The sequence below is a fragment of the uncultured Pseudokineococcus sp. genome, assembly GCF_947495735.1.
In the GTDB taxonomy this organism is placed as follows: domain Bacteria; phylum Actinomycetota; class Actinomycetes; order Actinomycetales; family Quadrisphaeraceae; genus Pseudokineococcus.
Window position 1 is genome coordinate 1 of record NZ_CANMAA010000013.1, and the last position, 56,018, is coordinate 56,018.

The 56,018-nt window shown below is 75.5% G+C and carries 58 protein-coding genes and 1 pseudogene (1 of these 59 running past the window's edge); 30 read left to right on the forward strand and 29 right to left on the reverse strand.

Annotation, left to right across the window (positions count from 1 at the left end):
* Positions 1-683: 683 nt before the first annotated feature.
* The 7 genes from Q0848_RS14955 to Q0848_RS14985 form a co-directional block, all read right to left on the reverse strand.
* The gene (locus Q0848_RS14955; protein WP_299038939.1) at positions 684-1,640 is read right to left on the reverse strand and encodes an Abi family protein; all 957 of its coding nucleotides are present in this window, start codon (positions 1,638-1,640) and stop codon (positions 684-686) included.
* Between the two features lie 723 nt (positions 1,641-2,363).
* A complete protein-coding gene (locus Q0848_RS14960; RefSeq protein ID WP_299038940.1) occupies positions 2,364-3,047 on the reverse strand; it encodes a response regulator transcription factor in 684 nt (227 codons plus the stop codon).
* Positions 3,044-4,462 carry a sensor histidine kinase gene (locus Q0848_RS14965; RefSeq protein WP_299038942.1) on the reverse strand — a complete coding sequence of 473 codons (1,419 nt, stop codon included), beginning with the start codon at positions 4,460-4,462 and terminating at the stop codon, positions 3,044-3,046. The genes Q0848_RS14960 and Q0848_RS14965 overlap by 4 nt, the downstream gene beginning before the upstream one ends.
* Positions 4,463-4,559: 97 nt before the next feature.
* Positions 4,560-5,318, reverse strand: coding sequence for a hypothetical protein (locus tag Q0848_RS14970; protein ID WP_299038943.1), 759 nt, complete (start codon positions 5,316-5,318; stop codon positions 4,560-4,562).
* 71 nt (positions 5,319-5,389) lie between these two features.
* A complete protein-coding gene (locus Q0848_RS14975) occupies positions 5,390-6,274 on the reverse strand; it encodes a hypothetical protein (RefSeq protein ID WP_299038945.1) in 885 nt (294 codons plus the stop codon).
* The gene (locus tag Q0848_RS14980) at positions 6,271-7,197 is read right to left on the reverse strand and encodes an ABC transporter ATP-binding protein (protein ID WP_299038947.1); all 927 of its coding nucleotides are present in this window, start codon (positions 7,195-7,197) and stop codon (positions 6,271-6,273) included. The genes Q0848_RS14975 and Q0848_RS14980 overlap by 4 nt, the downstream gene beginning before the upstream one ends.
* A 260-nt stretch (positions 7,198-7,457) precedes the next feature.
* Positions 7,458-8,042 (reverse strand): TetR/AcrR family transcriptional regulator, encoded by a 585-nt coding sequence (locus tag Q0848_RS14985; RefSeq protein ID WP_299038949.1) that lies wholly within the window; start codon positions 8,040-8,042, stop codon positions 7,458-7,460.
* A gap of 164 nt (positions 8,043-8,206) precedes the next feature.
* On the opposite strand from Q0848_RS14985, the gene Q0848_RS14990 reads away from it, so the two are divergent.
* Positions 8,207-9,172, forward strand: coding sequence for an alpha/beta fold hydrolase (locus Q0848_RS14990; RefSeq protein WP_299038950.1), 966 nt, complete (start codon positions 8,207-8,209; stop codon positions 9,170-9,172).
* 286 nt (positions 9,173-9,458) lie between these two features.
* Entirely contained in the window at positions 9,459-9,842 is a 384-nt protein-coding gene (locus Q0848_RS14995) for a hypothetical protein (protein WP_299038951.1), read from the forward strand.
* A gap of 155 nt (positions 9,843-9,997) precedes the next feature.
* Here the strand turns inward: Q0848_RS14995 and Q0848_RS15000 are convergent, their stop codons facing one another.
* Positions 9,998-10,759: an SDR family NAD(P)-dependent oxidoreductase gene (locus tag Q0848_RS15000; protein ID WP_299038953.1), complete on the reverse strand. Its 762-nt coding sequence runs from the start codon at positions 10,757-10,759 to the stop codon at positions 9,998-10,000.
* 60 nt (positions 10,760-10,819) lie between these two features.
* Complete coding sequence (locus tag Q0848_RS15005) at positions 10,820-11,626, reverse strand: SDR family NAD(P)-dependent oxidoreductase (protein WP_299038955.1); 807 nt, start codon at positions 11,624-11,626, stop codon at positions 10,820-10,822.
* A gap of 53 nt (positions 11,627-11,679) precedes the next feature.
* Here Q0848_RS15005 and Q0848_RS15010 point away from each other — a divergent pair, with 53 nt between their 5' ends.
* From Q0848_RS15010 to Q0848_RS15020, 3 genes are all read left to right on the forward strand, one after another.
* Complete coding sequence (locus Q0848_RS15010; RefSeq protein WP_299038957.1) at positions 11,680-12,303, forward strand: TetR/AcrR family transcriptional regulator; 624 nt, start codon at positions 11,680-11,682, stop codon at positions 12,301-12,303.
* Between the two features lie 160 nt (positions 12,304-12,463).
* The gene (locus tag Q0848_RS15015) at positions 12,464-13,279 is read left to right on the forward strand and encodes a hypothetical protein (protein ID WP_299038958.1); all 816 of its coding nucleotides are present in this window, start codon (positions 12,464-12,466) and stop codon (positions 13,277-13,279) included.
* Positions 13,276-14,091, forward strand: coding sequence for a DUF6584 family protein (locus Q0848_RS15020; protein WP_299038960.1), 816 nt, complete (start codon positions 13,276-13,278; stop codon positions 14,089-14,091). The genes Q0848_RS15015 and Q0848_RS15020 overlap by 4 nt, the downstream gene beginning before the upstream one ends.
* A gap of 71 nt (positions 14,092-14,162) precedes the next feature.
* On the opposite strand, the gene Q0848_RS15025 is transcribed toward Q0848_RS15020, so the two are convergent.
* The 3 genes from Q0848_RS15025 to Q0848_RS15035 form a co-directional block, all read right to left on the reverse strand.
* Positions 14,163-14,432 carry a hypothetical protein gene (locus Q0848_RS15025; RefSeq protein ID WP_299038962.1) on the reverse strand — a complete coding sequence of 90 codons (270 nt, stop codon included), beginning with the start codon at positions 14,430-14,432 and terminating at the stop codon, positions 14,163-14,165.
* 197 nt (positions 14,433-14,629) lie between these two features.
* A complete protein-coding gene (locus Q0848_RS15030; protein ID WP_299038964.1) occupies positions 14,630-15,544 on the reverse strand; it encodes an SDR family NAD(P)-dependent oxidoreductase in 915 nt (304 codons plus the stop codon).
* Positions 15,541-16,443: a MerR family transcriptional regulator gene (locus tag Q0848_RS15035; protein ID WP_299038966.1), complete on the reverse strand. Its 903-nt coding sequence runs from the start codon at positions 16,441-16,443 to the stop codon at positions 15,541-15,543. The genes Q0848_RS15030 and Q0848_RS15035 overlap by 4 nt, the downstream gene beginning before the upstream one ends.
* Before the next feature lie 79 nt (positions 16,444-16,522).
* On the opposite strand from Q0848_RS15035, the gene Q0848_RS15040 reads away from it, so the two are divergent.
* The gene (locus Q0848_RS15040) at positions 16,523-17,212 is read left to right on the forward strand and encodes an SDR family NAD(P)-dependent oxidoreductase (protein ID WP_299038967.1); all 690 of its coding nucleotides are present in this window, start codon (positions 16,523-16,525) and stop codon (positions 17,210-17,212) included.
* Positions 17,213-17,336: 124 nt separating this feature from the next.
* Here the strand turns inward: Q0848_RS15040 and Q0848_RS15045 are convergent.
* Positions 17,337-17,885 (reverse strand): annotated as a pseudogene (locus Q0848_RS15045) (peroxiredoxin); the annotation flags it as partial.
* Between the two features lie 119 nt (positions 17,886-18,004).
* Here Q0848_RS15045 and Q0848_RS15050 point away from each other — a divergent pair.
* From Q0848_RS15050 to Q0848_RS15060, 3 genes are all read left to right on the forward strand, one after another.
* The gene (locus Q0848_RS15050; RefSeq protein ID WP_299038971.1) at positions 18,005-18,373 is read left to right on the forward strand and encodes a hypothetical protein; all 369 of its coding nucleotides are present in this window, start codon (positions 18,005-18,007) and stop codon (positions 18,371-18,373) included.
* Positions 18,374-19,092: 719 nt separating this feature from the next.
* Entirely contained in the window at positions 19,093-19,344 is a 252-nt protein-coding gene (locus Q0848_RS15055) for a hypothetical protein (RefSeq protein ID WP_299038973.1), read from the forward strand.
* Positions 19,341-19,886, forward strand: a complete 546-nt coding sequence (locus Q0848_RS15060; protein ID WP_299038975.1) for a hypothetical protein — start codon at positions 19,341-19,343, stop codon at positions 19,884-19,886. The genes Q0848_RS15055 and Q0848_RS15060 overlap by 4 nt, the downstream gene beginning before the upstream one ends.
* Positions 19,887-20,172: 286 nt before the next feature.
* Here Q0848_RS15060 and Q0848_RS15065 read toward each other — a convergent pair whose 3' ends face one another.
* The 5 genes from Q0848_RS15065 to Q0848_RS15085 all read right to left on the reverse strand — a co-directional run bounded on the left by Q0848_RS15065 (position 20,173) and on the right by Q0848_RS15085 (position 23,321).
* On the reverse strand, positions 20,173-20,328 hold the full coding sequence (locus tag Q0848_RS15065; RefSeq protein WP_299038977.1) for a hypothetical protein: 156 nt from the start codon (positions 20,326-20,328) through the stop codon (positions 20,173-20,175).
* 172 nt (positions 20,329-20,500) lie between these two features.
* Complete coding sequence (locus tag Q0848_RS15070; protein ID WP_299038979.1) at positions 20,501-21,523, reverse strand: GlxA family transcriptional regulator; 1,023 nt, start codon at positions 21,521-21,523, stop codon at positions 20,501-20,503.
* Between the two features lie 27 nt (positions 21,524-21,550).
* The gene (locus Q0848_RS15075; RefSeq protein WP_299038980.1) at positions 21,551-22,099 is read right to left on the reverse strand and encodes a cysteine hydrolase family protein; all 549 of its coding nucleotides are present in this window, start codon (positions 22,097-22,099) and stop codon (positions 21,551-21,553) included.
* A 122-nt stretch (positions 22,100-22,221) separates the two neighbouring features.
* Entirely contained in the window at positions 22,222-22,644 is a 423-nt protein-coding gene (locus Q0848_RS15080) for a RidA family protein (RefSeq protein WP_299038982.1), read from the reverse strand.
* 371 nt (positions 22,645-23,015) lie between these two features.
* On the reverse strand, positions 23,016-23,321 hold the full coding sequence (locus tag Q0848_RS15085; RefSeq protein ID WP_299038984.1) for a hypothetical protein: 306 nt from the start codon (positions 23,319-23,321) through the stop codon (positions 23,016-23,018).
* A gap of 235 nt (positions 23,322-23,556) precedes the next feature.
* On the opposite strand from Q0848_RS15085, the gene Q0848_RS15090 reads away from it, so the two are divergent.
* Complete coding sequence (locus Q0848_RS15090) at positions 23,557-24,543, forward strand: helix-turn-helix domain-containing protein (protein WP_299038987.1); 987 nt, start codon at positions 23,557-23,559, stop codon at positions 24,541-24,543.
* Here Q0848_RS15090 and Q0848_RS15095 read toward each other — a convergent pair.
* Positions 24,483-25,508 (reverse strand): NAD(P)H-binding protein, encoded by a 1,026-nt coding sequence (locus Q0848_RS15095; protein WP_299038989.1) that lies wholly within the window; start codon positions 25,506-25,508, stop codon positions 24,483-24,485. The two genes, Q0848_RS15090 and Q0848_RS15095, sit on opposite strands and share 61 nt — an antisense overlap.
* A gap of 99 nt (positions 25,509-25,607) precedes the next feature.
* On the opposite strand from Q0848_RS15095, the gene Q0848_RS15100 reads away from it, so the two are divergent.
* Positions 25,608-26,048, forward strand: a complete 441-nt coding sequence (locus tag Q0848_RS15100; RefSeq protein WP_366146631.1) for a helix-turn-helix domain-containing protein — start codon at positions 25,608-25,610, stop codon at positions 26,046-26,048.
* 38 nt (positions 26,049-26,086) lie between these two features.
* On the opposite strand, the gene Q0848_RS15105 is transcribed toward Q0848_RS15100, so the two are convergent.
* Positions 26,087-26,443 carry a MerR family DNA-binding transcriptional regulator gene (locus Q0848_RS15105; protein ID WP_299038993.1) on the reverse strand — a complete coding sequence of 119 codons (357 nt, stop codon included), beginning with the start codon at positions 26,441-26,443 and terminating at the stop codon, positions 26,087-26,089.
* 73 nt (positions 26,444-26,516) lie between these two features.
* Here Q0848_RS15105 and Q0848_RS15110 point away from each other — a divergent pair, with 73 nt between their 5' ends.
* From Q0848_RS15110 to Q0848_RS15130, 5 genes are all read left to right on the forward strand, one after another.
* Positions 26,517-27,026: a VOC family protein gene (locus Q0848_RS15110; RefSeq protein ID WP_299038995.1), complete on the forward strand. Its 510-nt coding sequence runs from the start codon at positions 26,517-26,519 to the stop codon at positions 27,024-27,026.
* 350 nt (positions 27,027-27,376) lie between these two features.
* Positions 27,377-28,591, forward strand: a complete 1,215-nt coding sequence (locus Q0848_RS15115) for a Gfo/Idh/MocA family protein (protein ID WP_299038997.1) — start codon at positions 27,377-27,379, stop codon at positions 28,589-28,591.
* Between the two features lie 282 nt (positions 28,592-28,873).
* Positions 28,874-29,377 carry a hypothetical protein gene (locus Q0848_RS15120; protein ID WP_299038999.1) on the forward strand — a complete coding sequence of 168 codons (504 nt, stop codon included), beginning with the start codon at positions 28,874-28,876 and terminating at the stop codon, positions 29,375-29,377.
* A gap of 43 nt (positions 29,378-29,420) precedes the next feature.
* Positions 29,421-30,251 carry an AraC family transcriptional regulator gene (locus Q0848_RS15125; RefSeq protein ID WP_299039001.1) on the forward strand — a complete coding sequence of 277 codons (831 nt, stop codon included), beginning with the start codon at positions 29,421-29,423 and terminating at the stop codon, positions 30,249-30,251.
* On the forward strand, positions 30,227-30,685 hold the full coding sequence (locus Q0848_RS15130) for a hypothetical protein (RefSeq protein WP_299039002.1): 459 nt from the start codon (positions 30,227-30,229) through the stop codon (positions 30,683-30,685). Before Q0848_RS15125 ends, Q0848_RS15130 begins: the two co-directional genes overlap by 25 nt.
* Before the next feature lie 327 nt (positions 30,686-31,012).
* Here the strand turns inward: Q0848_RS15130 and Q0848_RS15135 are convergent, their stop codons facing one another.
* On the reverse strand, positions 31,013-33,208 hold the full coding sequence (locus tag Q0848_RS15135) for a bifunctional diguanylate cyclase/phosphodiesterase (RefSeq protein WP_299039004.1): 2,196 nt from the start codon (positions 33,206-33,208) through the stop codon (positions 31,013-31,015).
* Between the two features lie 127 nt (positions 33,209-33,335).
* Here Q0848_RS15135 and Q0848_RS15140 point away from each other — a divergent pair, with 127 nt between their 5' ends.
* Positions 33,336-34,715 (forward strand): aminotransferase class V-fold PLP-dependent enzyme, encoded by a 1,380-nt coding sequence (locus tag Q0848_RS15140; RefSeq protein WP_299039006.1) that lies wholly within the window; start codon positions 33,336-33,338, stop codon positions 34,713-34,715.
* A gap of 88 nt (positions 34,716-34,803) precedes the next feature.
* On the opposite strand, the gene Q0848_RS15145 is transcribed toward Q0848_RS15140, so the two are convergent.
* The gene (locus Q0848_RS15145) at positions 34,804-36,444 is read right to left on the reverse strand and encodes a phosphodiester glycosidase family protein (protein ID WP_299039008.1); all 1,641 of its coding nucleotides are present in this window, start codon (positions 36,442-36,444) and stop codon (positions 34,804-34,806) included.
* 408 nt (positions 36,445-36,852) lie between these two features.
* On the opposite strand from Q0848_RS15145, the gene dapA reads away from it, so the two are divergent.
* From dapA to Q0848_RS15170, 5 genes are all read left to right on the forward strand, one after another.
* Complete coding sequence (gene dapA / locus Q0848_RS15150) at positions 36,853-37,752, forward strand: 4-hydroxy-tetrahydrodipicolinate synthase (protein ID WP_299039010.1); 900 nt, start codon at positions 36,853-36,855, stop codon at positions 37,750-37,752.
* Positions 37,753-37,999: 247 nt separating this feature from the next.
* Entirely contained in the window at positions 38,000-39,361 is a 1,362-nt protein-coding gene (locus Q0848_RS15155; RefSeq protein WP_299039012.1) for a vanadium-dependent haloperoxidase, read from the forward strand.
* A 38-nt stretch (positions 39,362-39,399) separates the two neighbouring features.
* Positions 39,400-40,110, forward strand: coding sequence for a hypothetical protein (locus Q0848_RS15160; protein WP_299039014.1), 711 nt, complete (start codon positions 39,400-39,402; stop codon positions 40,108-40,110).
* A 265-nt stretch (positions 40,111-40,375) separates the two neighbouring features.
* Complete coding sequence (locus Q0848_RS15165) at positions 40,376-41,137, forward strand: hypothetical protein (protein WP_299039017.1); 762 nt, start codon at positions 40,376-40,378, stop codon at positions 41,135-41,137.
* A gap of 153 nt (positions 41,138-41,290) precedes the next feature.
* Positions 41,291-41,839 carry a hypothetical protein gene (locus tag Q0848_RS15170; protein ID WP_299039019.1) on the forward strand — a complete coding sequence of 183 codons (549 nt, stop codon included), beginning with the start codon at positions 41,291-41,293 and terminating at the stop codon, positions 41,837-41,839.
* A gap of 315 nt (positions 41,840-42,154) precedes the next feature.
* Here the strand turns inward: Q0848_RS15170 and Q0848_RS15175 are convergent, their stop codons facing one another.
* Both Q0848_RS15175 and Q0848_RS15180 read right to left on the reverse strand, forming a co-directional pair.
* Positions 42,155-42,751: a serine O-acetyltransferase gene (locus Q0848_RS15175; RefSeq protein ID WP_299039021.1), complete on the reverse strand. Its 597-nt coding sequence runs from the start codon at positions 42,749-42,751 to the stop codon at positions 42,155-42,157.
* A gap of 135 nt (positions 42,752-42,886) precedes the next feature.
* Positions 42,887-43,120, reverse strand: coding sequence for an STAS domain-containing protein (locus Q0848_RS15180; RefSeq protein WP_299039022.1), 234 nt, complete (start codon positions 43,118-43,120; stop codon positions 42,887-42,889).
* Positions 43,121-44,116: 996 nt separating this feature from the next.
* On the opposite strand from Q0848_RS15180, the gene Q0848_RS15185 reads away from it, so the two are divergent.
* Positions 44,117-44,404 (forward strand): STAS domain-containing protein, encoded by a 288-nt coding sequence (locus Q0848_RS15185; protein ID WP_299039025.1) that lies wholly within the window; start codon positions 44,117-44,119, stop codon positions 44,402-44,404.
* Between the two features lie 128 nt (positions 44,405-44,532).
* Positions 44,533-44,919, forward strand: a complete 387-nt coding sequence (locus Q0848_RS15190; protein WP_299039027.1) for a VOC family protein — start codon at positions 44,533-44,535, stop codon at positions 44,917-44,919.
* Between the two features lie 12 nt (positions 44,920-44,931).
* Here Q0848_RS15190 and Q0848_RS15195 read toward each other — a convergent pair whose 3' ends face one another.
* Positions 44,932-45,903: a DUF5937 family protein gene (locus Q0848_RS15195; RefSeq protein ID WP_299039029.1), complete on the reverse strand. Its 972-nt coding sequence runs from the start codon at positions 45,901-45,903 to the stop codon at positions 44,932-44,934.
* 56 nt (positions 45,904-45,959) lie between these two features.
* Between Q0848_RS15195 and Q0848_RS15200 the strand changes: the two genes are divergently transcribed.
* From Q0848_RS15200 to Q0848_RS15220, 5 genes are all read left to right on the forward strand, one after another.
* Complete coding sequence (locus tag Q0848_RS15200) at positions 45,960-47,282, forward strand: MFS transporter (protein ID WP_299039031.1); 1,323 nt, start codon at positions 45,960-45,962, stop codon at positions 47,280-47,282.
* Between the two features lie 196 nt (positions 47,283-47,478).
* On the forward strand, positions 47,479-48,375 hold the full coding sequence (locus tag Q0848_RS15205) for a CPBP family intramembrane glutamic endopeptidase (protein WP_299039033.1): 897 nt from the start codon (positions 47,479-47,481) through the stop codon (positions 48,373-48,375).
* A 99-nt stretch (positions 48,376-48,474) separates the two neighbouring features.
* On the forward strand, positions 48,475-49,164 hold the full coding sequence (locus Q0848_RS15210; RefSeq protein WP_299039035.1) for a cyclopropane-fatty-acyl-phospholipid synthase family protein: 690 nt from the start codon (positions 48,475-48,477) through the stop codon (positions 49,162-49,164).
* Positions 49,165-49,356: 192 nt separating this feature from the next.
* Positions 49,357-49,986, forward strand: coding sequence for a GNAT family N-acetyltransferase (locus tag Q0848_RS15215; protein WP_299039038.1), 630 nt, complete (start codon positions 49,357-49,359; stop codon positions 49,984-49,986).
* A 464-nt stretch (positions 49,987-50,450) separates the two neighbouring features.
* On the forward strand, positions 50,451-52,046 hold the full coding sequence (locus Q0848_RS15220) for a methyl-accepting chemotaxis protein (protein WP_299039040.1): 1,596 nt from the start codon (positions 50,451-50,453) through the stop codon (positions 52,044-52,046).
* Positions 52,047-52,093: 47 nt separating this feature from the next.
* Here Q0848_RS15220 and Q0848_RS15225 read toward each other — a convergent pair whose 3' ends face one another.
* From Q0848_RS15225 to Q0848_RS15235, 3 genes are all read right to left on the reverse strand, one after another.
* The gene (locus Q0848_RS15225) at positions 52,094-52,978 is read right to left on the reverse strand and encodes an alpha/beta fold hydrolase (RefSeq protein WP_299039042.1); all 885 of its coding nucleotides are present in this window, start codon (positions 52,976-52,978) and stop codon (positions 52,094-52,096) included.
* A gap of 26 nt (positions 52,979-53,004) precedes the next feature.
* Positions 53,005-53,562, reverse strand: coding sequence for a pyridoxamine 5'-phosphate oxidase family protein (locus Q0848_RS15230; protein ID WP_299039044.1), 558 nt, complete (start codon positions 53,560-53,562; stop codon positions 53,005-53,007).
* Between the two features lie 92 nt (positions 53,563-53,654).
* A complete protein-coding gene (locus Q0848_RS15235; RefSeq protein ID WP_299039046.1) occupies positions 53,655-55,193 on the reverse strand; it encodes a GAF domain-containing protein in 1,539 nt (512 codons plus the stop codon).
* A gap of 206 nt (positions 55,194-55,399) precedes the next feature.
* Between Q0848_RS15235 and Q0848_RS15240 the strand changes: the two genes are divergently transcribed.
* Positions 55,400-55,582 (forward strand): hypothetical protein, encoded by a 183-nt coding sequence (locus Q0848_RS15240; RefSeq protein ID WP_299039047.1) that lies wholly within the window; start codon positions 55,400-55,402, stop codon positions 55,580-55,582.
* Between the two features lie 36 nt (positions 55,583-55,618).
* On the opposite strand, the gene Q0848_RS15245 is transcribed toward Q0848_RS15240, so the two are convergent.
* Positions 55,619-56,018: the 3' portion of a GNAT family N-acetyltransferase gene (locus Q0848_RS15245; protein ID WP_299039048.1), read on the reverse strand. 110 nt of this gene lie beyond the right edge of the window; 400 of the gene's 510 nt are visible here — the last part of the coding sequence; the start codon falls outside the window, past its right edge — the gene reads right to left on this strand; it ends in the stop codon at positions 55,619-55,621.

Here is a 56,018-nt window from a genome sequence, read left to right on the forward strand (position 1 = left end):
ACCCACGTCACGACGCGCTCACACGCTCACGTCGCACTCACCCGACCAACGTCCCTGGGCAGTACAGCTAGCCGACCGCCTACTGGCGCTCCGTCGATCGCTCGAGCACCTGACGGCCGCTCCCCCGCGGCCGTCCCACATCCGATCCTCATCCGGTCACGTCACGGCGAGCATCACGGGTCCGCTGTCGCCGGCTCGTGCAGCAGTCCCGAGCCGCACCGCTGAGGCCGTCGTCTGCGGGCATGAGCCACCGCATGAGCACGAAGGTGGCGATCGCGACGAGGAGGCAGATCGCGCCAGAGGTGTGCTTCTTCCGCGCAGCGACGCCCTGCCAGCGCGGGATACCACCGTCAGCGGCGTCGTCTACCGACGCCCGCGACAGCCCTAGCCATGCCATGGCTCGCTCCATGAGTACCTCCAGTCGTCCATGCGCGTCCCGAATGCCTGACCCGCCGACATACGAGCAGTAGGGGAGACGTCGTCGAGCGCCAGCACTCCTCTCAGCCCGACACAGTCGCGAGCGACAGGACTGACCGGGCCTGCTGGGGACTACTGCACGACGTGGGGCACTCCGTCGGCGGCGCCCGTAAGCCGATCACCCGCCGGCGCGGCTGTCAGCGCCGGCGCCGGCGGCGGCGCTGCCTGGCCGTCCCACAGCCGATCGACAACCGGCGCAATCCAAGTCACGCCAGGTGTCGGCGCCAGAACCCGTCGTCTGCCCAGTGCTCTGGGACTCCCATCCCGGCGAGATTCATCGGAGGGCGAGGGTGGAGCAGTGCATGCAGGCGCTGCGCCCAGCTGCTGCGCGGGGACACCGAGTCGAGCACTGCCTGCAGCGAAACGAGCACCGGGTACAGCCGTCTGGTCGATCTTGAGGGGAGAGCGTCCTCGCCCTCTAGCCAGGGGACTGCTCGCGAGTTGGGGATGGCTGGGTAGACGCCGAGCCCGACGTTCCACAAGCGCCCATGGTGGGCGCAGATGTTGCGCACGCGCACGTAGGTCGGCATCCATGACTCGAGCAGCCGCGCGGGCAAGCCGATGCTCCTGGCGATGGCGGTCCTGTCCGAGCTCCGCTTGATGTTCCGGTAGACGCTGCTCAGCTGCCCGATGGTCAGGGTCTCGACCATCAGCCACGAGGGCGGTAGATCGGGCAGCCCGTACGTCGTCAGGTAGTGCTCTAGCGCCGACGGGTGGGCCAGCGCCCGTCGTCCATCGTCCAGGGTTCGCGAAGGCTGCTCCGGCGACCGATCCAGCTGCTCCTCGCAGGTGCGTTGGACCATGCGCAAGAGCTTGGTGTGCTTGCCGATGTCGCCGAAGTTCGCGCTGTCCACGTACCAGTGAGGGTCGGCGTACGCCGTCGACATGTGGTCGGTCATCGCCGCACGCACGGCTACCTCGACGCGCTCAAGCGCGTCCATGACCACAAGACGGAGTGCTCGATCGAAGACGTAGAGGTCGAGGACGTCGTCGAAAGCAGCGCCCTCGTGGAACAGGTGGTCGGGACCGCCCTGCTGAAAGGGGATCGCGTACGGCGAGAGCCGGTAGTAACCGATGTGCCGCAGGTACCGACGAGCCCTGTCCGGGTCGGGGATGCTCAAGCCTCGGTCGGCGAGGCGAGCCACGAGCTCGTCGAGGGTCAACGACGGCTTCTCGTATGTCAGCTCGCCGCGGGCCCGGGGCGATCGAGGCACTGACGCTCCTCCCCGGGCAAGAAAAATCCCCCAAGTGCGCATCGTCGAGAGGCGTGGGGGATGTGGTGGGCAGAACGTAGCACGAGCACCTGCTGGGCGCCCCCGTGCGCTGATGACAACTCTGCCGTTACGTGGCGGTCACCCGGTCGGCCCTCAGCGACCGCTCTCCTCGGTGCCGCCGTCCCAGCAGCCGACCCCCTGCCGGCGACGGGCCAGGTCACAGTTGCGGCGAGGCGCTACCTCGCGGCGACGTCGCCAGCAGCCCTGTCCGGATGCGATGTCCGCACACGTGCGTCATGCGGGACGGCCCCGACCGTGGTGAGGCCGTCCGGTCGTGCGTTCCCCGTCACCGGCCGCCTGGCCACTCCCCCGCCCTCCTGAGGGTCGCCTCGAGGCCCGTGGCCGGGCGAAGTGGTCCGGCTGAGGATCGCGACGAGATCGTGAGACGGCGGCGCTGGCGCGACGGTGGGACGTCGCAGGTCCGCCGTGCGCGCCTACGACGAGATCAGCCAGTCACTACAGGGGCGGGGCCGGGCCCGCCGCCGCAGCAGCTGCTGCTGCTGGAGGCGCTCTGGGTCCTGCCGGCCGGGCGGCCCTCGCCGCCGGAGACCCGGCGGTGCTCGCCCGGGCCCACGCGGCGCCCGCCCCCGCCGTCGGGCGGGGCCCGTCCGCTCAGCCCCGTGCAGCGCCGCTCCCGGCCACCCCGCACTCGTACGCGATGATCACCGCCTGGACGCGGTCTCGGGCGCCGAGCTTGGCGAACACGTTCCCCACGTGCGTCTTCACCGTGGTCTCGGAGACCACGAGCTCGGCGGCGATCTCGGAGTTGGACGCGCCCTCCGCGATGAGGCGCAGGACGTCGTGCTCGCGCGGCGTGAGCGCGGCGAGGCGGGGGTCCGGGCCCTCGTCGACCAGCGCCTCACCGGGAGCCGGCAGGTGAGGCGCGAAGAGGTCGAGCATGCGGCGCAGCACCCGCGGCGCCACGACCGCCGTGCCCGCGGCGACCGTGCGGATCGCGTCGACGAGCTCGTCGGGACGCGCGGACTTCAGCAGGAAGCCGCTCGCGCCGGCGCGCAGCGCGGCGAACGCGAGGTCGTCGACGTCGAACGTCGTCAGGACGAGCACCCGGGACCCGGGGTGGTCAGCGACCACGCGCCGGGTGGCCTCGATGCCGTCCATGCCGGGCATGCGGATGTCCATGAGGACGACGTCGGGGGCGAGCGCGGCCACCTGGTCGAGCGCGACCCGGCCGTCGGCGGCCTCGCCGACCACCTCGAGGTCCGGCTCGGACTCCAGGACCAGCCGGAAGCCGACGCGCAGCAGCGCCTGGTCGTCCACGAGCAGCACCGTCGTCACGCCCGTCCTCCGTCCTGGTCGTCATCGTCGCTCCACGGCAGGACCGCGTGCACGTGCCAGCCCCCGCCCGGCCGGGGGCCGGCGTCGACGTGGCCGCCCAGCAGCGCCGCGCGCTCCCGCATCCCGACGACGCCGCGCCCCGTGCCCTCGCCGCCGCCGGGGCGCGTGCCGCCCGCGTCGACGACGTCGACCTCGACCGTCGTCGGGGTGCGCCGCACCGACACCTCGACGGAACGGGCGCCCGGCGCGTGCCGCAGGACGTTCGTCAGCGCCTCCCCCAGGATGCGCACCACCGCCAGGCGCACCGACGTGTCCTGCGGCAGCGCGGTGTCCAGGCCGGACGCGGTCACGGGGACGCCCGCGACCCTCAACCGCTCGACGAGGGTGGGCAGGTCCACCTCTGCCGGCTCCTGACGCCGCTCGGTGCCGTCGTCGGCGGCGGGTCCCAGCGCCCCGAGGACGCGCTGCATGTCGGCGAGCGCGGAGCGCCCGGTCCGCGCGGCCTGCCGCACGGCGTCCCGGGACCGGTCGGGAGCGCGCTCGAACGCGGCGTCGGCGCCGTCGGCCAGCGCCACCATGACGGACAGGTTGTGGGCGACGACGTCGTGCATCTCGCGGGCGATGTGCGCGCGCTCGGCGGCGCGCGCGAGCGCGGCGCTCTGGTCCCGCTCGCGGACCAGCGTCCGGTAGCGCTCGACCAGGTCCGCCCTGTGCAGGCGCCGCGACCGGGCCTCCGACCCGACGGCCATCCCCAGCAGCAGCAGTGCGAGCAGGAGCAGCACCGACGCGGTGCGGCCGGCCGCCGAGAACAGCGGCTCCTGCAGGTCGGGGCCCCACTCCGAGCGCGGCAGGGTCGCGGCGCCGAACCACCCGATGACCTCGAGGAGCCCGAGGTCCTGCCAGCGCCACAGCGCGGCCGTCAGGACCACCAGGACGCCGCCGAAGACCGCCCACGCGGTCCTCGTGCCGCGGTCCGCCGCGACGCTGCAGAGGGCGCACGCCAGGCAGACCCCGAGGACGCCGAGCACGCCGCCGACCAGCAGCGACGCCAGGACCGCGACGGTCAGCAGCACCGTGACCGTGATCGGTCGGGCTCGCCGCAGGAGCAGCAGCGCCGCACCGACCGCGGTCCCGACCAGCCAGGTCGCGGGGACGAGGGCGACGACGTCGGAGTCCTCCGGGTACAGGCCGAGGGCGACGGCGCCCAGGGCTGCCTCCCCCGCGAACACCGAGCCGACGAGTCCGACCACCGCGATCGCGACGGCGACGGTCGCGTCCACGACCCCGCGGCGGGCGGTGACGAGCCGGGCGACCGGGCTGCCCCCGCGCACCTGCTCCTCGGTCAGCGGCTCGTCGGTCAGCGACTCGTCGGCGGGACGTCCCGACCGCACCGCGGTCGCGGGTCGGGTCAGCACCGGCTCACTGTCCCATCCCAGAAGGCCGGTGCCGCCGGGCTCCGGTGGCGGCGCCACGACCTCCGCTGACCGGGCCACCTCCCGGGAGCCGGCTCCCTCAGCGGAGGTCATGGCGCCGCAGGCGGTACGCCGCCGCACCGAGCACCACGAGGACCCAGGCCCCGACGACCGCTCCGCCGCCCCACACCCCGAGCCGGGGCCCCAGGGTCGCGGCGTCCAGCGCCGCCAGCGCGGCGTCGTCCTGCAGGAGCCGGGCGCCCGACGACGGCAGCAGCGCTCGGACCGTGTCGGTCAACCGCCCGGGGTTGGCCGCGAGGAGCTGGTCGCCGACGACCAGGAGCACCAGCCCGCCGACGATCGTGTCGGCGGGACGGCGCAGCAGCGCACCGAGGCCCAGCCCGAGCAGCGCGACCGCGACGGACGCGACCACGAAGCCCAGCAGGGCACGGGACGCCCCGGGCACGGACGGGTCGAGCGCCGGGGCGTCGCCCGCGCGCGCCGGTGACGTCGCGAGGTACGAGGCACCGAGCGCGACGAGGGCGGTCACGAGCGCCGCCGCCGCCGTGACCCCGACCTGCCCGGCGAGGACGAGGAGCCGGCGGGGCACCGCGGCGAAGGTCGTCCGGGCCGTCCCGGTCGTGTGCTCCGACGTCCCCACCAGCGCCCCCAGGACGAGGAAGCCGACCTGGGCGACCACGAAGCCCGAGGTCACGACCCAGGAGCCCGACCGGCCGTCCTCGGGCCGGACGAACAGGCCCAGCCCGGACGCGGTGACGGCGGTGGCCGCGACGGTGCCGAGCGCGAGCCAGGCGTTCGACCGCACGCTGACGAGCTTGGTCCACTCGGCGCGGAGCACCCGGGTCGGCGTGGGCCCCCTGCGGGCCGGGTCGGCGCGGCCGGCCGGCCGGGTCCCCGCCGGGTCCGTCCTCATCGCACGTCCCGCGCCCGCAGCCGCGCGGCCGCCGCCACGAGCAGGACGACGACCCAGGCCGCGAGGACCAGACCGCCGCCCACCGGGCCGAGGTCGGGCGCACCCGCCACCGGGGTGGCGGAGGCGGGCTCGGTCATCAGGAACCCGGCGGCGAGGGGCGTGAGGGCCTCGAGCGTGCCGAGGACCGTGGTCCCCGTGACCTCCTCGGCGAGGGGGAGAGATGCCGGGTCGCCGCCGGTCAGCAGCGGGTCGCTCGCCAGGCCGAGCACGAGCGGCAGCACCACCACGAGGCCCAGCGTCGTCACCAGGGCCGGGACCGTCCGGCGCAGCAGCGCGCCCACCGCCTGCCCGAGGAGCGCCAGCCCGACGACCAGCAGGACCATGCCGAGGAGGACTCCAGGGGTGTCGCCGGCGGTGAGGTCGAGGGCGATGCCGCGCGACCGCGCCGCGGGGAGGATCCCCAGGACGCTGGCCGCCGTCGCGAGCACCCCCATGAGCAGCGCGAACGCCGCCATGACGAGCGTCTGCGCGCCGAGCACCGTCCACCGTCGCGGGACCACCGCGAAGGTCGTCCGGAACGCCCCGGTGCGGAACTCGCCCGTTCCCATCAGGACGCCCAGGACCAGGGCGCCCAGCTGGGCGAGCACCAGCCCGACGGTCAGGTCACCGAGGGGCTGGTACCCGGGGTCGCTCGAGGACGCCTGCGCGGCGAGGTAGGCAGTGGCACCGGTCACCACCACGGTCACGGCGGCGACCCACCACGGGGAGCGCAGCGAGGTGAGCTTGGTCCACTCGGCCGCGACGACGCGTCCGAGGGTCGGGCCCGGCGCCGGGGTCGACGCGACCCGGCTGTGGTGGGGTCCCGTGGTCGCGGCGCTCATCGGGCACCTTCCCGGTCGTCGGCCGTGCGGTACTCGACGGCGTCACGGGTCAGCTGCAGGTACGCCTCCTCGAGCGTCCCGGACTCGGCGCCGAGCTCGAGGACGGTCGCGCCGCACCGGCGCGCGGCGGTGCCGACGTCGTCGACCGTCGCGCCGCGCACGTGCAGCGCCCCGCCCTCCTGCGGTGCCACGTCCGCGCCGGCGGCCAGCAGCTCGCGGGCCAGCGGCTGGGGGTCGCTCGTCCGCACCCGCACGACGCCGGCGCGCTCGGAGCGGGCGACGACCTCCTGGACCGGGGCGTCGGCGAGCAGCCGCCCGCGGCCGATGACCACGACGCGGTCGGCGCACAGCGCGAGCTCGTGCATGAGGTGCGAGGAGAGGAGCACCGTGCGGCCCTCGGCCGCGAGCTCGCGCACCAGGCGGCGCACCCACAGCACGCCGTCGGGGTCCAGGCCGTTGACCGGCTCGTCGAGGACGAGCGTCGCGGCGTCGCCCAGCAGCGCCCCGGCGATGCCGAGCCGCTGGCCCATCCCGAGCGAGAACGTGCCGGCGCGGCGGTGCGCCACCGGCTCCAGACCGGTCTGCTCGAGGACCTCGCGCACGCGCGCCCGGCCGATGCCGTGCGTCTGCGCCATCGCCAGCAGGTGCTTGTGCGCCGTGCGGCCCGGGTGCACCGAGCGGGCGTCGAGCATGACGCCCACCGCCCGCATCGGGGCGGGCAGGTCGGCGTAGCGGCGGCCGTCGACCCTCGCCGTGCCGGACGTCGGGCGCTCGAGCCCGACGACGACGCGCATCGTCGTCGACTTGCCCGCACCGTTGGGCCCGAGGAAGCCCGTGACCGTCCCGGGCCGGGCGGTGAAGGTCAGCCCGTCCACCGCTGCCGCCCTGCCGTAGCGCTTGGTCAGCGCCTCCACCTCGATCATCACGTCTCCCTGTCGTCGCTCGACCGCCCTGCTGGGCACCCGCCGGCGACGCTAAGGAGAGGGGTCGCGCACCCGGCACCTGCTGGTGGAGGAGACCTGCACCTGGTCTCCTCCTCCCGCGGGAGGAGGAGAACCAGCCTGACCCGGAGGTCGGCGTCGGCCGGGCAGGCCCGTGCCACCGGCGCCTCCTCGGGCAGCCGAACATCTCGACCACGGCCGCAGCCGGTCACGCGTCGACGAGCGGATCCGACCTGCGCCCCTCACGCCCTGGCGAGGGCGAGGTCCAGCTCCCGGACGGCCTCGTCGGTGGTCAGCGCGCCGGTGAGCGTGCGCAGCGCCAGCCCGTCGGCGAGGGCGACCAGGTGCCGGGCGCCCTCGGGGTCATGACCGGCGTGGCCGAGCAGACGCGCGACCTCGTCCTCGAGCCCGGTCTGAGCCTGGACGACGACGTCAGCGATGTGGGCGTCGACCACGGAGTGGGCGACGAAGGCGGCCCACACCCGAGCGCCGAGCCGGAAGGGCGTGGACTGGTCGAAGGAGCGGCCCAGCAGCGTGCGCACCTGGTCCCAGGACCCCCCGAGCTCGGCGGCCGATCCGGTGGGAGCCGAGGAGGCGTCCCCTGCCGGCGCGGAGGTGGTGGCGGCGAGGTCGACCATGGCCCGGCAGGAGAAGCGGAGCATCTCCTCCCGGCTGGGGAAGTAGTGCTGGATCCGCCCCACCGAGATGCTCCCGGCCGCAGCCACCCGACGCATGGTGGTCCCCTCGATCCCGTGCTCGCTGACCGTCGCCCACACCGCGTGGGCGATGGCCCGGCGGCGGGCGTCGTGGTCGGTAGACGGCGGCACGACGCCACGGTAGCAATACAGATGACTTGCCACGGGGGATGACCGCCTCCTAGCGTGCCTCCATGCAGTACGGGCGTATTGAATCCGTGGGCGCTCCGTCACGCAGAGCCGGCTGGGCCCGGAGGGGTCGCCGGTTGCTGCGTGCGGTCGTCGTCGTCCTGGCCGTGATCGCACTGGTCGGGCTGGTCGTGCCCGGCGAGGCGCAGGTCGGCCACTTCCGCACGGCGGCCGGCCGCGCGGACTACCTCGACGCCTACGAGCAGGTCCTGCAGCAGCTGCCCGCCCCGTCCAGCACGACGGACGTGCCCACCGCATACGGCAGCGTCCGGGTCTACGAGTGGTCGGCCTCGCCGTCCCAGCCCGTCGCCGACGCAGCGCCCCCGGTGCTGCTCCTGCCGGGCCGGACCAGCGGCGCCCCGATGTGGCGGGACAACCTGCCGGCTCTCCTCGGCCACCGGCGGGTCCTCGCCGTGGACGCCCTGGGTGATGCCGGCCTCTCCGCCCAGACCGTCCCCATCACCAGCACGGCCGACCAGGCCGCCTGGCTCGACGACGTCCTCGACGACGTCTCCCCCGGCGCGCCGGTCCACCTCGTCGGCCACTCCTTCGGCGGCGCGACGGCGGCCGCCTACGCCCGGACCCGTCCCGACCGGGTGGCGAGCCTGGCCCTGCTGGAGCCCGTCTTCACCCTCGGCTCCCCGCCGGCCAGCATCTACCTCTGGTCCGCGCTCGTCCTGCTGCCCGCACCTCGGTCCTGGCGCGACGAAGCCCTGCGCCGGATCGGCGGCACCGACGAGGAACCCCGTGGAGACCTCGGCGGCCGCTCAGCAACCGCCGACGACCCGCTGACCCGCATGATCGACGTCGGCGCCGAGCAGTACACCGCGAAGCTGCCCACCCCCGCGGTCCTGGACGACACCGACCTCGCCCGGCTCACGATGCCGGTCTACGTGGCGATCGGCGGCGCGGAGTCCCTCGCCGGCGGACGCGCCGCGGCGCGCACCGCGCGCACGCACCTGCCGGACCCGACGGTGCGGGTGTGGCCCGGGACCAGCCACTCCCTGCCCTTCCAGGTACCGGGCGAGCTCGGCGCCGAGCTCGCCGACTTCTGGCGCAGCGCTGATCACTGACCGCCGGCCGATCACCGCCCCGGTCGCGGAGCTGTCCGTGGAACCGCCCGTGCCGCTGGCTCTGCTCGTGCCCCTGGTGCGAAGACGACAGCACCTCCGAGGTGGGTGCGGCGACGCCCCCGGAGACCGTCGACCGCCGGCCAGGACGATCCCGGAGGGACGCCGTCGCCCTTGACACCGCGTGTCCCAGTCGGACCACACTCCGGGCATGGCTGGCCCCGCGCACGGTCTGCGTCCGACATCGGCACACGCAGCCACGTCAGCGGGCGTCCCCAGGGTCCGTCTCATGCCGACCTGGGTGTCGGTCGGCGCCCTCGTGGTGACCCTGGTCGTGCTGGGCAGCCACGCCTTCTTCGTCCTCGGCCTCATGGACGCCGGAGTGACCTGGACCGACGGGGAAGGGGCCTACGGCGTCGCGGGCCGCGACCTGCCTGATGCGCTGCCGCAGGGGGTCGCCCACGTGCTCATGGTCGTCATGGTGCTCGCCGTGCCGTTCGGTCCCTTCGCGGTGCTGGCGAGCGCGGCAGCAGCCCTGGCGTCGCTCCGGGCGTCTCGGGGCGCGCGGGACGCTGTCGACGCCCTCGCCGTCAGCACCGTCGTGCTCGCCCTGATGCTGCTCGTCCTGCTGATCACCTGGGGGGACGAGCTGTGGATCTGGATCCTCGACTGACCACCTCAGCGCGGGGACTGCCGACGAGCTGCTGACACCCGACCCTGGGTGCCTGCTGGTCGACCCGCCTCTGGCACGGCTGACCCGCTGGACGACGGCGGCGAGGGCGCCGGACCCTTCCACAACCGATGGGGTGGGGGGAACTGCTGCGAGGCTCAGCCGGCGATGACGGCAGTGCTGGTCCTGCCGCCGTCGACGTCGAGGCGGACGCCGTGGACCCCGGTGGCGTCGTCGCTGGCGAGGTAGGCCACCGCAGCGGCGACCTGCTCGGGGCGGACGAAAGCACCCAGGGGTGTGCCGACGACAGCGGGCCAGCCCGGGTCGCCGGGGTCGTCGACCGGTCGCACCACTCCAGGGCTGACGGTGTTGACGCGGACCCCGGCGGGCCCGAGCTCCGCGGCCCAGTTCCGGGTCAGCGCGTCGGCGGCGGCCTTGGACGCGGAGCAGGCGGGCACGAAGGTGGTGCCGCCCTGGGCCATCCAGGAGCTGATGCTGATGACGGCGCCACCGCGCGGGCGGCCATCACCGGGGCGAGGCGGGCCACCAGGAAGAAGGGGCCGGTGACGTCGACCGCCCACGCCGCGGCGAGCTGGGCCTCGGTCGTCTCGGCGGTGGTGGCCACCGCGACCACCGCGGCGCTGTTGACCAGGACGTCGACACGGCCCCCGGGAGGCCGCCTCGGCGCGGTCGGCGATGTCGCGGGAGGTGGCCCTGGTGCCGTCGAGGTCGGCGGGGACGAACACCGCGCGACCGCCGGCGGCGGTGATCTCGGCGACCACGGCGGCCCCGCGCCGGGCGTCGCGACCGCCGACAGCCACGTGCGCCCCCTCGGCGGCGAGACGCAGGGCGGTGACACGGCCGATGCCGCTGGTGGCGCCGGTGATCAACGCGGTCTTGCCGTGGAGCCGTGCGAGCACGTGCCCTCCCGAGGTCTGCGTCGTGGGTGTAGACGTGGCGGACACGGGCGACGTCATGGCTCAGGCGGCGCCGAGGAAGCGGGTCGCGGACAGGCCGCCGTCGACGTCGAGCAGGGCGCCGTGGACGAACGCGGCCTCGTCGGTGACGAGCCAGCGCACGGCGGTGGCGATGTCGACCGGCCGCACCGGCTGCCCCGCGGGGGTGGTCGAGGTCATCGCGGCCAGGACCGCCTCGGAGCCGGCGTTGCCCGGGGTGGCGGTGGCGCCCGGCGCGACGGTGTTCACGCGCACCCCGGACGGGCCGTACTCGGCGGCCCAGGTGCGGGTGAACTGCTCGACGGCGGCCCTGCTCGCCGCGTACACGGCGCCGAACGGGACGCCGGTGCGGGCCATCCACGACCCCACGGTGACGATCGAGCCGCTGCCCCGCTCGGCCATCGCGGGCGCCAGCGCGGCTACCAGCACGTGCGGAGCGCGGATGTTGGTGGCCCACACGGCCTCGAGGTCGGCGTCGGAGGTCGCCGCGGTGGGCGCGACGGGGTAGACGCCGGCGTTGTTGACCATGACGTCGACCCGGCCGCCCAGTGCGGCGGTCGCCTCACGGGCGAAGGCCCGGACGGCCTCGGGCGAGGCGCCCAGGTCGGCCGTCACGGCGTGCGCGGCGCCGCCGTCGGCGCGAACGGCCTCGGCGACCGCCTGGACACGGGCGGTGTCGCGGCCGGTGATGACGACCTCGGCGCCGGAGGCCGCGAGCACGCGGGCGACGGCCTCGCCGATGCCGCTGGAGGAGCCGGTGACGACGGCGGTTCGGTCCGCCAGCCGGGTGTCACGGGGCAGGGACCGGAGGAGCTCGCTGTTGGACTGCATGGTCCATTACTAGCAGGACTGGACCTAACGGTCCAGACACCTACGCTGGAGGGGTGGCGGAGCTGACGGACAAGGGACGGCGCACGCGCCAGCGGATCGTCGAGGCGACGGCGCTGCGGATCCTCGACGCCGGCATCGACGGCACGAGCCTGGACGACGTCCGCGCCGAGACCCTGACCAGCAAGAGCCAGCTCTTCCACTACTTCCCCGGCGGCAAGGCCGAGCTCGTGCGCGCCGTCGCGGTGTGGGAGGGCGAGCAGCTGCTCGCCGCGCAGGAGCCGCACCTGTCCGACCTGTCGACGTGGGAGTCCTGGGCCGCGTGGCGCCGCGGGCTGGAGGAGTACTACTTCGACCGGGGTCGCTGGGCCTGCCCCATCGGGTCGCTGACCGCCCAGATGGCCGCCGCGGACGCCGAGACCGCCGCGTTCCTGCGCGAGGCGTGGACGTCGTGGCGCACCCGCCTCGCCGACGGGGTCCGCCGCATGCAGGCCGCCGGCCACATCGACCCGGGCGCCGACGCGGAGCGGCTCGCCACCTCCGTGCTTGCCGCCATCCAGGGCGGACTCCTGCTCAGCCAGCCCGAACGGGCGACCTGGCCCCTGGAAGCCGCCCTCGACACGGCGTGGACGACGCTCCACGCCCTCCCGCCGACCACTACGCCCCCTGCCGAGCCGTGACTGCCGTCAGAGCTGGTCGCACGAGCAGGTGCCACCCGACCTGCGCGTCCCAGCAGCCGATCCTCATCCGGTCACGTCGTCCGGACGGTGGTGTGCGGTTGAAAGGCGCCTGACATCTCGGACGGACTGCGATGGTGGGCCGGTGCTGCCCTCGTGCCGGTTGAGCCTGGACGGCGGCCGTCCACACGTCGTCGTCGACGGCGGTGTCGCGCCCCGACCCGGGTACCTGCGCGCCCTGGCTCGGGTCACTAAGCGCGTCGGCGTCCTGCAGATGCCCGAGGGACACCAGAGCCTGAACTGGCTGACGCCGATCGCCGATCGCGTGGAAGAGCTGCTCGTCTTCGGCTACGAATGCGAGGACCTCAGCGCGCTGCAGCACTTCACCAGCCTGCGAAGCCTCACCCTCGTCGGGCGCCCGCACGCCAGGAACCCGCCGCTGACCCAGACGGCGTCCACCCTGCGCGAGTACGCCGGACCGTGGTTCCCCGCGCTCGACCCCGTCCTGGCTTCCCCGGCCCTCACCACCCTGATGCTCGAGCAACCACCCCGAGACCTCGCGGCCCGCCTCACCGCGCCCCTGACCGACCTGCGGCTGCTCAGCGCGCGCAAACTCGCCACCGTGCCGGACCTGGCCTGCGCCGACACCCTCACCTCGCTGCAGATCGCCGGCGGCAAGGACCTGGACCTGACCGGCGTCGCCGCCTACACCCGGCTGGCCAGCCTGTCCCTGTACGGGCGGACCCCGCTGACCTCCTTCGCCCAACTCACCCGCTCCCCTGCGCTCCGGCGCCTGTTCCTGGAGGAGTGCTACGCCGTCGACGACATCGACGCCCTCGAGCAGCTGACTCTCGACGAGCTCCGCGTCGTCGGGCGCCCCGAGAGCCTGGACCCACGCTTCCTGCGCACCGCCCGAGAGCTCGGCGTCCGCCGCTTCTCCGCGCCGTCGCCGCCTGCCGAGGGCAGGGCCCGGAGATGAGCACCGAAGAGCGCGGCGACGTCTTCGACCGGGCACGCGCCGACCTACGCACCGGACGGACCACCACCGCCAGGACCCGCCTGAAGAGCTACCTCGCCCACGTGCCCCGGTCGATACCCGCCCGCGCCCTCCTCGCCCACGCCTACCGCCTCGACGGCCACCTCGACGAAGCCGGCCGCTGGGGCTACCTGTCCCCCACCGCCTGCACCCCCGCCGAACGGGCCGCCTACGAGCACTCCTGCCGGCACCGGTGGGGGCGGCACTGGACCGCCACCTCGACCCTGCGCGGACTGCACTGGCCCACCGGCGCCGCCGGAGGAGACCCCCACGCCGACGCGGTCCTGGCCGACCTCGACGTCCGCGCCGCGGCCGAACTGCACAGCTGGAGCTACGTCCCCTTGCACCGCCGGCTCCTCGCGCGCGTGCGCCGGCAGCAGCCGGCGCCCCCGCCCGCGCCGCCGCCCAGGACCAGCGGCCCGCTCCCGGACATGCACCACGCGCTCACCCAGGACGAGCACCTCGCCCGTCTCGTCACCGGCCTACGAGCCCACCGCGACGGACTCACCACCGCAGCCACCACCCCCGAGGAGCTGCACACGGCTGTCCGTCAGGCCGCAGTCGCCCTCGACCACGCCCATCCACAGTGGAAAGACCTACTCGAGCGCCTCGCAATCGACCTCGACGCAGACCTCCACCCACGGGACCCAACGGCCACGCACGACGCTCAGGGCATCGCCATCGACGTCATGAACCAGCTGGATCGCGCAGCCACCGGCCGCGGCAGCCCGGGAGACCGCCGAGGCCAGCCCTGACGCCGGAGCCAGCTGCCTCTCTCGTGGTCAGGCCTGGGCGTCCGGGGGACCTCAACCGGATGCTTGGTTTGCTAGTAGACCGCTACGTCGAGGCCCTCTCGCTGACGCAGGGCGCGCGATGCCTCGTCGTCGAGCCAGAAGACCTGCAGGTCCTCGCCGTGGAGCCGGAAGGTGCCGCTGGGCCAAAGCTGCAGGTCCTCCTCGAGCCCTTCCCCGTACTCGTAGAAGTCGTCGAAGCGGCCGTCGGCGTAGAAGAGGAGCCCGTGCACGTGCTCGTCCGGGTCCGTCCAGCGGCGCCACCACAGCAGGCCGCGGCTCGTCCAGTAGACGATCGGCTGCAAGTAGACCTCGCCGACCAGCTGTCCGTCGCTGCGATGCAGACGCCCGCCGCGCTCTCGAAAGGGGGCCAGCCGAGAGTCGAGGTCTCCTGGCCTTGCTGAGGGCGGTCTCCACGGCATCAGCACACGCTCCCGTCCTGCTCGATGCTGCGGGCTGACCATCCCACTCGGGATCGGCGACTGGGACGGTTCTGACTACCTCAGTAGGGGACGTCGGTGAGGCGGGTCGAGTCCTGCCACAGCATCTGGCGCAGGTCGGTGTCGTGGGCTGCAGGTGGCAGGTCGGCGAGGTGTGGTGGTCCTCCGAGCTCGAGGAGCCCGCTGGGCGTGATGAGGCGATCCGTGCGGGGGGTGGGGGCCGTGGCGGCGTAGGTGAGGGGTTCGGCGACCCGGTCGAGGGGCTGTCCGAGCACCCGCATGATCTGCCGGCCGGCCCACTTGGTGACCGCTCCGCGTTGGTGCTGCTGGATGCCTGTCTGGGCGGTGCCTGGGTGCACGGGCAAGCTCAGGACGTCGGCGCCGCTGACGTGCTGGTTCAGCTCGACCGCGAAGAGGATGTTGGCCAGCTTGGAGCGGCTGTACGCCCGCATCGGGGCGTAGGACCGCTCGGACTGCCAGTCGTCGGGGTCCAGGCGGGCGGTGCGGGCGGCTTGGGCGCTGACGGTGACGACCCGGCTGCGCCGCCTCGTGCCCATGAGCGGGAGCAGGAGCCCGGTGAGGGCGAAGTGCCCGAGGTGGTTGGTGCCCCAGTGCCGTTCGAAGCCATCGGTCGTCAGCTCCCGCTCCGGGATGGCCATCACGCCGGCGCAGTTGACGAGCACGTCGATGGGATCGCCGCGGCGAGCCAGCTCGGTGGCGCAGGCGCGCACCGAGTCGAGGTCGGCCAGGTCGAGCAGCATGTGGTGGGCGACCGTCGCCGCGCCGCCCGCTGCGGCGCGAATAGCGGCGGTCGCCTCCTCGCCCTTGCGGTGGCTGCGCGCTCCTACGGTCACCGAGGCCCCGGCGGCGGCGAGGGCCTGCGCGGTCCGCAGCCCGATGCCACCAGTGCCGCCGGTGATGACGACGTGGTGGCCGGCCAGCGAGGGCAGCGGGGTGGGCGGCCAGGCGCGGGTCATCGCAGGGTCCCGGTCGCCGAGGTCTTCGTCGTCGTGCGGCTGACGGACGGCGGTGGCGCCTCGGCGTCCCGTGCGGTGCTCGTCGTCGGCGCCGCGCCGGCGGCGTCGGCGAGGCTGAAGACCGGCCAGCCGATCTGGGTGCGCCACTGGTCGGGGGCCGGGGTCTCGCGGGGGCCGACGAGGTAGGTCTCGTGCACGGGGCCGGCGACGACGAGCGCGTGCTCGCTGACCCACCGACCGAGCTCGCCGTAGGTGACGTCGATGGTGTCGTGGGTGCCGTGGTGGACCGTGGCCGCGAGCTCGACGGCGGCCAGCTCGACTCCGTGCACCCGCCCGACGCGGGGCACGGGCCCGGCGACGGGCAGGTAGACCAGCGCGTGCCCCCGGTCGTCAGTGAACAAGGCGTTGTCGTAGAGGCCACCGGCGGGTCCCGCTGGCGCGTGGACGACGGCGTGCAGCTCGGCCATCGCGCCGGCGTACCAGTCGAGGACCTCATCGCAGCCGACCGTGGCCTCGACGGCGGCGGCGGCACGCGCTGGCGTCCGGACCAGCTCGACGTCCAGGACGTCCGGGTCCGGGCGCAGGAGCCGCTGCAGGGACCCGACCGCCGCCTGGGTGCGGGCGAGCTGGGTCTCGAGCCGGTCGAGGTGCTGAGCGACCAGGGCCGAGCGCGTGCCCGGGTCCGGTGCCAGCAGGATCTGGCGCACCTCGGCCAGAGGGACGTCCAGCTCCCGCAGCCGGGCGATGACCTGCGCGGTGGGGATCTGGGAAGGCTCGTAGTACCGGTATCCACTGCTGGAGCCCACCCGGGCGGGTTCCAGCAGACCGGCCTCGTGGTAGCGCCGCAGGGTCCGCACGCTCAGGTGCGTCAGCCGCGCGAAGTCGCCGATGGTCAGCACCCGCGCACTGTGCACCCTCCCCCGGGGGGAGGCTCCAGCCCTTGCCCCTCCCTGCGGGAGACGCCCCAAGGTCCCCGCCATGAGCACAACGACGCACACCGTCCGCGACCTCGACGGCCGACGGGTCCTGGTCACCGGCGCCGGCCGCGGCACCGGCGCCGCCATCGCCGCCCGCCTGCGGGAGGCCGGCGCCACGGTTCTGGCCACGGCCCGCACACCTCCCGGTGCCGTCGACGACGGCTTCGTGACCGCCGACCTCACGACGACCTCCGGTGTCGACCTGGTCGTCGCCAGCGTCCACCAGCGGCTCGGCACCCCGGACGCCCTCGTGCACACCCTGGGCGGCTCTCGTGCCCCGGCGGGCGGCTTCACCGCGCTCACCGACGAGCACTGGTGCGACGAGCTCGCCCTGAACCTGCTCGCCGCTGTCCGCCTCGACACCCCCGAGCTCACCCTCATCGAGACCTACCTCGACGCGCACGCACGAGCCGACGTCGCCGCTGCCACCGCGGCGTTCTCCCCCACCGGTGTCGTCACCGACGACGGGCACACCCACCGCGGACGGGAGCAGATCAGCTCTTGGCTCGAGCAGACCACGACCGACTACACCTACACCGCGGCCACCACGACCTCCCCTGTACGCCGCGGCGAGCAGTGGACCGTCACGCGCCACCTCGAGGGCGACTTCCCCGGCGGGGTCGTCGACCTCGACTACGCCTTCACCATCGCCGAAGAGCAGATCACCGCTCTCATCATCCGACCCGTATGACGACCGCCTGCCGGCGAGCCCCGGCCGACTCGAGGAACCTGGCGGCGATGACGCCCGGCCGTCCCACATCCGATCGTCAGATGGGCCGGGTCGGCCCGGACCCGGGGAAGCCGCCCGCTCCCCTCTACCTGACCTGGCGCTCCAGGTGACGCAGGACCTGCTCCGCGTGCTGGTCTGGTGGGAAGACGGGGTAGAAGACGTGCTCCACCGCGCCGTCACGCACGAGCATGGTCAGCCGCCGGTGCAGCCGCTAACCGTCCGCGGTGAAGGTCGGCAGCCCGAGGGCGTCGGCCAGCAGCAGACCGGGGTCGGCGAGCATCGTGAACGGCAGGTGCAGGCGCTCGACGACCTCGCGCTGGTACTCCGTCGTCTGGCTGGAGATGCCGTGCACGGCAGAGGCACCGGCGGCGAGGAGGTCGGCGTGGTGGTCCCTGAACGCGCAGGCCTCGGGGGTGCACCCGCGGGCCCCGGGGATGGCGTCCCACCCGGTCGGCGCCTCGGTCCCGGGTCGTGCAGTGAGCGGGTAGACGTACAGCACCGTCACCCCAGGCCCGAGGTCGGCGAGATCAACCGTCCCGCCGTCACTGGCGCCGAGGACGAGAGCAGGCAGCTCGGCACCGAGCAGGTGATCGGCGGCGCCGTCGTCGACCGGGGCGGGCAGGTCAGCGGGCAGCGTCGCGGGGTCGGTCACCGAGCCAGTCTGGCGCGGCGGCGATCCACACCGCCGCCCCGCAGCCGATCGTCTGCTGGGGACAGGCAGCTCGGTCGGCTGGCCTCGTAGCCTTGATGCTCATGCCTCACCGCCCCGACTTCTCGCAGCACCGTCCCGACCAGCGCTTCGACAGCTACCGCCAGCGTGTCGGCCGGCTGCACCGGGGCGAGACGGAGGTCGGCTTCCTTCTGATCGAGGTGAAGCCCTACTACGAGCAAGTCGGCGGGCACCTGTGGTGGCGCCGGTGGGGTCCGGTGCACGACGTCCTCTGGGAGTCGACCCTCGTCGATGGCAAGCACTCAGACTCCCTGGTGCCCGACGACACCTCGACGGACGTGCTCCGTGCGTATGGCGCGGGCTGCTTCGACTACTACGGCGAAGCTCTGCGCGTGGTCTGGACGGACCGCGAGGCGTCCAGGCGCCTGCGGGAGTCCCACTTCGGCAGGTAGTCCCGCGCACGATCGCTCACCGAACACCGCCAGATCACTCCCATCGCCTCGTGCAGCAGTCGCTACCGATGCTCAGGCGCTGACGCTGCACGGTCGAGTTGTGTCCGCAGCGCCTCCTCGCGCTGCCGCCACTTCCCCCGCGCCCGGATCACGTACGCACCCATGGCCGCCGCCCCGCACGCAGAAGCGCCCCACAGCCCGAGCTCGGCGCCCTCGTACCGGAACAGCAGCTGAGAGAGAACGACGGCAGAGCCCAGCGCCAGCACGAAGGCAACCGAGTCCCGGACTACGCCGAGGCGCCCGTGCGACGACTACTGAACCCCTGCCTCCTGCGTCTCCGCCATCGCTCCACGCTGATGCCGCTCGAGCCGATGGTCAAGGCTCTCGCCGCGGCAAGACAACGGCAACGCCTCCCGCGTCCGTCTGACGAGCTGCCGCCATCCGCAGTGAAGGCACTTCCGCACCGCCGAGCTGTAGCGATGAGGCCGTCCCGGCAACCGACCGCTCGCCGGCGAACCGCGGCCCGCTCGAGGACCTCGGCGACGGCGACGGCTGGCCGTCCCCGCATCCGGGCAGCGTGCCGCTGCCGGTCGTCGACCGGGCCTGCTCAGCACACGTGCTACCTGCGCGCACGGCAGTCCCGGCTGGCGGACAGCTGGAGCGCACCGATCGTCAAGGCTGGGTTGACAGTTCGAGCCGAGGCGTCGACGCTCGGGGACATGGACCCCCACCAGCGCGTGCGCACCGTCCGTCGTACCGCCGCCGGGCTGGCGGCCGTCGCAGTGATCCTCGTGCCCGTCGCGATGTTCGTCGGCCTCCCCATCCCCGGCATGGTCGTCACCCTCGGGCTCTGCCTGGCCGTCATCGCGGCGGTCATCTGGCTCGTGACGGCTCGGCTGGAGCGCCGCGACGCCCACCACCACGCCGCGCAGGGCCAGTCCTGGCGACCAGACGGCGGCACCACCCGATGAGCGCCGACGATCTCGAGGTGGTCCTGGCGCGGCTGGCAGCACACCCCGGCGCCAAGAGCGCAGACCCCGGGCCAGAGACCGATGACGGCGCCGGGGGCGCGGACGCCCACCTGGGCACCGCCGTGCGGTTGGGGGAGATCGCCGGGGTCGCCGAGCACCTGCAGCGGGGCGCCGTCGACGCGGCGCGCGAGGCCGGCGCCAGCTGGGCCCACGTCGGCCGGGCCCTGGGCATCACCCGACAGGCGGCGCAGCAGCGCTTCGGGACCCGCGAGCACGCAGCACTGGCGTCTCAGCAGCGTCTGCTGGGACCGGTGACCCGAGCTCGTGAGGTCGAGGAGCTGGCGTCCGCTGGTCGCCAGGGCTGGCGCCCGGTGGTGTCGCGTCACGGCGAGCACGTCCTGGTCCGCGACGAGAGAGCCCTCGAGGTCCGACGGGTCTCCATGCTCGGCCCATCGGCCCTCGGCGGGCGAGACGGCTGGCTCCTGGCCACCACGCGCTTCCCCGACTGCTTCCAGATCCGTCCCTTGGACTCAGCGATCTGACGGACCTGCTCGTCCCGCTGACGATGACCCATCGGCGCCTCGGCCAACCACCAGCGACAGCCCCTCGTGTCCGCAGAGGATCGTCCACCGAGGGGGCTCCTTCGCCCAGCGGCGCGGGACGAGGGGCAGGGGCAGGTGAGGGCAGCTGCGTCCGGGGACGTGCGGGCGCTGCTGGGCGGATGCGCACGTCCCTCGATCGTCGGGGTGCTCGGGTCCGTGGCGTCTGCCGTGGAGCGGGCTGCTGGCTCGACCCCGGTGCCGGAGCCCTGGTCCTGGGCGTCGGACCTCAGTCGCAGCAGCCCGTGGCGCAGTCGGGGTCGGCGCTGCGCTGCGCGGCCGCGGCGACGGCGGCGCTCTGGGCAGCGAGGGCCCTGGCCTGCTCCCTGGACGCCGCCTCGGCCTGACGCGCCGGGTTGCCGAAGCGGGTCTTCCTCGTAGCCATGGGACCCATCATCACCTGGCGCCAGGCGGACGGGGCTCGAGCACCGGGGGCTTCCCCGCCGGCCGGAGCACGCAGCACCGGTTCGCGCGAACCCCGCGGGCAGCACCACCCCGACCAGCAGAGGACCGGCAGCCGCCGGGTGCGTCCCGCTGACCGACCGACCGCCGGCGGCTCAGCCGGCTCCCGGCGACGTCGTCAGCGACGGCGCCCGACCGTCCCGCAGTCGATCCCCGGTCGGACCTCCCGGCGACCGACCGCCCTCCATCGGCGGCCCGGGCATGCGGCTGCCGTCTCGTCGCCGCAGCCGGCGCAGCATCCGCGCGTCACCGAAGCCGACGTCACGCGCTGCGGCCTCCAGGGTCGCGCCCTGCCCGATGAGGTGCTCGGCGCGTTCCAGCCGGAGCTCCTGCTGGTAGCGCAGCGGGGTCGTCCCCGTGGTGGCGGCGAAGACCCGGGTGAGGGTGCGCTCGCTGACGCCCACGGCCGCCGCGAGCTCCGAGAGGGGCAGCGGCGTGGTGAAGCGGGCGTCGACGACGTCCAGCGCCCGGTGCACGACGTCGGCGAGGTGGTCGCGGTGGCGCAGCATCGCGCTCACCTGCGGACCGGACCCGTCGCGCCGCAGCGGCACGACCATCGCCCGGGCCACGCGCGCGGCCAGCGCGGGCCCGTGGTCGACGGCGAGCAGGTGCAGCGCGAGGTCGACGCCGCTCGCGACCCCCGCCGAGGTGGCCACCGCGCCGTCGACCACGAACAGCACGTCGCGCACCACCCGCACCCGCGGGTAGCGGGCCGTGAGCACGTCCTGGACGTCGTGGTGGGTGGTGGCGCGGCGACCGTCGAGCACCCCGGCCTCGGCGAGGGCGAAGGCGCCGGTGCAGATGCCGACCACCCGCCCGCCGGCGGCGGCGTGGGCGGCGACCCGCTCCAGCAGCTGCGGAGGGAGCCCGGCCGCCGGCGCACCGGCGCCGACCCGACGGCCGGGCACGACGACGAGGGCGTCACGGCCGAGCGCCGGCCAGTGCGTGTCGACCTGCAGCGGCACGCCCTGGTGGCTGGCCACTGCGGGGGTGGCACCGACGTAGGCCAGCCGACCGGCGGAGCCCTCGTCGTGGGCGGTGGAGAACACCTGGGCCGGACCGGCCAGGTCCAGCAGGTGCACCTGGTCGGGGACCACGAACAGGACCGTGCTCACCATCCGGTCACCCTCCCAGGAGGACGGTGATCAGGCGGCGAGGACGTCGGCGATGGTCACGACGTCGGCGAAGCGCCCCTGCAGCGCGCTCGCGGTGCGCTCGACGACCTCCGCGGTGCTCAGCGTCCCCTCGCCGCCCCACCGCTCGAGCGGCGTCGTGGCCGTGGCGTCGACGACGAAGCGCACCCGGTAGCCCAGGTCGCTGGCGACCCGAGCGGTGGTCTCGCAGCACTGCTCGGTGCGGATGCCGGTCACGACCACCTCGTCCACCCCGCGGGCGGTCAGCTGCTGGCCCAGGTCCGTGCTGGTGAACGGGTTGTGCGTCGTCTTGGTCACCTGCAGCTCGCCCTCCTGCGGCTCGAGGCCGCCCATGAGGCGCACGTGCCCGAGGGTCGGGTCGAACACCGTGCCGGTGCCGGGCTCGCTGTGCAGCACCCAGACCACCTCCTGCCCCGCCCCGCGGGCGTGCTCCACCAGCCGGGCGACGCGCTCGGCGATGTCGGGTGCGGAGATGTCGGCCCAGCTGTCCCGCAGGCGGAACGACTCCTGGACGTCGATGACGAGCAGCGCGGTTCTCATGGAGCCAGCCTCGTCGCGCCGAGCGGTCGCCAGAAGGGCTGCGCCGGTCGAGGACCGGAACGGTCCGGTCACCGACGAGGTGGGCCTGAGCGCCCTGGACGCGCGGCTGTGCCGCGGGGCGGTCAGGCGCGTGCGCTCTCGTCGTCGTGCGGGACGTGCGGGACGACGGCGTCCGCCTCGACCTCCACCAGCAGCGCGGGATCGATCAGGCGGCCGACCTCGACCATCGAGCTGGCCGGGCGGATGTCGGCGAAGAACTCGCCGTGTGCGCGCCCGACCTCCTCCCAGCGGCTGATGTCGGTGACGTAGATCCGCGTGCGCACGACGTCCTGCAGGCTCGCGCCGACCTCCGCGAGAGCGGCGGCGATCCGGCGGATCGCCTCGCGGGTCTGCTCGGCGGGGTCGCCGGGGCCCACGACGCCCCCGTCGGGCGCGGCGGCGGTGGTGCCGGCGACGCTGACCCACGGGCCCACCCTCACCGCCCGGGAGTACCCGACCACGGGCTCCCACACCGCTCCCGACCCGACCAGCTGCCGATCTGCCACGGAGCCAGCATGGAGGACGACCCGTCGTCCTCCCCGGCAGCGCACGCACTCGGCACCGGGCCGGGTGCGCCTCGTCACCGGGAGCGGGACGTGAGGCCGGAAGCCGCGCACGCGGTCCCGGGTCCCGCCGAGGCGTCACCGCCTCGACCTCGGCGGGACCGGCGGAGGTCCGACCGGGTCGATCCCGGTCCTGCGCCAGCGGGCGCGGTGGAGGCGGGTCAGCTCCCGGCACCCGAGCGCGGCGTCGCGGCCGAGCTCACGCGCCGTGGCGGACCGCAGCGGCACGCGCAGCGAGCGGGGCAGCGACTGCCGCCCCAAGGTGATCGCCCAGGCCAGCGACGCCGCGAGGACCAGTGCGGTGAACAGCACCGTCATCGCCCCTGCGCGGTCGTCGTGCCCTGGTCCCCCGCGGCCGCCGCCCTGAGCAGCGCAGCGCACGGGTCGTGCAGGTCGGCGGTCATGGCGCGCAGCGCAGCGGGGTCTGCGGTCGCGCCGCCCCGGTGCAGCACGCGCAGCGCCCGCGCGGCCCGCCGCTGCAGCACGACGACCGGCTCCCCGTCGGTGGCGCCCAGCGGCGCCCCCGCTCGCGCCTCCAGCTGCGCGACGACGGCGACGAGCACCTCGGCCGCCAGGTGACCTCCGACGTCGGCCAGCGCGGCGGCGAGCTCGTGGAGCACGTCGTCTCGGACGGGAGCCCCGTCCGCACAGGTGCTCTCGGCTCGTCGGGTCTGGTGCGCGAGGGCCATGACGCTCTTCCTGCGGCGACCGGAGGGCCGGCGCCGTCTGCCTCGGATCGGGTGGTGGACCGAGCCTCGTCGCGGAGGGACACCACCGACGAGTGGCAGGAACGACATGATGCGAGCACTTCCTGCCACGACCGTGGCAGGCTGACGCGGTGACCGCGGAGCAGTCGTGCTGAAGGACGTCGTGGCCCTCGCCCACGACGGCACCGGAGCCTTCGGCCTGGGCCTGGTCTCCGACGTCTTCGGGTACGACCGCAGCGACGACGGCCTGCCCGTCTACGACTTCGCCGTCGCCACCGAGCGACCCGGGCGGGTGCGCACCGACACCGGTCTGGTCGTGCACGTCGAGCACGGGCTCGAGCGCGCCGCGAGCGCCGACCTGGTCATCGTCCTCGGCTGGGAGCACGAGGACGTGGACCCGCCGGCGGCCTACGGGCAGGTGCTGCGGGCGGCGGTCGCTCGCGGGGCCCGGGTGATGAGCCACTGCACGGGCGCGTTCGTCGTCGCGGCCTCCGGCATCGCCGACGGGCGCACCCTGGCCACGCACTGGCGGCACGCGGACGCCCTGGCCCGGCGCTACCCCGCGGTGACCGTCGACCGCGACGTCCTCTACGTCGACGACGACCCCGTCTTCTCCAGCGCCGGGTCAGCGGCGGGCATCGACACCTGCCTGCACCTGCTGCGCCGCGAGCACGGCGTCGCCGTCGCGAACACGGTCGCGCGCCGCCTCGTCGTCCCGCCGCACCGCGACGGCGGGCAGGCCCAGTACGTCGAGGGTCCGTCGCTGCCCGCCGACGACGGCCAGCGCCTGCGCGAGGTCCTCCCCTGGGCCCTCGAGCGCCTCGACCAACCCCTGTCGGTGGGCCAGCTCGCCGCCCGAGCGATGACCTCGCCCCGCAGCTTCGCCCGCCACTTCCGCGCCCTCACCGGGACCACGCCCCACGCCTGGCTGCTGGCCCAGCGCGTCGCCCTGGCGCAGCAGCTCCTGGAGAGCACCGACCTGCCCGTCGAGGAGGTCGCCCGCCGCTCCGGCTTCGGCGCCGCCACGACGCTGCGCCACCACTTCACCCGGCGCGTCAGCACCTCCCCCCAGGCCTACCGGCACACCTTCCGCGGGACGCCGGCAGCCGCAGGGAGCACACGTCCCGCCGGCTGAGGGCGGCCTGAGCGCCCTTCTCCCCCGCAGCGACGAGGTCGCCGTCCTGTGGGCCGAGCACGCCGTGACCAGCTGCAGCGAGGGCACCGAGCACCGCCCGCAGGACCACGTGAGGACGACGGCTGGGCACCGACCTCTCCCTCGTCGCACTGGCCGCCTTCGCTCAGCCCTGAGCGGCGGCGAGGGCGATCGGCCCAGGCGAGCGGGACGTCCAGCAGGTCGGCCAGGTCACCGCCGGTGCCGGCGAGGAGCCCGGCCGCGACGGAGGAGTAGACCGACATGAGCATCGCGGGCTGGAACGGCAGCAGCCCGGCCGAGGCCAGCTCGGTGCGGCGGCGGGCCAGCGAGGTCGGCGAGCACGTCGCACCCAGACCAGCGGCCAGGCCCGCGGCGTCCACGGTCGTCGTGCCGGCCAGCTCGTAGGTCCGGCCCCGGTGGGCGCTCGGGTCGGCGGCGACCGCGGCGGCGACGTCGGCGAGGCCCTCCCGGGCGGCCGCGGCGAGGGCGCCGTCGCCGAACGGCGCGCTGACGACGGCGTCCACGGGGGCGGCGAGCGCGCCGAACAGCTCCGCGTACAGGCCGTTGCGCAGGACGGTCCACGCCAGGCCGCTGCGCTGGAGGCGGCGCTCGGTCCAGCGATGGGCCAGGGCGAAGCCCAGGTGGTCTCCCGCGCCGGTCAGGCTCGTGCAGACGACGTGCCCGACGCCGTGGGACTGCGCGGCGGTGATGACGCGGTCGTGGTGGGCGATGACGACGTCGTCCTCGTCGTACCCGGCCGAGACCAGCACGAGGGTGCTCACCCCGGCCAGGTCCAGCATGCTCGGGTCGTCGAAGTCCACGCGCCGGCCCAGGTCACCGAAGCGCTCCGGGGCGCGGGTGCCGGCCAGCGGGGACAGCCCCCGCTCCATCAGCCGGTGGTGGACGAGGGAGCCGAGCTGACCGGAAGCACCGGTGACCATGATCATGAGACGTCCTCTGTGGTGGAGTGGCTGCGCAGGGCCAGCCTCAGGAGCCCCGCGCCCGGTCCACAAGGAGGCGCTTCCGTGTCAGCAGGGCACACCGCGGTGACCGACCAGGTCAGCGACCCGGGCGCCACCGAGGCCGTCGAGGACGAGCTCGTCGCGCTGGAGCCCTGCGGCCTCCCGGAGCACCCCGACTGCGGCATCCGCGACGTCCTGGACCGCTTGGGTGACACGTGGTCGGTGCTGGCGGTGGTCGAGCTGTCCAGCGGCACCCGCCGCTCCAGCGAGCTCAAGCGCGCCCTGCACGGCGTCTCGCAGCGGATGCTCACGCTGACCCTGCGCCGCCTCGAGCGCGACGGTCTGGTGCTGCGGACGGTCTACCCGACCGTGCCCGCGACGGTGACCTACGAGCTCACGGACCGGGGGCGCAGCCTGACCCCGCTGGTGCAGCAGCTGGCCGACTGGTCCCTGCGCCACCGCGCCGCCATCGCCGAGTCCCGCCGGGAGTACGACCGGGCCACCACGGCCAGCGACCGCGCCTGAGACCGGCTCGCGCGGGCACTCGCGGACGACTCGTCGCGTCACAGCTCGTCTCGGTCGCGCAGCGAGTCGATGACCTCCTCGAGCACGCCACGCGCCCGTCGGATCTCCTTCTCGGTCGCCTCGAGGCGGCGGCGCTGCTCGACCAGGTCGGCCAGCAGCGCCGGGGTGCGCTCTGCCGGCGGGGCCTGCAGGCACGGCAGCAGCTGGGCGATCTTGGAGCTGCACAGGCCGGCGGCGAAGAGCTCCTGCACCCGGATGACCGTGTCCACGGAGCCTGCGTCGTAGCGCCGGTGGCCCGCAGGGGTGCGCACGCTGGCGATCAGGCCCTGCTGCTCGTAGTACCGCAGCGACCTGGGGCTGACCCCGGTGCTCGCGGCCAGCTCACCGATCCTCACACCCACCCCTCCCCTCGCTGATCTGGTGCTGATGCTGGCACCTGCCACTGGTGTCAGCTCCTACCGTCCCGCCATGACGAACCAGGACCCGACCACCGACGCGACGACCAGCAGCACCACGACCAGCCCCGCCACCGGCGGGGTGCGGCAGCTGCGGCTGGTCGTCGAGGCCGTCGACTACGACGAGGCCGTCGCGTTCTACCGCGACGTCCTCGGCCTGCCCGAGCAGGCGGCCTTCCAGGGCGAGGGCGGTGCCCGCGTCGCCATCCTCGACGCCGGGCGGGCGACCCTGGAGATCGCCGACCCGGCGCAGAAGCGCATGATCGACGACGTCGAGGTCGGCCGGCAGGTCGCGCCCGCCCTCCGCGTGGCCTTCGAGGTCGACGACGCCGCCGCGACCACGAGCACCTTGGTCGAGGCCGGTGCCGAGGAGATCGCCCCGCCGACCGAGACGCCGTGGCGGTCGGTCAACGCCCGCCTCAAGGCGCCCGCCGGGCTGCAGATCACGGTCTTCCAGGAGCTGGAGCCGCTCGAGAACCGTAGCGCGCGAACCGAGCTCGGAACCGACGGCAACCGCAGCTGACTGCAGTCGATCGCGTCCGCCTCGGGCGTGGAGCCCGAGCAGGCCCTGATGGTCGGCGGCCGCTCCCGCCCCGACGGCGTCGCCGGCTGCCGCCTGCACCACGTCACCGCGCTGTGCAGCGTCTCCGGACGGACGTCACCGCTAGATCCGGGGAGGCCGGTGCCGGCGACCACGACGACCTGGGACTGTCGCGGGACGGGTCGGCGTCTCGCCCTCTCGTCGGAGACGCCACGTGCTGCCCGTGCCACCCTGCCGACCCGTGACGGTCCGGATCCTTCCTGACTACGGTGGAACGGCGACGGACGCGACGCCGCGTCCGGTCCACATCTCCCCCCTGCTGGAGGACCGACATGCCGATCTCCATCGCCCTCGTGGGCGCCGGGCAGTTCGCCAGGCACTTCGGCACGCTCTTCAAGATCCACCCCGACGTCGACCGCGTGGTGGTCACCGACGTCGTCCGCGAGCGGGCCGAGGAGGTCGACGCACGGCTCGGGGGCGACGGGGTGCTGGACGACTTCGAGGCCGTCCTCGCCTCGGACGTCGACGCGGTGGCGATCTTCACGCAGCGGTGGACGCACGGTCCGCTCGTCCTGGCGGCCCTGCGAGCGGGCAAGCACGTGTACAGCGCGGTGCCGATGGCCGTGTCCGAGGAGGAGATCGCCGCCATCGTCGAGGCCGTCCGCGAGACCGGCCTCGTCTACATGATGGGCGAGACGAGCTACTACAACCCGGCGACCGTCTTCGCGCGCCAGCAGCTCGCCGGCGGGAAGCTCGGCCGGGTCTTCTACTCCGAGGGCGACTACGTCCACGACATGGACCTGGGCTTCTACGAGGCCTACCAGTACAGCGGCGGGGCGGACTGGAAGAGGACCGCGAGCTACCCGCCGATGCTCTACCCGACGCACGCCCTGGGGGGCGTGCTGGGCGCGCTGCCCGCGCACGTGGTCAGCGTCAGCTGCCTCGGGGTCCGGGACGACCGCGGCGACGGGGTCTTCGACCGCGAGGTCAGCATGTTCGACAACGACTTCTCCAACGCCACAGCGCTGTTCGAGCTGTCCGACGGCGGCGCGCTGCGCACGAACGAGATGCGGCGCGTCGGGTACCCCTCGCCGCTGCGGGAGTCCCGGTTCCGCTTCTTCGGCACCGAGGGCAGCTTCGAGCAGCTGGCCACGGTCTCCGTGTGGCAGGACAAGCACGACGTCCACGACGTCTCCGCCCAGCTGGAGACTCGCGCGACGATGTCCGAGGACGACCCCGCCCTGGCGCACGTCGCCCCGTCGCTGCGCGCCGCCTTCGTCTCGGGGCACGCTCCCGTGCACGACGTCGCCCGCCTGCCGACCGAGTACCACGGTGCGCCGAACGGGCACGAGGGCAGCCACCACTTCCTCGCCGACGACTTCGTCTCCGCCGTGCGCGACGGCACCCTCCCGACCGTGAACGCCTGGGTGGCAGCGCGCTTCACGCTCCCCGGCATCGTCGCGCACCAGTCGGCCAACCAGGGCGGCGCGCGCCTGCCCGTCCGCGACCTCGGCGACCCGCCGGCCGGCCTCGCGGAGCGGGGCTGAGAGCGACCCGCGCGCCGAGGACCGTGGTGGTCGCACGACGCCCCTGGTGGGTGATCCCCGACCCGTCACGCGGACAGGGGCTCAGGGCACGATCCCTGCAGCGGCGCTGCACCGGTCCGACGTCCGCGGCGACGTGACCCGCGGCGCCCCCGTGACCGCCCCCGGTGCGCCCGACGCCGGCAGGGTCCCGGCCCACGTCCTGGCCGCCTTCGGCCTGTCCGGTCGCCAGGAGCGGCTGCCCGGGGGCGGGGGCGGGCCGTCCGGGTCGGCGACGCCGTCCTGGTGCCGGCGACCGACGTCGCCGCGAGCGCGTGGGCCGTCGAGGTCGCCGAGCGCCTCGGCGCCCGCGACGTCCGGTCGCCGCGCTCGCTGCGCGGCCACGACGGGCGCTGGGTCGTCGACGGGTGGAGCGCCGCGCAGCACGTCGAGGGGGCCGACAGCCCCGCCGGCCGGTGGCGCGAGCTCCTGGCCGCGGGCCGCTCCCTGCACCGCGCGCTGGCGCCCGAGCCCGCCCCGGCGTGGCTGGCGGGGCGTCGGGACCCGTGGGCGGTCGCCGACCGCGCCGCCCGGGGCGAGGAGGCGCCGACGCCGGGCCCGGTGACGGCGCCGCAGGTCGAGCGCCTGCTCGCAGCGCGCCGGCCGCTGCCCGAGTCGCTGGCGGACCAGCTCGTCCACGGGGACCTGCTCCTCGCGATGGACGTGCTGACCCGGGACCAGCCCGCCGCTGCGGTCGCCGAGCTCCCCGCGCACGAGGCAGCCGTCCGCCTCGTGCTCGACGCGGACTGACGGCGGCCGCAGGGCAGGTCTCCCGGCCTGCAGGGTCCCGGGCGTGGGAGGACCCGTGGTGTGGCCCGTGCGCCCGGATCTGCACGGGCTGGTCGACCTCGGCTTCAGCGTGCGGACGCGTCGAGGCAGCGGCCCGGTGCTGCCGGACGCGCGAGCCGCGGTCGTCCGGCTCGGTGACGGGACCGTCCGCGTCTGCGGACCGCGGACGCGGCCGTGGGCCCCGCGTCGTGCCGGCGTCGACATCGTCGGCCTCGCGCTGGCCCTGGGGGCGGTCCCCGCGGTGCTGGGGGTGCCGGCGCACGTCCTGACCGATCGTCGGGTGCACCTGCACGACCTCTGGGGCTCAGCCGCGACGGAGCTCGTCGAGCGCACGGCCGGCGCACCCGACGAGGGCGCACGAGCGGCGCTGCTGCAGCAGGCCGTCCTGGCGCGCGGCGCGGACGCCTCCGGCGTCGACCCGTCGGTCCGGCACCTCGTGCGGCGTCTGGGCGGGACCGACGCCGGGGTCAGGGCGATCGCGGGCGAGGTCGGGCTGTCGGAGCGGCAGCTGCGACGCCGCTGCGAGGTGGCCGTCGGCGTCCCACCCTCCGTCCTCAGACGGCTGCTGAGGCTGCACCGCTTCCTGGACAGCGCCAGGACGGCCTCTGCGCAGACGAGTCTCACCGACCTGGCCAGTGGCGCCGGGTACGCCGACCAGGCGCACCTGAGCCGGGAGACCCGAGCGCTCACCGGACGGAGCCCGTCGCAGTGCCTGGCCCGCTCCGCGGGACGTCCGATCCGTTCACGACCCCGCCCGCAGGGGCTCCCTAGCGTCCCTGGCTCAGCCGTCGGAGGAGCCGGGGAGTGGACGTGGACGCACCTGACCAGACCATGAGCGGACTCGGGGAGGCGATCGAGATGGTCGGGCGCGGAGAGCGCCTGGCAGCTCGCGAGCTCCTCCTCGAGCTGTGGGAGGGGGTCGGGCCCACCGGCGACCCGTTGCACCGGTGCGCGCTGGCCCACCACCTGGCCGACGTCCAGGACGACCTCGTCGAGGAGCTCGCCTGGGACGAGCGAGCCCTGCTGGCGGCGGACTCGATCACCGCAGAGCGAGCCGCGGAGGCCGGCGTCGCGGGCTCGGTCGCCGGCCTCTACCCCTCCCTGCACCTCAACCTCGGCGACGACCACCGCCGGCTCGGCGACCTGGACGCCGCCCGCCGCCACCTCGCCCTCGGCCAGGACGCAGCGGGCGCGCTGGGCGAGGACGGCTACAGCGCCATGATCAGGCGCGGGCTCGAGCGCCTCGCCGCCCGCCTCACGGACGAGTGAGGGGGCCGCCGCACAGGAGGACGGCCGCCGGCTGTCGACCGGGCGCGGCGGGGACGAGAGCTGACCGGAGGCGCGGCGTGAGTGCTCGTGGGGTGGCGCGGCGGTGCGGTGAGGTGCGGTGCGGTGCGGTGCGGTGCGGGACCGTCCTGCTGGTCCTGGCGCGGGCCCTCGTGGTCCTGGTCGGCCGGCGTCGTCCCCCGGCACGTCGTGGGCTTCGCTGCGCGCGCGCAGGTCCGGCAGGGCCCCGACGGCGTCCAGGTGCTGGCGACCGGACCCGTCACGCGCTCGGGCCTCGCGGGCCTCTGCCGGCCAGCGGCAGTCGCCGGGTCAGCTGCCGTACCGGCGGACCGCCGTCGGCGGGACCGCCGACCCCGCCGCTGCAGCCGCCAGCTCCCGCTGCGGGGACGGGGGAAGGGGCAGTCGGGGCTGCCCGACGGCGTGCAGCGCCTCGAGGAAGGGCATGGGCCGGGCGAAGTGGAACCCCTGGCCGAACGGGCAGCCGAGGCGGGCCAGCGCCGCGGCCTGCTCGGCGGTCTCGACGCCCTCGGCCACCACCTGCAGGCCGAGGGTGCCGCCGAGGTCGACGATGCCGCGCACGAGCGCCTCGTCCCGGACGTCGCCGGGGACCTCGTCGAGGAAGGACCTGTCCATCTTGAGGATGTCGATGGGGAAGCGGCGCAGGTAGCTCAGGGAGGAGTAGCCGGTCCCGAAGTCGTCCAGCGCCAGCGTGACTCCGAGCTCGCGCAGGCCCTCGATCCGCCGCGTCGTGACCGAGCTGTCCTGCAGCAGCAGCGTCTCGGTCAGCTCGACCGTGAGCAGCCGGGGATCCAGGTGCGCGGCGCGGACGGCCCGGGCGACCTCCTCGACGAGCGCCTGGTCGCGGAACTGGCGCGCGCTGAGGTTGACGCTGACCCTCACGCCGGCGCCGCGCGACCCGCTGCGCTGCCAGTCGCCGGCGTGCTGGCACGCCTGGTGCAGCACCCAGCGCCCGATGGGCAGGATGAGGTCGCTCTCCTCCGCGAGCGGGACGAACTCCCCCGGCGGCAGCAGGCCCAGGGTCGGGTGCTCCCACCGCAGCAGCGCCTCGAAGCCCGTGATGCGGCCGGTCACGAGGTCCACGACGGGCTGGTAGTGCAGCACGAACTGGTCCCCGTCCAGGGCCTGCTGCAGGTCGGCGCGCAGCTGCTGCCGGGCCATCTCGGCCCGGTGGTGGCTGGGCCGGTGGACCTCCACGCGACCCTTGCCGGCCCGCTTGGCCGCGTACATGGCGCCGTCGGCCGCCCGGACGAGGTCCGTCGCCCCGCCGAGCGAGTCGCTGGTGGCGACGCCGATGCTCACGCCCGGCCGGATCTGGCGACCGGCGACGAGCGCCGGCTGCGCCAGGTCGGCGAGCAGCTGCTCGGCGAACTCCGACGCCCGGGTCGCGGTGCCCGGCGCGACCAGGAGGACGGCGAACTCGTCGCCCCCGAGCCGGGCCGCGGTGTCCTCCGGGGCGACGCCCGCGGACAGGCGCTCGGCGACCGTCGCCAGCAGCGCGTCGCCCGCCTGGTGACCGGCCGCGTCGTTGACGATCTTGAGGTTGTCGAGGTCGATGTACAGGACGGCCACCGTGGCACCGGACACCTGGCTCCCGGCGTCCGCCTGGGCGACGCGCTCCATGAACAGCGCCCGGTTCGGCAGGCCGGTGAGGGAGTCGTGGAAGGCCTGGTGCCGCAGCCGCTCCTCCAGGACCAGCCGGTCGCTGATGTCGCGGGTGGTCAGGACGACGCCGCTGACCGCCGGGTCGTCGAGCAGGTTGCTCGCCGCGGTCTCCACGGAGCGCCACGAGCCGTCGCTGTGCCGCATCCGCACCCTCACGGGCGCCGGCGGAGGTGCGCTCCGGTCGCGGACCGTCGCCAGGTACAGGTCGAAGCCGGCGGCGTCGTCGGGGTGCACCAGGTCGCGGACGGGCCGGCCGATCAGCGTCGCCGGCGGCAGTCCCAGCACCCACCCGACGGAGGGGGTCTGGTAGCGGACCTCGCCCGCGCGGTCGACGACGGTGATGATGTCGGAGGAGTTGTGGACGAGCGAGCGCGAGTGCTCGCCGGCGGCCAGCGCGTCCAGCAGGCTGTTGAAGGCCCGGGCGGTCTCGCCGAGCTCGTCGTCGGAGTCGACCGCGATCCTGCTCGCCCTCGCCTCGAGCTGGCCCCACTCGCCGGTCAGGCTCGCCGTCGCGATGGTGTCGGCGACCGACCGCAGCCGAGCGCTGAGGACGCCCAGGCGCCTGCCGACGACGACCCGCGACAGGCCGTGGTTCAGCGCACCGACCAAGAACCCCGCGAGCAGGCACGCGACCACGAAGACCGGCCTCGACGCCTCCTCGGGCCGCACGCCGAGCAGGACCGCGAACGGCGGGAACACCGCTCCCACGACCAGCCCGAGCCCGACCATGTAGATCGCCAGGTCCCAGAACACCCGTCGGGTCAGTCGCCGCGGGCCCGGTCCCCGGCGGTCGGACCAGCCGGCGGCTGCGGGCGAAGGCATGTCCTCCCCCTCGGCGCCCGGGCACGCGGACTTGAGCCCCCGACGAGGTCCGGTGCGCGGGCGCCGTCGTCGGCACGCGCACGGGTGAGAGCGGTCAAGCAGGGGCCGGCACCTGCCGACGCTGGTCGTGACCCGCCAGACCGCTTCCGACGGACGGAGCTCCATGCACCTCGACGTCATCGGCGACCGCACGCTCGTGCCGGTGCACGGCGGCCGGACGCGGCCGTACGTCAACCTCGACTGCGCGGCGAGCACGCCGCCCTCCGTGCGCGTCGCCGCCGCGGTCGAGGAGTTCCTCCCCTGGTACTCGAGCATCCACCGGGGCGCCGGGGCCAAGTCGCGGTACTCCAGCGAGCGCTACGAGCAGGCCCGCGACACGATGCTGCGCTTCGTGGGCGCCGACCCCGCGACGCACGCCGTCCTCTTCCCCCGGAACACGACCGAGGCGATGAACCTCCTCGCGTTCCGCCTCGACCTCGACCGCGACGACGTCGTGGTGACCACCGTCGCCGAGCACCACTCCAACCTGCTCCCCTGGCGCCGCCACGCGCAGGTGCGCTACGTCGACGTGGCCGACGACGGCACCTTCACCGTCGAGCAGGTCGTCGCCGTGCTGGACCAGCAGCCCGCCCCGCGGGTCCTCGCGATCACCGGCGCGTCGAACGTCACGGGCTGGCTGCCGCCGATCGCCGCCATCGCGTCCGCGGCCCGCGCGCGCGGCGTCCTCGTCGTGGTCGACGCCGCCCAGCTGGCGCCGCACCGGCCGATCAGCATGACCGAGATGGGCATCGACGTGCTGGCGCTGTCCGGGCACAAGATGCACGCCCCCTACGGGGCCGGCGCGCTCGTCGGCCCGCAGGCGGTGTTCCGGACCGGCGAGCCGATGCTCGTCGGCGGCGGCGCCGTCACCTCCGTCGGCCTGGACGAGGTGCTGTGGGCCGCGGGCCCGGACCGCGACGAGGCCGGCTCGCCGAACGTCATCGGCGTCGTCGCCCTGGACGCCGCCGTCCGCGAGCTGTCGCAGCGCGGCTGGGCCGGCACCCTGCGGCACGAGCGCCAGCTCCTGGACGAGCTCGACCGGCAGCTCGCCGGCGTCCCCGGCCTGGTCCGCTACGGCCCCCTCGGCGGTGCCGACCGGCTGCCCGTGGCGGCCTTCAACCTCGAGGGGGTCCCGCACGCCCTCGTGGCCAGCCGGCTGTCCCACGAGTTCGGCATCGGGGTCCGCAGCGGCTGCTTCTGCGCCCACCCCTACCTCGAGCGGCTGCTCGGCCTCGACGAGGAGCAGACGCAGCAGTACCGGGACCAGGTGCGCCAGGGGCAGCACCGGCTCCTGCCCGGTGCCGTCCGCGCGAGCACCGGCCCCGGGACGCCGCTGGAGCACCTCGCCGAGCTGGGCCACGCCCTGCGCCACATCGCCGCCACCCCGGAGCGCGCCAGGGGGTACGACCTCACCGACAGCGGCGAGTACCTGCCCGCGGACGACACGCACGCGCTCCTCAGCGCCTGAGGAGTCGGGACGGCCGGGACCGGGGAGCCCTCGCCACCGCTGCCCCGTCGCACGGCGCTGCGGGAGGAGCCGGGTCCCGTCGCCCCCGTCACCGCACGTAGACGACGTCTCCGACGGGGCGCTCGCCGGTCGCGTCCGAGACGCTGGTGACGAGGTCGCCGCCGACCACCATGGCGGTCGAGCCGCCGCCGTCGAGGTTGACGGCCTCCCGCATGCCGAGGGCCTCGGCGACGGCGGCGGCCTCGCCGACGGACAGGCCCATCTCGCCCAGCTGGCGCCCCGCCACGGTGACGAGCAGCGTCCGCCCGGCGCTGTCGACACCCGCGAACGTGCGCGGGTTGCGCTGCAGCGCCCAGCCGTAGGCGAAGGAGGGGTTGCCGGGGTGCGTCATGCCGTCGCGCGCCTGCGTCACGTGCTGGCGGCCGCCCCGGACCAGCTCGGGCCCCCCGTTGACCACCGAGGTGCCCTCCCGGGCCAGGGAGCGACCGCCGGCCACCATCGCGGTGCGCACGCGCAGCCGGTCCCCGGGCCGGGCGCCCGCGAGCTCCTCGACGCGGTCGCCGATCGCCTGCACCGAGCGGTGCCCCGGTGCGAGAGCGACCCCCCGGGCCTCGTGCACGGCCACGACGGAGCCAGCGGCGTCGACGACGACCTCACGCCCCGGGCCGGACGGCGTCCGGGCGCCGAAGGCGTCCGTGAAGGCGACGAGCTCGTCGTCGTCGGTGCACGTCACGTCGTGGCGCGGCTCGTCGGTCGGCCGGTCCCCGGTCCCGCCGCAGTTGCGCACGAGCCCCGGGACCCTGTTCACCCCGTCGAGCACGAGGTGCTCCCCCCGGGCGCCCGGACGCTGCGGGCGGGCCGACAGCGCGACGGTCCCCCGCCACGAGGGCCGGACGACCCCCGCACCGCCGTCCTCGTCCAGCACCAGGACCGGGCGGTCCCCCACCGGCTCGGACAGCACCACCCCGTCGTGGACGCCGCCACCGGCCGGGTCCCCCGGCGCTCCTGCCGCCGGGTCGAGCACGAAGAAGCCGCCGTTGACCGCTGCGGCCGCGCCGAGGGAGGCGCTGAGGCCGCTCACCGTCTCCCGCCGCTCGAGGTCCGGGCCGTAGGAGGCGCCCAGCTCGCCCGCGAAGGTCGCCGGGTCGATCGCCAGGACGTCGAGCACCCAGCGGCCGGACGCGTCGCTGCCGCCGTCCCAGCCGCTGTACCAGTCCCGGCCGCTGAAGCCCGCGGCCCTCAGCCGCGCCACGGCCTCCCGGGCGGACGCCTGGTCCTCGAAGGGCTCGGCGAGCCGCACGCGCTGCCCCAGCACCGACGCCGGCAGGTCCGCCGTGGCCGGCTGCCGCACCGGCTGCGCCCGCGCGGCGAAGCCCGCGGCGCCGAGGCGGTCGACGAGCTGCTGCGCGGCGGCGGCGTCCTGCACGCTGCGCGCGGGCGCGTCCGGGTCGGGGCTCGTGCTCAGCGCCGGGACGGCCAGCTCCACCACCCAGGGGACGTCCGGGTCGACGGCGCCGCGCACGACGCGCGTGCGCGTCAGCCCCGGCGCGAGCTGCTGGACCTCCACCTCCTGCGGCAGCTCCGCCGGGCCCAGCGGCAGGTCGGGCACGGTCAGGCCCGGGCTCGCGGCGGGCGCGGCGGGCTGGGCGGCGACGGGGGCACCGCCCGCGACGAGCGCCGTCACGGTGGCGGCGACGAGGAGCAGCGGGGCGGGGCGGCGACGGGTCACCCCGTCACCCTGCCGCGTCGAGATGGCGGACGGAAGGCGTCGAGACCACCACCGGGTGGACGACCGGAGGGGCTGCTCGACGAGCGGGAGGTCGGGCCGCGGGACCGGGCGCACCGCCGGGCCCGCCACCTGGCGCTGGGGCTGCTGCTCGCGCTCCTCGCGCTGGCCGTCGCCGACCGCGTCGTCGACGGGGTCCGGGGCACGGGCCTCGTCGAGGGCGGCGGCTGGGTCCGCCTCGTCTGCGCGGCCTCCTCCACGGCCACGGCCCTGCCCGCCGCGGTCCCGACCCGGCATTGGCGGGCGCCGGTGGACGACCACGACGACTGACCGGGGGCACGAGCCCTGCCCCGTGCGCGGCCGAGCAGCCGGCGCCCCGGCGACGAGCGCTCTCCCAGTACCGTCGCCGGCGTGCCCGCCGCCGAGACCGCGCGCCCCTTCGGAGCCCTGCTGACCGCGATGGTCACGCCGATGACGACCGACGGCGACGTCGACCTCGAGGCCGCCGCCGCGCTGGCCGTGCACCTCGTCGAGCACGGGCACGACGGCCTGGTCGTCAACGGCACGACGGGCGAGTCGACCACCACCTCCGACGCCGAGAAGGCCCACCTCGTCCGGGTGGTCGTCGACGCGGTCGAGGGCCGTGCGGCCGTGCTCGCCGGCGCCGGATCACCCGACACGCGACACGCCGTCGCCCTGGCCGAGCAGGCCGCCGACGCCGGCGCCACCGGCCTGCTGGCGGTGACGCCGTACTACTCCCGCCCTTCCCAGGACGGCGTCGTCGCCCACCTGGCCGCGACCGCCGACGCCACCGACCTGCCGGTGATGCTCTACGACGTCCCACCCCGCACCGGTCTGCGGCTGAGCGCGGACTCCTACGCCCGCTTGGCGGAGCACCCCCAGGTCGTCGCGGTCAAGGACGCCACCGGTGACGTCGCCGCCGCCACCCGCCTGATCCCCGACACGGGGCTGGCCTGGTACTCCGGCGACGAGGCCCTGCTGCTGCCCTTCCTCGCCGTCGGCGCCGTCGGGCTGGTCAGCACGGCCGGCCACCTCGTCGGCGACGAGCTCGCCGAGGTCATCGCCCTGGTCGACGCCGGCGACCTGCCCGCCGCCCGGGAGGCCTTCGCCCGGCTGCTGCCCGTCGTCGACGTCGTCTGCGGCTCGGGGAACGGCGCGCTGCGCTCGAAGCTGGCCCTGGCGCTGCTCGGGCGCATCCCCTCCCCGACCATGCGCCTCCCCCAGGCGCCGGCCGGCGAGGACGAGGTCGCCCAGGTCCGCTCGGCGCTGGTCGCCGCAGGACTCACCTGACCGGTGGCCGCCGGGCTGGGCCGGGACGGCGCAGGGTGAAGAGGGTGCGCACGTCCCGTACCGCCGTCTGCGCACGTCGACGTGGCGGTGCTCGCACCGGAGGCAGCGGTGCATACCGGTCGGGTAACGATCGATCGATCACCTGAGCGAGGGATCGGCCGGACCCAGTCAGATGTGCTGCCGCGCGGTTCGCCGGCGACGGGCTGACCCGGGGGGGGGCGTTGTGGCCGTGCTCGACGAGGACCTGATGAGTCGTCGGTCTCTGCTGCGGACCGGCATGGGGCTGGGCCTGGCGGCCGGCTCGGCGGCGGTGAGCGCTGCCGTCGCGGCACCGGCGGCGGCGGCCGGGAGCGGCACGGCCGCGACCGCGTCGGCGGAGGTGGCCCACACGTGGATGGCGGCCGCCTACCAGGCCGTGCTGCACGAGAACCTCACCCCGCCGACGGCGGCCCGCGCGTACGCCCACCTGGCCGTGGCCATGTACGAGGCCGCGGTGGTCGGCATGCCCCGCCACCGCAGCCTCGGCGGGCAGCTGAGCGGCCTGCCCGCGCCGGGGGGCCACCCCCGGCACCGGGGCGGCACGGACTGGGCCGTCGCCGTGTCCGCCGCTGCGCAGCAGTGCCTGTCGGACGTCCTGCCGCTCCGCTCCCCGTTGACGGCCGCTGTGCTCTCGACCACGCACGACGAGGTCGTCCGGGGCCGCCGGGCCGCGGGGGTGCCGTCGTCGCGGGTGGGCGCCTCGCTGGCCCACGGTCGTGGCGTCGCGACCCGGCTGCGGTCGTGGCAGCGCTCCGACGGCCACGCCGAGGCCTCGGCCCGGCCGTACGTGCCGCCGACCGGGCAGCCGTGGCTGTGGGAGTCCACCCCGCCCAACTACCGCCCGGCCATCGAGCCGTTCTGCCACGAGGTCCGGCCGATGGTCCTGCGCAGCACCGACGAGGTCGCCGCGGCGCCGCACGTGCCGTTCTCGGACCAGCCCGGATCGCCGTTCCACGCCCAGGCGATGGCCGTGCTGGAGCAGAGCCGGGCCAACGGGGACGAGGAGAGGGCCATCTCCCGCTCCTGGACCGACAACCCGGGCTCCTGGACCCCGCCGCTCGGGAGCCCCACCGGCCTCCCGTCGGGTCACTGGATGCTCATCGCCTCCCAGACCGCGCGGAGCCGGGGACTGCGGCTGGACCGCACCCTCGAGGCGTTCGTGCGGCTCGGGGTCGCCCTGCACGACGCGTTCCTGGCCTGCTGGACCGAGAAGTACCGCAGCAACCTGCTGCGGCCCATCACCTACCTCCAGCGCTACGTGGACCCCACCTGGACCTCCTTCGTCAACACGCCGCAGTTCCCGGAGCACACGTCGGGCCACTCGGTGTCCTCGGCCGCGGCGGCGGTGGTGCTCACCGACCTGATGGGCTCCTTCGCCTTCGTCGACGACTCGCACGCCGCGCGCGGCCACCCCGCCCGCTCCTTCACCTCCTTCGACGACGCGGCCCTGGAGGCCGCCGGTTCCCGGTTGTTCGGCGGCATCCACTACCCGTGGGCCATCGAGGCGGGCCTGGACCAGGGCCGCCGGATCGGAGACCTCGTCGTGCACCGGCTCCGCACCCGCCGCTGACCGCTCCCCCCACGCCCAGCCCACCCCAGGAGACCGCCATGTCCCCCGCCCCCCGCCGCCTCGCGACCGCAGCCACCGCCACCGCCACCGCGGTGTGCCTCGCCCTCACCGCCGCTCCGGCCGCGCACGCCGCCGAGGTCGAGCCGCCCGTCAACGAGCGCCACGCCTCGTCCGGGCAGTCGGTGAGCATGGACTGGATGGAGGTCGGCCGCCTGCCCGGCGGCGTGCTGGGCAACTACCACCAGGGCTGGCTGACGGTCGAGACCCCCGCCGACGGCAGCGGCACCTACGTCTACGGCTACGTCACCGACTACGAGTGCCCGCCCGGTGTGACGCCCGACGACGGGCACGGCTGGCACGGGGAGGAGGGCGAGGAGGAGCCCGAGGGTCCGTTCTGCGAGGACGTCGCCTACCGGTCCATCGACGACGGCGACCTCACGGTCGTCGCCGACAAGCGCCACCGCAACGCCCGCATCACCGGCACCCTCGCCGTCACCGACCACGGCACCCCGCTCGGCAACCCGGTGGTCGACATCCGCGTCAAGGGCGGCCGCGACACCTTCCTGGAGCGCTCGACCTCCCGCTACAGGCAGGACGGCGTCACGTACACGTCCAGCTACAGCACGACCGGACGGACGGGGACCGTCACCGGCCGCATCGGGCAGATGGTCTTCGACGACGCCGAGGGCGAGTACTCCTCCGCGCGCCTGAGCTCCTGGACCGAGGTCTCGCGCGTCCGCGTGCGCTGACCCGCTCAGCGCGGTCGCGGCCCGGGCCGCCGCCCGCGGCGAGAGGGGCTCTCGCCGCACGACGACGGGCACGGACCAAACCCTCCGGCCGTCGACGCCGAACACCAGGCGGCAGGCCCGGGCATCCGGGTGACGGAGCACCACGACCACGGCGGTGAGCAGCACTCGACCACGAGAGGTGGTCGGCTCAGCACCGGGTCGCGCTCCGGCCTCGCACCACGGACCGCGACGACGCGGGCTCATCCGACGACCGATGGAGACACGCATGACCACGTTCAAGCGCACCCTGGCCCTGGCCGCCGCCCTCACCGTCACCGCGATGCCGCTGGCGGCACCGGCGATGGCCTCGACGTCGGGCACGACGGACCTGTCCGCCTCGCTGACCCAGCTCAACGACTCCGGCGTGACCGCCGACGTCACCGGCAGCGTGGACGGCAACGAGGTGACCATCGAGATCACCCCCAACGGGCTCCTGGCCGACGCCCCGCACGCCCAGCACATCCACATCGGCGGCACCAACAGCTGCCCCTCCCCCGACCAGGAGGGCTCCGGCGCGGACGGCGCCCTGCAGGTCACCGACGCCGCCGGCTCCTACGGCGCCATCGCGGTCTCCCTCACCACCGAGGGCGACAGCAGCGCCGACTCCGGCCTGGCCGTCGACCGCTTCCCGGTCGGCGACGCCTCCTACTCGCGCACCCTCGAGGTCTCCGACGAGGTCGCCGCCCAGATCGCCGCCGGCGACGGCGTCGTCGTGATCCACGGCGTGGACCTGGACGGCAGCGGCGCCTACGACGGCGACGTCATGTCCGACCTCGACCCCTCCCTGCCCGAGGAGGCCACCAACCCGGCCGCCTGCGGCACCCTCGACGTCGCCTCCATGGCCATGCCCGGCGGCGGCGTGGACACCGGCGTCGGCGGCACCGCCGGCGACTCGAGCCTGACCTACGTCGTCGGCGGTGCGGCGCTGGCCGCCGCCGGCGCCGCGGGCGTCGTCCTGCTCCGTCGCCGCACGGCCCAGGACAGCTGACACCCGTGAGCGCGGCGCCTCGGCGCCGCGCTCACGCCCCCGGGGCCGCGGCACCCGCCGTGGCCCCGGGGGCACCCCGGGCCGCCCCGCCTCGACCGCCCACCCGTCCCGGCGGCCCGACCTGACAGCATGGGCGCGAGGGAAGGACGAGCGATGACCCCCACGGCCCGCACCGCGACCGTCGGCCCCGTGGCCCGTGCGCTCCAGTGCACCGCCGCCGCCACCGCCGTCGCCCTGAGCAGCGCCCTGGTCCTCGGCGTGCAGGCCGGTCGCGCGGACGAGGCGCCCGCCACCGCGAGCGCCGCTCTCGTCCAGGCCTCGAGCAGCCACCACGGAGCGCCCCCCGCCGCGGTCACCGGCGACGGACCGCAGACCGCGTCCCCGGCCGACGGCCCCCCGGCGCCCGGCGCCGAGGCCCACGACCACGGCGACCTCGAGGTCACGGTCATGCTCGGCGCCGACGGCACCACGGAGGTCCTGGGACCCGTGCGCTCCGGCGCCTTCATCTCCTTCGTCAACCACACCCCCACCGACCAGGTGCTCTCCACCTCCGACGGCGCCCTGGTCGTCGAGGTCCCACTCCGCCGCCTCGTGACCGTGCAGGTCCCCGACGCCGCGGACACCTACGAGCTGGTCTCGAGCACCGACCCGACGGTCAGCGCCGACCTGGTCGTCACCAGCTCCGACGCCCTGCCGCGCTGAGCGACCGAGCACCCCACCGCGGTCCGGACGTCGGCGGCGGGCGGGGTCACCGCGCTGCTCCTCCGCCCCCAGCTCTCGACGGGCCCGTCGCGGTCGACGCCCGTGGAGGAGGACGTGCACGCAGCGGGCCGGGAACCAGTCACCGGCCAGCACCGGGCTGTCCCGCCGGCCGTGGCCTCCGCTGACGAAGGACCCGACGGGCGCCCCGGCCGCAGCCGTCAGCAGGACGGGTGGTCCCGGCAGCGGCGAGGACGAGCCGAGGTGCGGGGCGCCCGCCGCCTGCGCAGCGGCAGCTCCCCTGGACGGGGCGACAGCTCAGGTGGTCGGCGCCGGCCGCTGCCGGACCTCGTTGGGCGACGCGCGCACCGTCGCCCCGGCCGGCACGTCGGTGAGGACCGTGACGTTGGGGGCGATGCGCGCCCCGGCACCGATGCGCACGGCGCCGGCCACCACCGCGCCCGTCCCGAGCGAGACACCCGCCCCGAGCTGGGGCGCCTGGTCGGCGTAGGTCTCGGGGTCGTCGCTGCGGGCGCCGAGCGTCACGTTGTGCCGCAGGACGCAGTCGTCGCCGATGACCGCGAAGCGGTGGATCACGACGCCGGTGTGGTGGGCGATGCGGACCCGGCGTCCGAGCTGCACGGTCGCGGGGATCTCGATGCCGTAGACGTTGCGCAGGAAGACGTAGGCGAGTCGGTGGAGGACGCGTGCTGCCCGCTGCGAGCTCCTCGGCATCCGCGGGAGAGCGGCGCCGAAGCGGTGCACGAGCACGGCGTGCAGTCCCGGGGACGTGAGCTCACCGCGGTGGGCGCGGACGTCCTCGCGCAGGACCTCGCGCCACCCGGGGCGCGCGTCCGCCGCCTCGGCCTCCTCGTCAGCGGGCCGTGACCCTGCGCTGCCGTCCTCCGGTGCCATGAACCCCCCTCAGGAGCATCGATCGCTCTCGGTGACGCCAACCCTACTGTCGCCCGACAGTAGAGTCGCGGCAGGAGCGGCGACGGCGACGACGTGCACCCGTTCGAGTCCCTCGGGGCGGGCGAGCGCGGCGGGTCAGCGCGAGTCGTGCAGGTCGACCAGCTCCAGCACCCCGAGCAGCGCCAGGTCCTCGCGGACGTGGGCGGAGGCCCCGACCAGGCGCAGACGGCCCTCGACCCCGTCCCGGGCGTGCTGCACGCACCGCACGACCAGCGTGAGCGCCGCGCGGTCGAAGGAGGTGACCGCCGACAGGTCCACCACCCGGACCTGCGCCAGCTGCTCGTCGCCGACGGCGGATCCCCGCACCACACCGACGTCGATGCCCCCCGAGCACACCAGTCGCGCTCCCGTGCAGCCGCACCCTCCCCGGCGCACTCCCTCCGGGCACGGGTGACGGCTCGGCCACCGGGACGGCGAGGCCGCCCGCCGGGGTCCGCACCGACGCCTCGAAGAGGCTCTGCTCGAGCACGGCGCAGTCGTGCTCGCTCAGCTCGCGCCGCCCGGCGAGGGCGTCGACGAGCTGCCCGAGCCCCAGGTCGCCGCCGACCTGCAGCTGCTCGACCCACAGCTGCAGGGTCGTCATCTCGCTGGCCGTCACGGCCGAGCGCAGCAGGGACGCGCGCGAGGGGGCCGGCGCCCGGTCCGGGGCAGCCGCTCGATCACGACCGGGTGCTGGACCGGGTGCCGGCGACCCGGTGCTGCCGGGGACCTCACGGGGGTCGTCGTCGACGGGGAGGGGACGGGAAGCCACGGGAGCGTCTCCAGGGACGGCACCGGCGGCAGGCGCCTCGTGGTCTGGACCCGCTCCGCCGGCTCACGAGCACGCTAGGCCGTTCGCCCGTCGACGTCCTGTCGCAGCGGTCCGGCGCAGCCCGCCCCCGCGGCCCTCTGCGACCTCACGAGCGAGGGCTCAGCGCTCGACGCGGCCTGCGACCCCGGATCGGTCACCATCGTCGCGAGGTGCGACATAAGGTTGCCCCAGCGACCCGGTGGCGCACGTGTCGAGGCTCGCCCTCGACCGCTGCCCGGCCGCCGATGTCGAGCCGACGGCAGCGAGGACGCGCGGCGCACCCGTCCCAGGCGGCCGCGCCGCCCCGGGGAGGGCTGGCCAGCATCGAGGACGCACACCGCCGTCGACCGCCATCGCGCCGGACGACGCTCGCTGACCGCCCTGCACGACCCCCGCAGCCGCCTCCGGACCTCCGGGCCTGCGACGCCAGCGGCGACCTGCGCCTGCTCGAGCGCCCCCGGCACGACGGCGACGGGCCCTCCCCCGGGGAGGAGCCGGGCGCGGCGGGCGGTCTCGTGCTCGCGCTGTCGGGGCGCATCACCCACCAGGTGCTGGACCGGTGCGGCTACCCCACGGGCGCCGTGCTCGCGCGGGTCCACACCGTCGAGGCCTCGGCGGTGGAGGGCCTGGACCAGGCCGGCGCAGGTCTGCTGGTCCGGGTCCACCTCGCCGCGCGCGGCCGGGGGACGTCGGTCCACCTGCCCTCCCCCTCGCGTGCCGTCGTCGAGGCCCTGGCGCGCTACGGCCGACTGAGCTTCTTCGACCCCGCGCCGCACGGGCAGGACCGCGCGCTCCTCCCCTGACCCGCGCCGAGCCGCGGGCTCGCAGGGGCGGACCGCACGGCGGTCAGGCGCGTCCCCGCGACCGGGTCGGGTCCGCCCGCCGCGGAGGGCGCTGAACAGCCCGCGCCCGTCGGCGCCACGGTGCGGTCATGACCGCCGTCATCTCGCACACGCCCTTCGACAGCCGGGTCGCCCACGCCCGGTCCGTTCTCTGGGCCGAGGTCCTGGGCTTCCACGAGGACCCCGAGGACCCGGACGAGCCGGGCCACGAGGAGTGCGGCATCTGGTCGCCCGACGGCACGCAGCGGCTGCTGCTCGTCGAGGTGCCGGAGGCCAAGACGGTGGAGAGCCGCGTGCACCTGGACCTGGAGCCGACCGAGGGCTCCCGTGACGAGGAGCTGGCCCGGCTCCTCGCCCTCGGCGCCCGGCAGGTCGCCGACCGCCGCCGTCCCGACGGCTCCGGCTGGGTCCTCCTGGCCGACCCCGAGGGGAACGAGCTCTGCATCCTGCGCGACGACGCCGAGCGGTCCGCCTGAGAGGGCCCCTGGTCAGCGCACCCCGCCGGCCAGGAGGTGGTCCCCCAGCTCCGAGCGGCGGTAGAGCACCGAGCGCCCGTACCGGGACGACGTCAGGAGACCGGCCGCGCGCAGCGCCCGCAGGTGCTGGTTCACGGCCGCCGGGGTGACGCCCGCCCGGGCGGCCAGCTCGGTGCTCGACGCGGGCGTGGCCAGGCGGACCAGCAGCCCGGCGCGCACGGCACCGACCAGCCCGGTGAGCGCCGCGGGCGCCGGAGCCCGCTCGCTCTGCCACAGCGTCCCGAGACCCCGCGCGCCGTACATGACGAGCGGCGGCTCGACGGGCGAGATGGGCGCTGACACCCCGCGGGAGAAGAGCGTGGGCACCAGCGTGAGGCCGACACCCGTCGTCGAGCGCGTGTAGGCCACCTCCGAGGCCAGGCGCAGGCTCACGACCCCGTCGGCGAACGAGACGCGCTCGGCCAGACCGGCGAACATCGCCGCCAGGCCACGGCTCGCCATCTCGCGGCCGCGGTGCATGACGTCCGCCTCGAGGAGGGCGCGCATGCGCGGCCACGAGCCGGCGAAGCACCGCTCCCAGTACCCGGCCAGCGCGTCGACGACCCGCTGCCGCACCACGGGGACCGGGCCGCGCAGCGCGGCGGGCAGGGCGTCCGGGCCGGGGTGGACGGCGGCCAGGTCGGAGGCGACGACGTCGGGCGGGACGGCGAGGAGTCCCTCCAGCTCGTCCTCGATGCGCGTGAGCGGGGAGCGCGGGCGCGGGGTGAGGAAGTCCGGCGTCCACAGGCGCGCGTCGGTCAGCGCGAGCAGCACCTCGGCGTCGAGGTCGGTCCGCGCGGCGTCGACCTCCCGCGGCCACGGCAGGTGCAGCGGGAAGCGGCCGGGGTCGCGCCAGGTGCGCAGCGACAGGGCGAGCTCGTTGAGCGGGGAGACCGCGAAGCGCACGTCCGCCAGGTCCATGCCGGCGAGCTCGTAACGGATCATCAAGCACAACGCCATCTCCGTGGTGCCGGGCGGCCGGATCGGGGAGAACTGGCGCCGTGCCCTCCCCCACCCCGCCGCCCCCGGCCCCACCGCGGCGCGCGCTCGACGCCGTCCGCTCCACCCTCGCGCCGACCGGGCCGGTCGCCCGGCCCCTGACGACCGCGACGATGGCGACCTCGCTCAGCAGCGGCCTCTTCTACACGGTCAGCGCCCTGTTCTTCACGACGGTCGTCGGGCTCGGAGCCACCACCGTCGGCCTCGGCCTCACGGTCGCCGGCGCGGTCGGCGTCGCGGGCTCCTTCGGGGCGGGCTACCTCGCGGACCGCGTCGGCGCCTCGCGCCTGCTCCTGGGGGCGACCCTGGGCCAGGGCCTGGCCCTCCTGGCGTACGTGCTCGCGACCAGCACGACGGCGTTCGTCGTCACGGCCTGCTGCGCGGTCGGCTTCCGCTCGATGCAGGGGACCGCCCGCCAGGCCGTGCTGGCCCGCACCTCCACCGGGCCCGAGCGCATGGCCGTGCGGGCGAGGCTGCGCGTCGTCACGAACGTCTTCATCGGGCTGGGCACCGTCCTCGCCGGGGCCGCGCTGCTCGTCGGCACCGCCGCGGCGTACCGCTCGACGATGCTCCTCGCCGGAGCGCTCGTCCTGGCCTCCTGCGTCCCGCTCGCCCGGCTCGTCCGCGGAGCCGGCCCGCCACCCGAGCCGCTGGACCTCGCGTCGGCCACCACCACGACGCCGACGGCGCCCACGACGACCGGCCGCTCCCCCCTGCGCGACCGCACCTACCTGGCCGTGACCGGCCTGAACGCGGTGATGGCCATGCAGTTCGGCCTGCAGACCGTCGGGGTGCCCCTGTGGGTCGTCACGCGCACGCCGGCGCCGCCCGTCACGGTCTCGGCGCTGCTGGTGCTCAACACGGTCCTCATCGCCTGCTTCCAGGTCCGGGCCTCGCGGGGCACCGACGACGTCAGGGCCGCGGGGCGCGCCGTCGCCCGCGGCGGCGTGCTGCTGGCCCTCGCGTGCGGGCTGCACGCCGCCGCCGCGACGGGGAGCGTCGTCCTCGCCGTCGTCCTGCTCGTGCTGGCCGCGACGGCGCACACGGCCGCCGAGATGCTGACGGAGGCCGGGAGCTGGGGCCTGGCCTTCGAGCTCGCCGACCCCCGCAGCGCGGGCGCCTACCAGGGCGTGAGCCAGACGGGGTACTCGATCGGCACCATGCTCGCCCCGCTCGTGGTGACGGCCACCGCCGTCGACCACGGCACGCCCGGCTGGGCCCTGCTCGGGACGGCGTTCGCGACGGTCGGCGCCCTCACGTGGGTGGTGGCGCGCACCGCCCGGCGCCCCGAGGCGGCGCAGGTCCTGCAGCACGAGCGCGGCTGAGGACCTGGCGCACCTCGCCCACCGCCTGGTCCCCGCTGACCAGGGCGGAGGACTCCGGCGCCGGCGCACCTGGACGGGCACGGCGACCTCTGCCGCGAGCACGCCGACCGGCTCGCCGCTCCGCCCCGCCCCGCCGCGAACGCCCCTAGCCTTCGCGCATGAGCGACGGGGAGCTCGGGCAGGAACAGCTCCCGGCATGACCCCGTCCCCGGCGGACGCCCCGACGTCGAGCCCCCGGTCGCGGTCGCTGCCGGGGCTGGCGGTGCTCGTGGTCGGGCTCCTGCTGCTCTCGCTCTCCGTCGCCTGGCTGGCGGCCAGCGGCCACACGTCCGTCCGCTACCGCGCCGACAGCGCCGAGACCGTCGAGGTGTGGCGGCGCTGGGTGCCCGCCCTCGCCGGCATCGCGGTCGTGCGCCTGCTCCCCGTGCGTGGACGTCCGGCCGTGGTCGGCTCCTCGTCGGAGCCGGCGGCCCGGCGGGAGGGGCTCGTCCTGGTCGCGATCGCCGTCGTCTTCGCCGTCGGGCTGCACGCCGCGGGCGGGGGCGAGCCGGCCCACACCGCCGGGAAGCTCGCCCTCCTGGTCGCGCTCCCCCTGCTGGTGCTGCGCCGCCGTCGCCGGCGCGGGACCGCGTGGCGGGCCGCCGTGGTGACCGGCTCCCGCCGGTGGCGCCTGGCGGGGCCCGTGGTCGCCCTGCTGGCGTGGGGGCTGCTCGCCTTCGCCAGCCCGCTCGCCATGCCCGGCGGCGACCTCGCGAGCACCGTGACGCTCGCCGAGCTCGTCGCCACCGTCGTCGTCGGCTTCCTCGTCAACGCCGTGGTCGAGGAGGTCTTCTACCGGCGGTGGCTGCTCTCGCGGGTCCAGGCCTGGCTCGGCCCGTGGCCCGCGATCGTCCTGTCGTCGCTGCTCTGGTCCGTGTGGCACGCCGCCATCCAGGGCACGGGGGACCTCGGCCTCGACGTCCCCTCGGCCCTGGTGACCCACATGCCGCTCGGCGTCTTCCTCGGCTGCCTGTGGAGCCGGTACCGCCGGATGTGGCCGCTGCTGGCCGCGCACGGCGCGGTGAACTCGCTGGGGCTCTTCGTCGGCACCTGAAACAGGCTGTCGACGCCGGACGGGGCCTGGTACCAAGCGCTGGTGGACCGTCGCGCCGTCTCTGACATCGCTCATCGCCGTCATCCCGTGGCGGCCCCGGTGGCTCTGAGCCGGGTGCGCGAGCTGCTCGGCTGGCTGAGGCCACCGGCGGCAGGACGGGTGCTGGACCTGGGCAGCGGCTACGGGGTGTGGCTGAGCGAGCTCCTCGCCGCCCGGGAGGACCTCACCGGCGTCGGGGTGGACCTGTCGCTGCCCGACGGGCTGGCGCAGACCGCCCAGGACCTCGGGGTGGGCGCCCGGGTGGAGTGGCAGCAGGCGGACGCGGCGCAGTGGAGCGGCGGGTCCTTCGACGTGGTCGTGTGCGTGGGGGCCAGCCACGCCTTCGGGGGCCTGGGCCCCACGCTGGCAGCGGTGCGCCGGCACCTGCGACCCGGCGGGCAGGTGCTGCTCGGCGACGGGTTCTGGGAGGTGACGCCGACCCCGCAGGCCCTGTCCGCGCTGGAGGCGGCCCCGGAGGACCTCCCCGACCTGGACGGCTTCCTGCACCAGGTCCGGGAGGCCTCCTTCGAGCCGGGCCCCGGGCACATCAGCACCCTGGCGGAGTGGGACGACTACGAGTGGTCCTGGACGGGCTCGCTCGTCGACTGGGCCCTGCACGACGCACCCACCGGCGCTGACCGCGAGCAGGCCCTCGCGGCAGCTCGGGAGCACCGCCGGCAGTGGCTGGGCGGGTACCGCTCCGTCCTCGGCTTCGCCACGGTGGTCCTGCACGACGTCGCGGCGGCGTAGGACGCCCGTGACCGAGCCCGGGGAGCGGCCACCGGCTGCGGTGGCGCGCGCTGGTGCAGGGGTGTCCTCGACGGCGGCGGTGCAGCGGGCATGGGCGGCCCTCGCCGGCGGGGGAGCCGGCTTCGGCTCCCCCGCGACCGCTCGCGTCGTCGTGGCCCCGGCTCGCGGCTGTGCCCGCCGGGGTGGTGCGGCGTGCTGACGATCGCCGGGGCCACCGTCGCGACCGCCCCGGACGCCGGCCGGGCCGACGCCCTGGCACGGGCGCTGGACCGCCTGGCGCCCGAGGAGCGCACCGCGCCGTCGGCGCTGGGCGAGCACGTCGTGCTCGAGGAGGTCCTCGGACCGGCCCGGCTGGCGTACCTGCCGTCGCAGCACCGGCCGGTGGTCCCGCTCGACGCCGCCGGCGAGCTCGTCGCGGTCCCCGCGCGCTCGGCGCCCGTGGCCGCGCTGCTGGACGCCTGCCCCGCCGAGGACGTCGCGGAGAGCGGGGTCCGCGACCTCGACTCCCCCGCCTTCGTCCTCGCCGTGGACGGGCGGCCCGTGGCCGTCGCCGGCTACGAGCGCTGGCCCAGCGGCGTCGCGCACCTGTGCGTGCTCACCCGCCCCGGGGCCCGCGGCGCACGGCGGGCGCGCGCGGTCGCCGCCGCCGCGGCCGCCCACGCTCTCGACGCCGGCCTCCTGCCGCAGTGGCGGGCCCGCCCCGAGGCCTCGGTGCGCCTCGCGCGGGCCCTGGGCTTCGTCGTCCTCGGCCAGCAGCTCAGCGTCCGCACCGGCCGGGAGCAGCACCGCGCCGGCCGCGACGGACGGCCCCCCGGGGCCTGAGCGCCCGCCCGGTCCTCGTTCCCACGACCCTCCGCGAGGCGGGCGACGGCCGCCGGCTCCACGGGGACGCCCTCGTGCGCCGCCCGGGTGCGGTCGGCGACCTGCTCCGGGGCGCCCTCCCCGCACCGCTCGGCGAGCATCGCCGGACCGGCGGGCAGACGTGCCACGACCCGGTCAGGCGCGGCCCGCTGTCGACGGGGGCCGGGGTGGAGCCCCACCGCACCAGGTCCCCGCCGACGACGACGGCGAGCTCACGGCCGCTCCGCCGACACCACCTGGCTGCGGGTCCCGCGCACCCGTCGCCGCAGCGGCGCGCGCGAGCGCGGCGAGCGGACGACGTCGCCGCGGCGGACGGGGTGACGAGGTGCTCCTGCGTTCAACGACCGAGCGGCGCGGTCGACAGGACGGGTACGGCCTCGTGGGCGCCCGGAGAGGAGCGCCGGCCGTGGAGCAGGGAGCAGCACATGAGCGTCACCAGGTGGAGCGTCGGTCAGCGGCTGGCTGCGGGCTTCGCGCTCGTCGCCCTGGGCGTCGTCCTCGTGACCGTCCTCGGGATCCTCCGGGTGGCGGCCATCAACGACAGGCTGTCGACGATCGAGGAGAACAGCGTCAAGCAGCGGTACGCGATCGACTTCCGGGGCAGCGTCCACGACCGGTCGATCGCGCTGCGCGACGTCGTGCTGGACGACGCGCCCCCCGAGGTGCAGGAGGACGTGGCGACGATCGAGGAGCTCCGCGCCGCCTACGAGGAGGCAGCCGCCCCGCTGGACGCCCTCATGGCCGACGAGAGCGCCACCACCGCGGCGGAGCGCGAGGCGTACGCCGTGGTGCAGGACGTCGAGGCCCGCACCACGCCGGTGGTCGAGCGCGTCGTCGAGCTGCGCGCCAGCGGCCAGGTGGACGAGGCGCGGGAGCTCGTGCTCACCGAGGCCCGACCGCTCTTCGAGGAGTGGCTGGCCTCGATCAACGCGGTCATCGACCTGGAGGAGTCCGCCAACGTGGTGCAGGCGGAGCAGGCCCGCTCCATCGGCGCCACCTTCGTGACGCTCATGCTCGTCATCTGCGCAGCGGTCGTGGCCGCGGCGTCCGGCGTCGCCTGGGTCATCACCCGCAGCATCACGCACCCGATGCGCGACGCGGTCGGCGTCTTCGCCGCCGTCGCCCGGGGCGACCTGACCCGGCGCCTGGACACCGCCTCGAAAGACGGGCTCGGCGAGCTGGGCACCCACGCCAACGCCGCCCTGGCGCGCGTGGCCGAGGCCATGAGCGCCGTGGCCGACCACGCGAGCACCCTGGCGGCGACCAGCCAGCGCGTGGGCTCCGCGTCCGAGCAGATCGCCGCCGACGCCCGCGCCTCCAGCGCCCGCGTCGACGAGGTGGCCGTCGCCACCGACGAGGTCGCCTCGCACGTGGCGAGCGCGGCGTCGGGCAGCGAGCAGATGGGCGCCTCGATCCACGAGATCGCCGCCAGCGCCACCGAGGCCACGCACGTCGCCGGCCGGGCCGTCACCGCCGCCGAGCTCACGAACAGCACGATCGCCAAGCTCGGGGAGTCCTCCCGCCAGATCGGGGAGGTCGTCACCGCCATCAAGACCATCGCCGGCCAGACCAACCTGCTCGCCCTCAACGCGACGATCGAGGCCGCCCGCGCCGGCGAGGTCGGCCGCGGCTTCGCCGTGGTGGCCGGGGAGGTCAAGGACCTCGCCGGCGAGACGGCCCAGGCGACCGACGACATCACCCGGCGGGTCGAGGCCATCCAGGCGGACACGGCCAGCGCCGCGAGCGCCATCGAGGAGGTCTCGGCGATCATCCAGGCGATCGACGACCACCAGAGCACCATCGCCGCCGCGGTCGAGGAGCAGACGGCGACCACGGCCGAGATGAGCCGCAGCATGAACCAGGCCGCGAGCCACTCCCAGGACATCGCCGCCAGCATCACCGGCGTCGCGACGGCCACCCGGTCCACCGCCGAGTCCGTCAGCGCCGCCCAGGACGCGGCGACCGACCTCGCCGACGTCTCCGACCGCCTGCGCGACCTCACCCGGCAGTTCACCGTGTGACCGGGCCGGGCGCGGGCGCGGGCCCGCGCCCGGTGGTGACGGGCGCCTCAGCCGCGGCCGAGGAGCTCCAGCAGCGCCGCGGTCAGCTCGGCGGGGGCCTCCTCGGCCATGTGGTGGCCGCTCGGGACGGTCGCGCCGCGCAGGTCCGGCGCCCACGGGCGCCAGACGGCGAGGACGTCGCCGTAGAGGTCCTCCAGGTCGTCCTCGGTCGACCAGACGACGAGCGTCGGGCACGCGAGCTGCCGCCCGGCCGCGCGGTCGGCGTCGTCGGCGGCCCGGTCGACCCCCAGGCCCGCCCGGTAGTCCTCGAGCACGGCGCGCACGACGGCCGGGTCCCGGACGGCCGCGAGGTGGTCGGCGTAGTTCTCCTCCCCCATGCGCGCCGCCCGGCCGGGGTCGGTGGCCTCCGTGCCGTACCAGGCGTCGGGGTCGGCGGTGATGACGCGCTCGGCCACCCCGGGGCGGGCGGAGGAGGACCAGTGCCACCAGGCGGTGGCGAAGCGCGCGTCGGCGCGGGCGAGCGCCTCGCCGATCGGGACGCCGTCGAGGACGGCGAGGTGCGTGACGACCTCGGGGTGGTCCATCGCCAGGCGGTGGGCGACGTAGCCGCCGCGGTCGTGGCCGACGACGGCGAACCGCTCGTGCCCCAGCTCCCGCAGGAGGGTCACGACGTCGCCGGCCATGGCCCGCTTCGAGGCCTGCGCCGCGTCGGGCAGCGGGGCCGGCGCCGTCGAGCGCCCGTAGCCCCGCAGGTCCGGGCACACGACCGAGAAGCCCGCGGCGACGAGCCGAGGCGCCACGCGGTGCCAGGTGGTGTGCGTGCGCGGGTGGCCGTGCAGCAGCACCACCGGCGGGCCCTGCCCGCCGGTGCGGAACCGCAGCCGGACGCCGTCGCCGACGTCCGCGGAGCGGAGCGAGAAGCCCTCGAGCACCTCGGGTCCCTGCTGGTCGCGCGGGCTCAGCGGCCGGGCATGGCGGGGAGGCCGTCGATGCTCTCGGCGTTCGCCGTCTCCCAGTACCCGGGGTAGTAGTCCTCGCCGCTGCGCTCCTGGACCCGGTCGAGGACGTCGCGGTCCCCGCGGAAGTCCATGAGCGGCACGGAGAACCCGCAGGAGTCCGAGATGCGCCCGACGTCGACCACGACGATCGCGCGCTGCCCGACCGTGCGCTCCTTGCCGAAGCGCTCGCGGAGCCCGGCGAACTCCTCGTCCGTCGTGAGCACCACGCGGCCGCGACCGTGGAGGCGCACGATGGTCGGCCTGCCGTCGAAGGCGGTGAACATGACGACGATGCGCCCGTTCTCGCGCACGTGGGCGATGGTCTCGGCGCCGGAGCCGCTGTAGTCCAGGTAGGCGACGGTGCGCCCGTCGAGCACGGCGAAGGTTCCGTCCATGCCCTTCGGCGAGACGTTGACGTGGCCGTCGGCCGCGAGGGGGGCGGTGGCGACGAAGTAGACCGGCTGCCGAGCCATCCAGCCCGCGAGGTCGTCGCTGATCGCGTCGTAGACGGTGGCCATGGGCTCATCGTGGCAGCACCCGCCGCGAGCACGAGCGCGCGCGGCCCGGGCCGGCCCCGCCCCGGCACGGCCCCCCGGGGGGCGCGCGGAGGTCAGCCGCGGGCGGCGAAGTTCTCGGCCATCGCCGCCTGCTGCGCGAGGACGTCGGCGATGCGCGACTGGACGACGTCCATCTGGCTGATGATCTCGCTCGTCTCGTGGATGCCCGCGGAGACGGCGACGCTGCTCGCCTGGATGGTCCGCACCTGCTCGGCGACGCGCTCGGTCGCGGCGGCCGTCTCGCGCGCCAGCTCCTTCACCTCGCCCGCGACGACGGCGAAGCCGCGCCCCACCTCACCGGCGCGGGCGGCCTCGATCGTCGCGTTGAGGGCCAGGAGGTTCGTCTGCGCCGCGATCTTGGAGATGACGTCGATGACGTCGCTGATGGCCGCCGACGCGCTGGCCAGGGCGTCGACCTCCGTGGTCAGCGTCGCCGTCCGGGCGACCGCCGCTCCGGCCACGGCGTGCGCGTCCTCGGTCGCCCCGCGGACGAGCGACACCGTGCCCAGGAGCTCCTGCGCCTTCTCCGCGTCGGAGTGCGTCCGCCGCATGCGCTCGAGGTGCTGGGACAGGAGCTGCTGGACGTTCCGCAGCGCAGACCCCCGCGACTCGGACAGGTCCATGACCTCGGTGGTGAAGAAGTCCATCGTCCCGACGACCCGGTCGTCCACGAGCACGGGCAGGCACACCCCCGAGCGGACGCCCGCGCGGCCCGCGGCGGGAGCGCGGACGCAGTCGGTCAGCTGGCTGAGGTCGCGGACGAACACCATGTCGCGGGCGCGCCACGCGCGTCCGGCGAGGCCGACGCCCTCGGCGAAGGTGGCCGCGCGGGTGACCTGGCGGAACTCCTCCCCCGCCGAGCCCGACTCGACGGCGAAGCGCAGGACGTCGCCGTCCACGGCCCAGAAGGAGCCGTACGCCCAGCCGAAGGCGTCGCGCACGGTGTCCAGCGCCGTCGTGATGGCCGAGGCCTCGTCGGTGGTGGTGGCGATCTGGCTGACGACGGTCGTGACCGCCAGGCGGGAGCTGGAGACCTCCTCGAGCTCGCGAGCCGCCAGCGCGCGCTGGCGCGCGTGGGCGGCGATGCGGCCGATCGCCTCCCACTTCTCGGCGCGGGCGCCGAAGAAGGGCAGACCCTCGCGGGTGTAGAACTCCTGGACCGCCACGACCTGGCCGCCCTGCAGGACGGGCAGGCAGCAGCCGCCGGTCATGCCCGCGTCCGCGGCGGCGCGCCAGCGCTGGCAGGAGAGGTCGCCGCCGCTCCCGGCGGCCAGCACGGGCTTGCGCGTGCGCACGGCCTGCCCGACGAGGCCGGCGTCCCGGTCGATGACGCGCGCGCCCCCGGCGGCCGTCGCCATCGCGGGGACCAGGTCACCGGTCTCGTGGGCCAGCGCGAACCGGCCGTCGTCGGTGGGCAGCCAGACGGCGCCGTAGGTGAGCGCCAGCGCGGGCACCAGCGCCCCGATGATCCGCGCGTGCGCGTCGGCCTCGCTGTCCACCCCCTCGTCCAGGGCGGACATGATCTCCTCGAGGGCCTCGACGTCGCGGGGCGTGGTGGGAGCCTGGTGGCCTTGGGCACGTGTGCGTCTCACAGTGCTCTCCTCGTCCGGGGAGGCCCGCACCTTGACCCCGGGCGCCGCGAGTGCCGGCCGCGCGCTGGACCGTCCGGGTGACCCGCTCGCCCCGCCCGCCAGGCTCCTCCACCCCTCGGCACGGCCGGCTCCGCCGAGCAGGCCCGTCGTCGCGGCCCTACCCTCAGGCACCCCCCGCGACCGCGCGAGGGCGAGGAGGGACAGCCATGGGCATCGTGAACAAGCTGCTGCGCTCAGCCAAGCAGGCCGCGGCGCGCGGCGGCAGCACCGGCAGGACCCGCGGGACGACCGGGGCCCCGCGCCGATCGGGCACGGGTCGTCCGGCGACCGGGGGCGGCGCCGGCGGCGGCGCCGTCGGGAAGGTCCTCCGGGGCCTGCGCAAGCGCTGACCGACCGGCCACCGGGGCGGTCTCCGCCCCGGTGGCTCAGGCCGGTCGCCGCATCCGCCGCTCGCAGCGGTCGTCCGGCGCCGGACCGGCGTCGACGAAGCCGTGGCGCACGTACAGGCGCCGCGCCGCCTCGTTGCCGGCCATGACCGAGAGGGCCACGGCCGCCCCGGGGAGCTCCCGGGAGGCCCACCCGAGGACCCCCTCCACCGCGGCGTCGCCGACGCCGCGGCCCCGCGCCCCGGGCGCCACCCACATCGAGATGAGCTCGACCTCGGGCTCCCCGACGGGCGAGGGCGCGGTGGCCGCGACGACGCCCACGGGCTCCCCCGCGAGCTCGACCACGAGGTGGAGCGCCACGTCGCGCAGGCGCGCGCGCCAGCGCTCCTCCCGGTCGCCGTCACCGCTCCACTGGGCGAGCGTCGAGCCGAAGGCCTCC

Coding starts and splice junctions, on each gene's coding strand:
- Q0848_RS15075 (WP_299038980.1), bottom strand. CDS start 22,099: ATGAGAACCGCGCTGCTCGTCATCGACGTCCAGGAGTCGTTCCGCCTG.
- Q0848_RS15205 (WP_299039033.1), top strand. CDS start 47,479: ATGACCCCGTCCCCGGCGGACGCCCCGACGTCGAGCCCCCGGTCGCGG.
- Q0848_RS15070 (WP_299038979.1), bottom strand. CDS start 21,523: ATGGTGAGCACGGTCCTGTTCGTGGTCCCCGACCAGGTGCACCTGCTG.
- Q0848_RS14995 (WP_299038951.1), top strand. CDS start 9,459: ATGCCGACCTGGGTGTCGGTCGGCGCCCTCGTGGTGACCCTGGTCGTG.
- Q0848_RS15230 (WP_299039044.1), bottom strand. CDS start 53,562: ATGGCCACCGTCTACGACGCGATCAGCGACGACCTCGCGGGCTGGATG.
- Q0848_RS15175 (WP_299039021.1), bottom strand. CDS start 42,751: ATGGCACCGGAGGACGGCAGCGCAGGGTCACGGCCCGCTGACGAGGAG.
- Q0848_RS15005 (WP_299038955.1), bottom strand. CDS start 11,626: ATGCAGTCCAACAGCGAGCTCCTCCGGTCCCTGCCCCGTGACACCCGG.
- Q0848_RS15135 (WP_299039004.1), bottom strand. CDS start 33,208: ATGCCTTCGCCCGCAGCCGCCGGCTGGTCCGACCGCCGGGGACCGGGC.
- Q0848_RS15165 (WP_299039017.1), top strand. CDS start 40,376: ATGACCACGTTCAAGCGCACCCTGGCCCTGGCCGCCGCCCTCACCGTC.
- Q0848_RS15110 (WP_299038995.1), top strand. CDS start 26,517: ATGACGAACCAGGACCCGACCACCGACGCGACGACCAGCAGCACCACG.
- Q0848_RS15190 (WP_299039027.1), top strand. CDS start 44,533: ATGACCGCCGTCATCTCGCACACGCCCTTCGACAGCCGGGTCGCCCAC.
- Q0848_RS15030 (WP_299038964.1), bottom strand. CDS start 15,544: ATGACCCGCGCCTGGCCGCCCACCCCGCTGCCCTCGCTGGCCGGCCAC.
- Q0848_RS15155 (WP_299039012.1), top strand. CDS start 38,000: ATGAGTCGTCGGTCTCTGCTGCGGACCGGCATGGGGCTGGGCCTGGCG.
- Q0848_RS15160 (WP_299039014.1), top strand. CDS start 39,400: ATGTCCCCCGCCCCCCGCCGCCTCGCGACCGCAGCCACCGCCACCGCC.
- Q0848_RS14975 (WP_299038945.1), bottom strand. CDS start 6,274: ATGAGCGCCGCGACCACGGGACCCCACCACAGCCGGGTCGCGTCGACC.
- Q0848_RS15060 (WP_299038975.1), top strand. CDS start 19,341: ATGAGCGCCGACGATCTCGAGGTGGTCCTGGCGCGGCTGGCAGCACAC.
- Q0848_RS15195 (WP_299039029.1), bottom strand. CDS start 45,903: ATGATCCGTTACGAGCTCGCCGGCATGGACCTGGCGGACGTGCGCTTC.
- Q0848_RS15170 (WP_299039019.1), top strand. CDS start 41,291: ATGACCCCCACGGCCCGCACCGCGACCGTCGGCCCCGTGGCCCGTGCG.
- Q0848_RS15220 (WP_299039040.1), top strand. CDS start 50,451: ATGAGCGTCACCAGGTGGAGCGTCGGTCAGCGGCTGGCTGCGGGCTTC.
- Q0848_RS15095 (WP_299038989.1), bottom strand. CDS start 25,508: ATGATCATGGTCACCGGTGCTTCCGGTCAGCTCGGCTCCCTCGTCCAC.
- Q0848_RS15065 (WP_299038977.1), bottom strand. CDS start 20,328: ATGGCTACGAGGAAGACCCGCTTCGGCAACCCGGCGCGTCAGGCCGAG.
- Q0848_RS15055 (WP_299038973.1), top strand. CDS start 19,093: ATGGACCCCCACCAGCGCGTGCGCACCGTCCGTCGTACCGCCGCCGGG.
- Q0848_RS14980 (WP_299038947.1), bottom strand. CDS start 7,197: ATGATCGAGGTGGAGGCGCTGACCAAGCGCTACGGCAGGGCGGCAGCG.
- Q0848_RS15020 (WP_299038960.1), top strand. CDS start 13,276: ATGAGCACCGAAGAGCGCGGCGACGTCTTCGACCGGGCACGCGCCGAC.
- Q0848_RS15040 (WP_299038967.1), top strand. CDS start 16,523: ATGAGCACAACGACGCACACCGTCCGCGACCTCGACGGCCGACGGGTC.
- Q0848_RS15240 (WP_299039047.1), top strand. CDS start 55,400: ATGGGCATCGTGAACAAGCTGCTGCGCTCAGCCAAGCAGGCCGCGGCG.
- Q0848_RS15115 (WP_299038997.1), top strand. CDS start 27,377: ATGCCGATCTCCATCGCCCTCGTGGGCGCCGGGCAGTTCGCCAGGCAC.
- Q0848_RS15050 (WP_299038971.1), top strand. CDS start 18,005: ATGCCTCACCGCCCCGACTTCTCGCAGCACCGTCCCGACCAGCGCTTC.